At 62.0% G+C, this 55,448-nt stretch carries 55 protein-coding genes and 3 pseudogenes (2 of these 58 only partly in view); 22 read left to right on the top strand and 36 right to left on the bottom strand.

The window, feature by feature from the left end:
- Positions 1-96 carry the end of a VOC family protein gene (locus tag ACZIYR_RS07695; RefSeq protein WP_473033198.1) on the top strand. The gene continues 255 nt to the left of window position 1, outside the view, so 96 of the gene's 351 nt are visible here — the last part of the coding sequence; the start codon falls outside the window, past its left edge; its stop codon occupies positions 94-96.
- 43 nt (positions 97-139) lie between these two features.
- Positions 140-409 carry a hypothetical protein gene (locus ACZIYR_RS07690; RefSeq protein WP_483528780.1) on the top strand — a complete coding sequence of 90 codons (270 nt, stop codon included), beginning with the start codon at positions 140-142 and terminating at the stop codon, positions 407-409.
- Between the two features lie 25 nt (positions 410-434).
- Here the strand turns inward: ACZIYR_RS07690 and ACZIYR_RS07685 are convergent, their stop codons facing one another.
- Positions 435-1,313 carry an arylamine N-acetyltransferase family protein gene (locus ACZIYR_RS07685; RefSeq protein WP_483528779.1) on the bottom strand — a complete coding sequence of 293 codons (879 nt, stop codon included), beginning with the start codon at positions 1,311-1,313 and terminating at the stop codon, positions 435-437.
- 249 nt (positions 1,314-1,562) lie between these two features.
- A complete protein-coding gene (locus ACZIYR_RS07680; RefSeq protein ID WP_473033196.1) occupies positions 1,563-2,459 on the bottom strand; it encodes a LysR family transcriptional regulator in 897 nt (298 codons plus the stop codon).
- Between the two features lie 159 nt (positions 2,460-2,618).
- On the opposite strand from ACZIYR_RS07680, the gene ACZIYR_RS07675 reads away from it, so the two are divergent.
- From ACZIYR_RS07675 to ACZIYR_RS07630, 10 genes and pseudogenes are all read left to right on the top strand, one after another.
- Entirely contained in the window at positions 2,619-2,876 is a 258-nt protein-coding gene (locus ACZIYR_RS07675; protein WP_473033195.1) for a hypothetical protein, read from the top strand.
- A 254-nt stretch (positions 2,877-3,130) separates the two neighbouring features.
- Positions 3,131-3,973, top strand: a pseudogene (gene nfo, locus ACZIYR_RS07670) (deoxyribonuclease IV).
- A 5-nt stretch (positions 3,974-3,978) separates the two neighbouring features.
- Entirely contained in the window at positions 3,979-4,839 is an 861-nt protein-coding gene (locus tag ACZIYR_RS07665) for an Nmad3 family putative nucleotide modification protein (protein ID WP_483528778.1), read from the top strand.
- A gap of 117 nt (positions 4,840-4,956) precedes the next feature.
- A complete protein-coding gene (locus tag ACZIYR_RS07660) occupies positions 4,957-5,676 on the top strand; it encodes an SDR family NAD(P)-dependent oxidoreductase (RefSeq protein WP_483528777.1) in 720 nt (239 codons plus the stop codon).
- Between the two features lie 90 nt (positions 5,677-5,766).
- Entirely contained in the window at positions 5,767-6,105 is a 339-nt protein-coding gene (locus tag ACZIYR_RS07655; protein WP_483528776.1) for an ArsR/SmtB family transcription factor, read from the top strand.
- Entirely contained in the window at positions 6,102-6,653 is a 552-nt protein-coding gene (locus ACZIYR_RS07650) for an SRPBCC family protein (RefSeq protein WP_483528775.1), read from the top strand. The genes ACZIYR_RS07655 and ACZIYR_RS07650 overlap by 4 nt, the downstream gene beginning before the upstream one ends.
- Entirely contained in the window at positions 6,626-7,021 is a 396-nt protein-coding gene (locus ACZIYR_RS07645) for a VOC family protein (protein WP_095621911.1), read from the top strand. Before ACZIYR_RS07650 ends, ACZIYR_RS07645 begins: the two co-directional genes overlap by 28 nt.
- 13 nt (positions 7,022-7,034) lie before the next feature.
- Entirely contained in the window at positions 7,035-7,739 is a 705-nt protein-coding gene (locus ACZIYR_RS07640) for a DUF899 domain-containing protein (protein ID WP_483528774.1), read from the top strand.
- A gap of 54 nt (positions 7,740-7,793) precedes the next feature.
- Complete coding sequence (locus ACZIYR_RS07635) at positions 7,794-8,498, top strand: aspartate/glutamate racemase family protein (RefSeq protein ID WP_483528773.1); 705 nt, start codon at positions 7,794-7,796, stop codon at positions 8,496-8,498.
- Complete coding sequence (locus tag ACZIYR_RS07630) at positions 8,499-9,035, top strand: GrpB family protein (RefSeq protein WP_483528772.1); 537 nt, start codon at positions 8,499-8,501, stop codon at positions 9,033-9,035.
- A 43-nt stretch (positions 9,036-9,078) separates the two neighbouring features.
- Here ACZIYR_RS07630 and ACZIYR_RS07625 read toward each other — a convergent pair whose 3' ends face one another.
- Positions 9,079-9,441 carry an META domain-containing protein gene (locus ACZIYR_RS07625; protein ID WP_483528771.1) on the bottom strand — a complete coding sequence of 121 codons (363 nt, stop codon included), beginning with the start codon at positions 9,439-9,441 and terminating at the stop codon, positions 9,079-9,081.
- A gap of 153 nt (positions 9,442-9,594) precedes the next feature.
- Between ACZIYR_RS07625 and ACZIYR_RS07620 the strand changes: the two genes are divergently transcribed.
- Complete coding sequence (locus ACZIYR_RS07620; RefSeq protein WP_473033180.1) at positions 9,595-9,852, top strand: NAD(P)H-dependent oxidoreductase; 258 nt, start codon at positions 9,595-9,597, stop codon at positions 9,850-9,852.
- Here the strand turns inward: ACZIYR_RS07620 and ACZIYR_RS07615 are convergent.
- The 4 genes from ACZIYR_RS07615 to ACZIYR_RS07600 form a co-directional block, all read right to left on the bottom strand.
- Positions 9,816-10,559: an alpha/beta fold hydrolase gene (locus tag ACZIYR_RS07615; protein ID WP_483528770.1), complete on the bottom strand. Its 744-nt coding sequence runs from the start codon at positions 10,557-10,559 to the stop codon at positions 9,816-9,818. The two genes, ACZIYR_RS07620 and ACZIYR_RS07615, sit on opposite strands and share 37 nt — an antisense overlap.
- A 39-nt stretch (positions 10,560-10,598) precedes the next feature.
- A complete protein-coding gene (locus ACZIYR_RS07610) occupies positions 10,599-11,087 on the bottom strand; it encodes a GFA family protein (protein ID WP_473033176.1) in 489 nt (162 codons plus the stop codon).
- 156 nt (positions 11,088-11,243) lie between these two features.
- On the bottom strand, positions 11,244-12,095 hold the full coding sequence (locus ACZIYR_RS07605) for a class I SAM-dependent methyltransferase (protein WP_483528769.1): 852 nt from the start codon (positions 12,093-12,095) through the stop codon (positions 11,244-11,246).
- 130 nt (positions 12,096-12,225) lie between these two features.
- Complete coding sequence (locus ACZIYR_RS07600) at positions 12,226-13,887, bottom strand: LuxR C-terminal-related transcriptional regulator (protein WP_483528768.1); 1,662 nt, start codon at positions 13,885-13,887, stop codon at positions 12,226-12,228.
- Between the two features lie 149 nt (positions 13,888-14,036).
- Between ACZIYR_RS07600 and ACZIYR_RS07595 the strand changes: the two genes are divergently transcribed.
- Positions 14,037-14,942, top strand: a complete 906-nt coding sequence (locus ACZIYR_RS07595) for a cation diffusion facilitator family transporter (protein WP_473033172.1) — start codon at positions 14,037-14,039, stop codon at positions 14,940-14,942.
- Positions 14,943-15,070: 128 nt separating this feature from the next.
- On the top strand, positions 15,071-15,661 hold the full coding sequence (locus ACZIYR_RS07590) for a LysE family translocator (protein ID WP_473033171.1): 591 nt from the start codon (positions 15,071-15,073) through the stop codon (positions 15,659-15,661).
- A gap of 9 nt (positions 15,662-15,670) precedes the next feature.
- On the opposite strand, the gene ACZIYR_RS07585 is transcribed toward ACZIYR_RS07590, so the two are convergent.
- The 4 genes from ACZIYR_RS07585 to ACZIYR_RS07570 form a co-directional block, all read right to left on the bottom strand.
- Entirely contained in the window at positions 15,671-16,156 is a 486-nt protein-coding gene (locus ACZIYR_RS07585; protein WP_483528767.1) for a GNAT family N-acetyltransferase, read from the bottom strand.
- A gap of 179 nt (positions 16,157-16,335) precedes the next feature.
- A complete protein-coding gene (locus ACZIYR_RS07580; protein WP_473033169.1) occupies positions 16,336-17,169 on the bottom strand; it encodes a helix-turn-helix domain-containing protein in 834 nt (277 codons plus the stop codon).
- A gap of 61 nt (positions 17,170-17,230) precedes the next feature.
- Positions 17,231-17,404 (bottom strand): hypothetical protein, encoded by a 174-nt coding sequence (locus ACZIYR_RS07575; protein ID WP_483528766.1) that lies wholly within the window; start codon positions 17,402-17,404, stop codon positions 17,231-17,233.
- 14 nt (positions 17,405-17,418) lie between these two features.
- Positions 17,419-18,021: a LysE family translocator gene (locus ACZIYR_RS07570; RefSeq protein ID WP_473033168.1), complete on the bottom strand. Its 603-nt coding sequence runs from the start codon at positions 18,019-18,021 to the stop codon at positions 17,419-17,421.
- A gap of 98 nt (positions 18,022-18,119) precedes the next feature.
- Between ACZIYR_RS07570 and ACZIYR_RS07565 the strand changes: the two genes are divergently transcribed.
- Entirely contained in the window at positions 18,120-19,514 is a 1,395-nt protein-coding gene (locus ACZIYR_RS07565; RefSeq protein WP_483528765.1) for an aminotransferase-like domain-containing protein, read from the top strand.
- Positions 19,515-19,616: 102 nt separating this feature from the next.
- Here the strand turns inward: ACZIYR_RS07565 and ACZIYR_RS07560 are convergent, their stop codons facing one another.
- On the bottom strand, positions 19,617-21,827 hold the full coding sequence (locus ACZIYR_RS07560) for an OsmC domain/YcaO domain-containing protein (protein ID WP_483528764.1): 2,211 nt from the start codon (positions 21,825-21,827) through the stop codon (positions 19,617-19,619).
- 180 nt (positions 21,828-22,007) lie between these two features.
- Here ACZIYR_RS07560 and ACZIYR_RS07555 point away from each other — a divergent pair, with 180 nt between their 5' ends.
- Entirely contained in the window at positions 22,008-22,502 is a 495-nt protein-coding gene (locus ACZIYR_RS07555; protein ID WP_483528763.1) for a CIA30 family protein, read from the top strand.
- Here the strand turns inward: ACZIYR_RS07555 and ACZIYR_RS07550 are convergent.
- The 6 genes from ACZIYR_RS07550 to ACZIYR_RS07525 all read right to left on the bottom strand — a co-directional run bounded on the left by ACZIYR_RS07550 (position 22,496) and on the right by ACZIYR_RS07525 (position 29,553).
- On the bottom strand, positions 22,496-23,260 hold the full coding sequence (locus tag ACZIYR_RS07550) for an SDR family NAD(P)-dependent oxidoreductase (RefSeq protein ID WP_483528762.1): 765 nt from the start codon (positions 23,258-23,260) through the stop codon (positions 22,496-22,498). The two genes, ACZIYR_RS07555 and ACZIYR_RS07550, sit on opposite strands and share 7 nt — an antisense overlap.
- Before the next feature lie 196 nt (positions 23,261-23,456).
- Positions 23,457-24,350: a dihydrodipicolinate synthase family protein gene (locus tag ACZIYR_RS07545; RefSeq protein ID WP_483528761.1), complete on the bottom strand. Its 894-nt coding sequence runs from the start codon at positions 24,348-24,350 to the stop codon at positions 23,457-23,459.
- 82 nt (positions 24,351-24,432) lie between these two features.
- A complete protein-coding gene (locus ACZIYR_RS07540; protein WP_483528760.1) occupies positions 24,433-24,768 on the bottom strand; it encodes a zinc ribbon domain-containing protein YjdM in 336 nt (111 codons plus the stop codon).
- 162 nt (positions 24,769-24,930) lie between these two features.
- The gene (locus ACZIYR_RS07535; RefSeq protein WP_483529059.1) at positions 24,931-25,329 is read right to left on the bottom strand and encodes a GFA family protein; all 399 of its coding nucleotides are present in this window, start codon (positions 25,327-25,329) and stop codon (positions 24,931-24,933) included.
- 166 nt (positions 25,330-25,495) lie between these two features.
- Positions 25,496-28,705 carry a DEAD/DEAH box helicase gene (locus ACZIYR_RS07530; protein ID WP_483528759.1) on the bottom strand — a complete coding sequence of 1,070 codons (3,210 nt, stop codon included), beginning with the start codon at positions 28,703-28,705 and terminating at the stop codon, positions 25,496-25,498.
- Entirely contained in the window at positions 28,705-29,553 is an 849-nt protein-coding gene (locus ACZIYR_RS07525; RefSeq protein WP_483528758.1) for a hypothetical protein, read from the bottom strand. Before ACZIYR_RS07525 ends, ACZIYR_RS07530 begins: the two co-directional genes overlap by 1 nt.
- 385 nt (positions 29,554-29,938) lie before the next feature.
- On the opposite strand from ACZIYR_RS07525, the gene ACZIYR_RS07520 reads away from it, so the two are divergent.
- The gene (locus tag ACZIYR_RS07520; protein WP_483528757.1) at positions 29,939-31,618 is read left to right on the top strand and encodes an IS1634 family transposase; all 1,680 of its coding nucleotides are present in this window, start codon (positions 29,939-29,941) and stop codon (positions 31,616-31,618) included.
- A gap of 429 nt (positions 31,619-32,047) precedes the next feature.
- On the opposite strand, the gene ACZIYR_RS07515 is transcribed toward ACZIYR_RS07520, so the two are convergent.
- The 5 genes from ACZIYR_RS07515 to ACZIYR_RS07495 all read right to left on the bottom strand — a co-directional run bounded on the left by ACZIYR_RS07515 (position 32,048) and on the right by ACZIYR_RS07495 (position 36,726).
- Positions 32,048-33,031, bottom strand: a complete 984-nt coding sequence (locus tag ACZIYR_RS07515; RefSeq protein WP_483528756.1) for a GTP pyrophosphokinase — start codon at positions 33,029-33,031, stop codon at positions 32,048-32,050.
- Positions 33,028-34,122 carry a nucleoid-associated protein gene (locus ACZIYR_RS07510; RefSeq protein WP_483528755.1) on the bottom strand — a complete coding sequence of 365 codons (1,095 nt, stop codon included), beginning with the start codon at positions 34,120-34,122 and terminating at the stop codon, positions 33,028-33,030. Before ACZIYR_RS07510 ends, ACZIYR_RS07515 begins: the two co-directional genes overlap by 4 nt.
- 115 nt (positions 34,123-34,237) lie before the next feature.
- Positions 34,238-34,996: a hypothetical protein gene (locus ACZIYR_RS07505; protein WP_483528754.1), complete on the bottom strand. Its 759-nt coding sequence runs from the start codon at positions 34,994-34,996 to the stop codon at positions 34,238-34,240.
- Positions 34,997-35,546: 550 nt separating this feature from the next.
- The gene (locus tag ACZIYR_RS07500) at positions 35,547-35,954 is read right to left on the bottom strand and encodes a hypothetical protein (RefSeq protein ID WP_483528753.1); all 408 of its coding nucleotides are present in this window, start codon (positions 35,952-35,954) and stop codon (positions 35,547-35,549) included.
- A gap of 112 nt (positions 35,955-36,066) precedes the next feature.
- Positions 36,067-36,726, bottom strand: a complete 660-nt coding sequence (locus tag ACZIYR_RS07495) for a hypothetical protein (protein WP_473034169.1) — start codon at positions 36,724-36,726, stop codon at positions 36,067-36,069.
- Between the two features lie 1,187 nt (positions 36,727-37,913).
- On the opposite strand from ACZIYR_RS07495, the pseudogene ACZIYR_RS07490 reads away from it, so the two are divergent.
- Positions 37,914-38,375 (top strand): annotated as a pseudogene (locus tag ACZIYR_RS07490) (BCCT family transporter); the annotation flags it as partial.
- A gap of 89 nt (positions 38,376-38,464) precedes the next feature.
- Here the strand turns inward: ACZIYR_RS07490 and ACZIYR_RS07485 are convergent.
- Genes ACZIYR_RS07485 through ACZIYR_RS07475 form a run of 3 tightly spaced genes read right to left on the bottom strand, consistent with a single transcriptional unit; the run spans position 38,465 to position 41,928 of the window.
- Positions 38,465-40,855, bottom strand: coding sequence for a DNA polymerase II (locus ACZIYR_RS07485; RefSeq protein WP_483528752.1), 2,391 nt, complete (start codon positions 40,853-40,855; stop codon positions 38,465-38,467).
- A gap of 3 nt (positions 40,856-40,858) precedes the next feature.
- On the bottom strand, positions 40,859-41,161 hold the full coding sequence (locus ACZIYR_RS07480) for a DUF1294 domain-containing protein (RefSeq protein WP_483528751.1): 303 nt from the start codon (positions 41,159-41,161) through the stop codon (positions 40,859-40,861).
- A complete protein-coding gene (locus ACZIYR_RS07475) occupies positions 41,158-41,928 on the bottom strand; it encodes a metallophosphoesterase (protein WP_483528750.1) in 771 nt (256 codons plus the stop codon). Before ACZIYR_RS07475 ends, ACZIYR_RS07480 begins: the two co-directional genes overlap by 4 nt.
- Positions 41,929-42,167: 239 nt before the next feature.
- On the opposite strand from ACZIYR_RS07475, the gene ACZIYR_RS07470 reads away from it, so the two are divergent.
- Positions 42,168-42,506, top strand: coding sequence for a hypothetical protein (locus tag ACZIYR_RS07470; protein WP_473033146.1), 339 nt, complete (start codon positions 42,168-42,170; stop codon positions 42,504-42,506).
- A gap of 155 nt (positions 42,507-42,661) precedes the next feature.
- Here the strand turns inward: ACZIYR_RS07470 and ACZIYR_RS07465 are convergent, their stop codons facing one another.
- The 3 genes from ACZIYR_RS07465 to ACZIYR_RS07455 all read right to left on the bottom strand — a co-directional run bounded on the left by ACZIYR_RS07465 (position 42,662) and on the right by ACZIYR_RS07455 (position 44,755).
- Positions 42,662-43,015 carry a DUF1428 domain-containing protein gene (locus tag ACZIYR_RS07465; RefSeq protein WP_483528749.1) on the bottom strand — a complete coding sequence of 118 codons (354 nt, stop codon included), beginning with the start codon at positions 43,013-43,015 and terminating at the stop codon, positions 42,662-42,664.
- A 96-nt stretch (positions 43,016-43,111) separates the two neighbouring features.
- A complete protein-coding gene (locus ACZIYR_RS07460; protein ID WP_483528748.1) occupies positions 43,112-43,951 on the bottom strand; it encodes a YciI family protein in 840 nt (279 codons plus the stop codon).
- Positions 43,952-44,296: 345 nt separating this feature from the next.
- Entirely contained in the window at positions 44,297-44,755 is a 459-nt protein-coding gene (locus ACZIYR_RS07455; RefSeq protein WP_473033137.1) for a hypothetical protein, read from the bottom strand.
- 153 nt (positions 44,756-44,908) lie between these two features.
- Here ACZIYR_RS07455 and ACZIYR_RS07450 point away from each other — a divergent pair, with 153 nt between their 5' ends.
- Together ACZIYR_RS07450 and ACZIYR_RS07445 are read left to right on the top strand one after the other, a co-directional pair.
- Positions 44,909-45,547 (top strand): CDP-alcohol phosphatidyltransferase family protein, encoded by a 639-nt coding sequence (locus ACZIYR_RS07450; RefSeq protein WP_473033135.1) that lies wholly within the window; start codon positions 44,909-44,911, stop codon positions 45,545-45,547.
- Between the two features lie 9 nt (positions 45,548-45,556).
- Positions 45,557-45,727, top strand: a pseudogene (locus ACZIYR_RS07445) (hypothetical protein); the annotation flags it as partial.
- A gap of 65 nt (positions 45,728-45,792) precedes the next feature.
- Here the strand turns inward: ACZIYR_RS07445 and ACZIYR_RS07440 are convergent.
- From ACZIYR_RS07440 to ACZIYR_RS07410, 7 genes are all read right to left on the bottom strand, one after another.
- Positions 45,793-46,593, bottom strand: a complete 801-nt coding sequence (locus ACZIYR_RS07440) for a DUF2182 domain-containing protein (RefSeq protein WP_483528747.1) — start codon at positions 46,591-46,593, stop codon at positions 45,793-45,795.
- On the bottom strand, positions 46,590-47,219 hold the full coding sequence (locus ACZIYR_RS07435; protein WP_483528746.1) for a DUF1326 domain-containing protein: 630 nt from the start codon (positions 47,217-47,219) through the stop codon (positions 46,590-46,592). Before ACZIYR_RS07435 ends, ACZIYR_RS07440 begins: the two co-directional genes overlap by 4 nt.
- Positions 47,220-47,349: 130 nt before the next feature.
- Positions 47,350-47,934 (bottom strand): TetR/AcrR family transcriptional regulator, encoded by a 585-nt coding sequence (locus ACZIYR_RS07430; RefSeq protein WP_483528745.1) that lies wholly within the window; start codon positions 47,932-47,934, stop codon positions 47,350-47,352.
- A 172-nt stretch (positions 47,935-48,106) separates the two neighbouring features.
- Entirely contained in the window at positions 48,107-50,212 is a 2,106-nt protein-coding gene (lpdA, locus tag ACZIYR_RS07425; RefSeq protein ID WP_483528744.1) for a dihydrolipoyl dehydrogenase, read from the bottom strand.
- 14 nt (positions 50,213-50,226) lie between these two features.
- Complete coding sequence (aceF, locus tag ACZIYR_RS07420; RefSeq protein ID WP_483529058.1) at positions 50,227-51,570, bottom strand: dihydrolipoyllysine-residue acetyltransferase; 1,344 nt, start codon at positions 51,568-51,570, stop codon at positions 50,227-50,229.
- Positions 51,567-54,236: a pyruvate dehydrogenase (acetyl-transferring), homodimeric type gene (gene aceE / locus ACZIYR_RS07415; RefSeq protein ID WP_483528743.1), complete on the bottom strand. Its 2,670-nt coding sequence runs from the start codon at positions 54,234-54,236 to the stop codon at positions 51,567-51,569. Before aceE ends, aceF begins: the two co-directional genes overlap by 4 nt.
- Before the next feature lie 37 nt (positions 54,237-54,273).
- Positions 54,274-55,448 carry the 3' portion of an NADP-dependent malic enzyme gene (locus ACZIYR_RS07410; RefSeq protein WP_483528742.1) on the bottom strand. The gene runs 1,093 nt beyond the window's last position, so the window shows 1,175 of its 2,268 coding nt (coding positions 1,094-2,268); its start codon lies beyond the right edge, outside the window — the gene reads right to left on this strand; it ends in the stop codon at positions 54,274-54,276.

Raw genomic sequence — 55,448 nt, 5'->3', positions numbered from 1 at the left:
ATCGAATACGGGCCGGTAAGCGAGCCCTGGGGCGTGCGAAGGTTCTACGTTCGAGACCCGTTCGGCAAGCTCATCAATATCCTGCAGCATGAGTGAGCCATTTGCTCTGAACATTCTCCGTGCAGATTGGGAGGGAGCCATGGACGAAGACCTGGAGAAGATGACCCGCGAGCAATTGATCGCAGAAGCCAAGCGGCTACGCCAAGGCATTCGTGAGCACCGCGACTGCAGCGGGCACGATCTGTGCTGGCACCACCCAGCCCTCTGGGCATTGCTGCCCGACAAGAGCGACCCGGTTCCCGTGGTACCTGAATGGCCGGAATTCATCCGTGGCTGCATCAAGTACCGGCAGTCACTCGATGAACAGATGCCAAGCGCCCCGCGTACCGATGAGCCGTATGATGAATAGCCCTACTGCCCAACTGGACCGTCAACTAGGCCGACGCCTCGACTAGCGACTCAGCCCGCCTCAGCAATGCCGCCTCCTGTTGCGGCGCGAGCACCAGGCCGAAGCGCTCGCACAGTATCTGGGGCAGCGCCTCGGCATCGAGCCGCTGCCATTCAGGTGCCTTGCCGGGACGGAAGATCTTCAGCTCCAGATCGGTCAACGCCAGGCGCTCCTCCGCGCCGTTGTGCTGGGCCACGATGCGTCGCACGAAGGGCGAGTCCGGATGATGGGAGGCGAGGTAGTTTTGCTCCGCATAGTCGGCACGGAAGTAAGGCTCGTCGCTGAATTGGTAGAGATTGAACCAGCCATCGTGGCGGTGATGGCGCAGCAGCCAGTACCCCAGCGATGAGCGCTCCAACCGGTACTCCCAGCGGCCATGTTGCGCCTCGACGCCCTCGTCGAGACGGATCGGCTCGCGCGGCCCAACGTTGCCGACTCCCACATCGACCAGCCACTGACGCCCCGCCACGGTCACGTTGAGGATGGTGTGCCCGAGTGGAGTCACCTTGTCCGCATCATCGCCCATCAGTATCCGCGCACTGCGCCCCGCGACGACGAAGCCTAGCCGATCCAGCACCGTGGCAAACAGGGTGTTCTGCTCGTGGCAGTAGCCACCCCGCCGCCGCCGCACCAGCTTGTCCTGCAGGCTCTCCAGATCGAGGCGGATCTCACCGCCGGTGACGATCTCGAGATTCTCGAAGGGCACCGCCGCGAGATGCGCCTGCTGGAGCGCCGTCAATGACTCTAGGCTGGGCGTCAAGGGGCCGCGATAATCGATGCGCGCCAGGTAGGCGTCGAGGTCGAGCGGCGATGTCTCCCACTGGGCCGTATCGTGAAGAGCGGATCGAGGCAGAGTAGCGGTCATGTGTGAAGACTCCCTATCCCAGCGGCACACCGCCGCTGATGGTTTTGCCATGCCGGCACATGAGGGCCGGCCCACTCTTCGGAGCCTAATACCTGAAGTTAAGTTGAGATCAATGAAACCGCAGACTATCGCTGCCATAGCGACCGCCCATGCCTGGCTCGATGCTTCACTTTAGCCGACTCTCGTTCATTACCCAGCAGCGCCGCTCATCCGAGCGGCGCTGCTGCGGCAGGCAGAATGGCGATATCGTCAGTGGTGAGCCTCGCCAAAGGCACCCACCACATGCCCTGCCAGGGCGTCGCCGGCCTCGCTAAGGTCACTGCGCTTGACCAGCGCGACCTGGTAATCGCCCAGTGGCGGAAGTCGATCTTGCTCAATGCGCCGCAGCGGGGCGCGAATCAGGCTGCGCGGAAAGGGCGCCACGGCAAGGTCAGCGAGCATCGCCGCCTCCTGACCTGCGGAGTGCTCGCAGGTATAGGCGACGCGGTAGCCGATGCCGGCACTGTCGAGGGCATCCAGCGCCATTTTTCGCCAGGCACAGCCCTGGTGGGCCAGCGCCACCGGCAATGGTAAGCGCTGCACGGCCACGCCTCCCTCGCGGCCCACCCATACCAACGGCTCGCTATGCACGATCTCGCCGCGCGGCTCTTGGCCCGGGTTGCCCGCGGTGATGAGTATCAAGTCCAGCTCGCCGGCATCCAGGCGCTGCAGCATGCTGGCGCTGTTCCCCACCACCACATCGACATGCACCGCCGGATGCGAGCGGGCGAACTGGGCCAATACGCCGGGCAGGATGCGCGTGCCGACATCGTCGGTGGTGCCGAACCCCACCCGCCCCTCGAGCGTAGGCGCCAGAAACTGCGTCACCGCCTCCTCGTTGAGCTTGAGCAGCCGCCGGCCGTAACCCAGCAGCATCTCGCCCTCGGGGGTGAGCCTTACCTGGCGGGCTTCGCGCACGAACAGCGACTGGCCCAGGGTCTCCTCGAGGCGCTTGATCTGCATGCTGAGCGCCGACGGTGTACGGAAGACCTGCTGAGCGGCACGCGTGAAGCTGCCGCTCTCGGCAATCGTCACGAAGGTCCGCAGCACATCGCTATCCAGCAGGGGCAAGGCACGATGGCCGGAGAGTGAGGGCATCTGTGTCATGGTCACACCTTTCAATTTTCCTTAACTGAAAATGTAGACCTTTTCGTTTGTTTGATCAAAGAGCCCAAGCCATGCTGTTACCCAGAGGTCGCGACCCTCCATTCACAACCAGAAAGACATCGCAGCCGCCGGTCACGGCGGCCTGTATGGAGGTGCGAGATGACCCAGTACCAGCCCATTCATCGTCAAACGCCAACTGACAACAAAGCGCCCACACCACCGCCCCGGCTGGCGCTATATATGCCGGCCACGCCACCACTCGGACTCATCTATGCGCTTGAGCTCTGGTGGTGGCGATACCGCCAGCGCCGCCAGTTCCGGCAGCGTTTCCTGCCACTGCTGGCCCATGACGACCATATCCTCGAGGACATGGGCACCAACGTGACGACATCCTGTGGGCATCGCGCCTGCCGCTGAAAGAGGATGCGCACCAGGCCCTCACGGAGCGACGGGCGCGGTACAAGCGCTAGCGGCTTGATCAGCAGCGTGTTCGAGGATTCCTATCATGCGAGCGCCAAGCAACGCACAATGCCTGGGGGGCAACCGCCCCCCCCTTTAGTGCCTGACACGGTCTACCGGCAGAGCTCGTAGCCAACGGCGCTACGGCTGATGCCGTGGCGCCGCGATGCTAAGCTTTGGCCTTCCCGAAACAATCGCTCAAGGAAGTTCGCATGAAATATCTCGGTGCCCACGTCAGTGCCGCTGGCGGACCGGATCAAGCCGTGCTGCGCGCGGTGGAGATCGGCGCCGATGCCTTCGCCCTGTTCACCAAGAACCAGCGCCAGTGGAAGGCCAAGCCGCTCACCGACGAAGCCATCAAGGCGTTCCGCAGCGCCTGCCGCGAACACGGCTTCGGGCCCGGGCAGATCCTTCCCCACGACAGCTACCTGATCAACCTCGGTCACCCGGATGCCGCCGGGCTCGACAAGTCCCGCGCCGCCTTCCTCGACGAGTTCCAGCGCTGCGAGTAGCTCGGCCTCTCGCTGCTCAACTTCCACCCCGGCAGCCACCTGAAGAAGATCAGCGAACGCGAATGCCTGACCCGCATCGCCGACTCCATCAACCATGTGCTGGCCGAGACCCGCGGCGTCACCGCAGTGATCGAGAACACCGCCGGCCAGGGCACCAACCTGGGCTGGCGCTTCGAGCACCTGGCCGAGATCATCGACCAGGTCGACGACAAGTCGCGGGTCGGGGTGTGCATCGATACCTGCCATGCTTTTGCTGCCGGCTACGACCTGCGCACGTCGGAGGCCTGCGCCGCTACCCTCGATGAGCTCGGCAAGGTGGTCGGCTTCGAGTACCTGCGCGGCATGCACTTGAACGACGCCAAGAGCGCCTTCGCCAGCCGCGTCGACCGCCACCACAGCCTGGGCCAGGGCAACATCGGCCTCGACGCCTTCACCACCATCATGCGCGACCCGCGCATCGACGGCATCCCCCTGCTGCTGGAAACCATCGAGCCGGCGATCTGGGCCGAGGAGATCGCCTGGCTGCGCGCCCAGCAGCACTGATCGCCATGAAACTGATTCTCAGCCGCAAGGGCTTCGACTCCTCCGCCGGCGGCGTACCCAGCCCTATCTTACCGGACGGCCGGCTGCTCGCCCTGCCGATCCCGGATGCTGCCTCGACGATTCGCTATGCGGATATCAGCTTCGACGGCGCGCCGCTAAGCCGGCTGGTCGAGCCGCTCACCCGCGGCAAGATCACTGCGGAACATGGCGCTCACCTCGACCCTGACCTGATCCCCGAGATGCTGCCGCGGGCACCGGGCTGGCGGCCGCTCTTCGGCCAGAGTGGCCAGGCCCAAGGGCATCTGCGCAACCACGGCGTCGGCCCGGGAGACCTGTTTCTATTCTTCGGCCTGTTTCGGCGCGTCGAACCCCTCGCTGGCGGCTGGCGCTGGCTGCCTGGATCGAGGCCCTGCCATGTGATCTGGGGCTGGCTGCAGGTCGCCTCGGTCTTGCCGGTCGATCAAGCCAGAGGCGACCACCACGCCTGGGCGCACTATCACCCCCATTTTCAGCGCCAGGACGATCCCAACAACGTGCTCTATCTGGCACGTCCCCAGCTCGCTCTGCCGGAACTCGACGAGCCGCTGCCAGGTGTCGGCGCTTTCTCGCACGTCGCGCCGGAACGGCAGCTGACGGCCCCCCAGGCGACGCGGGTCTCCCAGTGGAGGCTACCGCGCTGGTGCTATCCAGAGCATGGCCGCACGCCGCTGAGCTACCATGCCAATCGCCAGCGTTGGCGCCAGCACACCGACCATACTGAGCTTGATGCCGTGGCCCGCGGCCAGGAGTTCGTGCTGGATGGCGACGAATATCCCGAGGCCCTTCCATGGGCAGGTGCACTGATGCAAGGCGGCCGGCCTGTTTAAATCAACGCCCGCGTATCTGCCTGGCCCCACGACGCTTGACCTCAAGTGAAGTCCAGGAGCTAGCCTCGCTGACGAACGAGCCGACAACCGGCTCGCCAATATGCGAGGAGACAGCAGATGCGCATCATGATCGTGGGAGCGAGCCAGGGGCTGGGGCGAGCCTTCATCGAAGGGCTGGGCGACAGTGGCGATCGTCTGATCGGCGTATCGCGCAGCGTGCCGACGAGGCTGCCCGAGCGTGCCGGCATCGAAATCGAGTGGATTGCCGCCGACCTGGCCTCGCCCGAGCCGGCGGCCGCCAAGGTGGCCAAGGCGATGGCAGGGGGCAAGCTGGATGTGCTGATCTATAACCTGGGGCTGTGGGAAAGCCGGGCCTTCGAGCCCGACTACCGCTTCCTGGCGGACAGCCCCGCGGAGATTCAGCACATGGTCACGGTCAACGTCAGCGGGGCCATCCTGCTGATCCAGGCGCTGCTTCCTGCGCTGCTTAACTCCGCCGCTCCACGCATCCTCCTCACCGGCTCGACCTCCGCGCTACCCGGCCACGGCAGGCCGGAGGTCACCTTCAGCGCCACCAAGTTCGCCCTGCGCGGCATCGCCGAGGCGCTGCGCGAGGGCTTCCGCGACCAGGGCCTGGCGGTCACCTGCCTGCAGCTCGGCTATCTCAATACCGAAGACGACCTGGCCGTGCCCCTCGAGCGCGCAGCCCAACGCGACGAGGGCGAGTCCATTCCGCTTCATGACGTGGTCCATTTGGTTCGCACTTTGCTGGCGCTGTCGCCGAATACCTACGTCAGGGAAGTGGTAATGCCGGCCATCGGCGATACGCGCTTCTAGCGGTATTCATCTCTATTAGTCAACCATGTGGTTGACAAACCAGTACCCACCGACTATTTAAACCATATGGTTGAATTTAATGAGATGCACTTGGACCGGGTCTTCCACGCCCTGGCCGACCCCACCCGTCGCCGGCTTCTCGAGCGGTTGGCGGCCGGTGAGCGCAAGGTCGGCGAGCTGGCCGAACCGTTCGACATCTCGCTGGCCGCCGTCTCCAAGCACGTGCGCGTACTGGAGCAGGCGGGGCTGGTGGAGCGGCGCGTCGAAGGACGCGCCCACTACTGCCGGCTGCAACCGCAGCCACTGGCGGCGGCGGAACAGTGGCTAAGCGTCTACGAAGGATTCTGGAGCCAACGCCTGAATGCCCTGGAAGCGGCGCTGAAGGCCGGGCCCCATGACAAATTGTCGGATGAGGGGGAGGGAAAATGAGTAACACCGGCTACGGCGAGAAGATTGCCGAGGAGAGCATCCGCTTCGAGCGCCTGCTGCCGGGGCCCATCGAGCGGGTCTGGGCCTATCTCACCGAATCCGACAAGCGTGGCCAGTGGCTCGCCCCCGGCGCCATGCAAACGCGAGCAGGTAGCGCCTTCGCACTGCACTTCCACAATAGCCAACTGACGCCCGACAAGACGCCGCCCACGGAGCGCTTTCGCCAGTACGACGGCAGCTTCACGACGCAGCACCAGGTGCTGCGCTGCGAACCACCCCACCTGCTTGCCTGGACCTGGGGCGGGGGCAACGAAGCCCCATCGGAGGTCACCTTCGAGCTCAGCGAGGCCGGCGATCAGGTACGCCTGGTGGTGACCCATCGTCGCCTCGCCGATGACGACACCATGGTCAATGTGGCCAGTGGCTGGCATACCCATCTCAGCGTGCTGGAAGGCGTGCTGCTGGGCCATGCCCCTGCCCCTTTCTGGCCCACCTTCGAGCGCCTAGAGGAGGAGTACCGATGCCACATCATGTCGCCCCGCAGTTGATGTTCGAAGGCAATGCCGAGCAGGCCATGCGCTTCTACGTCTCGCTGTTCGACGATTCCGACATCGTCCGGCTCGATCGCTATGGCCCCGAAGGGCCTGGTAGGGAAGGCAGCATCATGCAGGCCGAATTCACCCTGGCCGGCCGACGCTACACCTGCATCGACAGCCACATAGCGCACCCCTTCAGCTTTACGCCTTCGATATCGCTATTCGTCGAGTGCGAAAGCCGTGAAGAGTTCGAGCGCCTTCGCGAGCAGCTCGGGGCGGATGGCGAGACGTTGATGCCAGCCGACGACTACGGCTTCAGCACTCGTTTTACCTGGCTCAACGACCGCTTCGGCGTGTCGTGGCAACTCAACCTGGCCTGAGAGGAAGAACACCATGGTACCCCTGGCCCTGCCCCCTATCGTCTCCGAAGAAGAATGGCGCAGCGCTCTGGACGAACAGATCGCCCGCGAGAAGGCCCATACCCGTGAGCGCGACCGCCTAAACGCTGCGAGACGCCGCCTGCCGATGGTCGAGGTGAGCGCCGACTACGTCTTCGAAGGGCCACAGGGCGAAGCCAGCCTGCTCGACCTATTCGAGGGGCGCCGCCAACTGATCGTCTACCATTTCATGTTCGGCCCCGACTGGGAGGCCGGCTGCGACGGCTGTTCCTGGGTGGTGGACGCCATGACCCACCCCGCCCACCTGCACGCCCGCAACACCAGCCTGGTGCTGGTCTCCCGGGCGCCGCTGGACAAGCTCCAGCGCTACCAGGCACGCATGGGCTGGCAGCATCCTACGTGGGTCTCGTCGCTCGGTAGCGACTTCAACCAGGACATGGGCGTGACCAGCTGCAATTGTCATGCTCCCGACACCGATCGCGGCGAGCGGCACGGCATCAGCGTCTTTGTGCGCGACGGCCAGCGGGTGTTTCGCAGCTACTTCAGCGGCAAACGCGGCGTGGAGTATCTCGGCAGCCTGTGGACCTACCTGGACCTGACGCCCTACGGTCGCCAGGAGACCTGGGAGGACTCACCGGCGGGCTGGCCGCAGACGCCACCCTATGGTTGGAACCGACGTCATGACGAATACGAGACATAGTCGAGCCGTTCGACAGTGATGGAGTGAACGGCAATAAAGAGGAGGAACACGACCATGAAGACCATTGGCCTGCTCGGCGGCATGAGCTGGGAATCCACCGCCAGCTACTACCGGGCGCTCAACGAAGGCGTGAAAGCCACCCTGGGTGGGTTTCATTCGGCCAAGCTGTGCCTCTACAGCGTCGATTTCGCCGAGATCGAGCGGCTGCAGCACGCTGGCGACTGGGACGCCACCGCCGAGATCCTCAGCCAGGCCGCTCGCAGCGTGGAGGCTGGCGGTGCCGACTTCCTGCTGATCGGCACCAACACCATGCACAAGGTCGCGCCCGAGATCGAAGCCTCGATCTCCATCCCGCTGCTGCATATTGCCGATGCCACGGCACGGCGCCTGGCCAATGACGGCATTCAGCGTGTCGGCCTGCTCGGCACCCGCTTCACCATGGAGCAGGACTTCTACAAGGGGCGAATCGCCGAGGGCTTCGGCATCGAAGTCCTGGTACCCAACGAGGCCCAGCGCGACCTTATTCACGAGGTGATCTATACCGAGCTGTGCCTGGGCGAGGTGAAGGAAATGTCACGGCAGCGCTATCTGGAGATCATCGATTCGCTACACGAACGTGGCGCCGAGGCGGTAATCCTCGGCTGCACCGAAATCGCCCTGCTGGTGCAGCAGCAGCATACCGCCGTGCCGCTCTACGACACTACGGCCATTCACGCCGAGGAAGCGGTCAGGTGGGCGCTCGGCGATTCAGGAGACTAGATGAACGACGCCCAGTCGCTGCAGCAGGCCATTGACGAGCCAGTGCAGTTGGTGGAGTACGATTCCACCTGGCCGGCACGCTACGCCGCCGAACGCGACCGCTTGCTGCAGCGATTCCACGCCGAGCTGCTCGACGTACAGCATATTGGCAGTACCGCCATGCCCGGCATGCCGGCCAAGCCCATCATCGACGTCATGGCCGGGGTCGCTTCCATGGTCATGGCCGACGCCCTGTTCGAGCCAATGCTCGATTACGGCTACGTGACCTCGATTGAGTTCAACGCCGGCCTGAGCGACCGCCGCTGGTTCATGCGTCACGCCAACGGCCGGCGTACCCACCACCTGCATGTGGTGGTGCTCAACGGCGAGCTGTGGCGCCAGCGACTCGCATTCCGCGACGCTCTGAGCCGCGACCCGGCGCTGGCCACACGCTATGCCGACCTCAAGCGCGAGCTGGCTTCCCGCCACCATGCGGGTCGAGAAGCCTATACCCAAGCCAAGGGCGAGTTCGTACGCTCGATCATAGGGCCGCGCTAGAGTTTCGGCCATGGCGCTCGCTGAGGATTGTCGGCATCGCTTATCAGTTGAGATGCACCGCCTCGAAGTGCGCCACGGCAGTGCCAGAGGCATCCCGCAGGGTCAGCGTCTGGCCTTCGATCTGCCAGGTTGCGGTTGCCTCCAGCGCGGCCAGGAAGGCCTGCTCGGTCTCACCGCCGTGCAGGCAGGCCATGCGCGTGGTGATCAGGGGGCCGAAGTGAAGGGCCTCGCTCTCCAGCCGATAATCACCGGCCAGGCGGTTGCATCCGGTGGAGCCCGCCAAGCGGTTCTCCTCGGTGTGCAGCACGAAATGCGCCTCACGCTGGCTGTCTACCGCCTCGGGCGTCGCATTGCCGACCTGGGTCAGCTTCCAGTAGGTGTTCACCAGCGGTTCGTCATGTGTCATTGAACCCTCCATGGCGGTACAGCCCATTAGCACGATGGCCATCGATCCCAGCAAGATGGCAAAAGTTTTATTCATTCTCGTTCTCTCAAGTAGCGATACACATAGATGAGCGGGCCAAGAGACTTGCGCAGCATACCGATGCCAGGTCAAGCGATGCCGGCAGGCCGCCGCCAGGTCCTCCCCCGCCGGGGTCGGCGCATAACCCATGCGCGAGCGCTCGAACAGCGCCACGCCCAGCCGGCCATGCTCAAGGGCTGGTTCGACCGGGGTGTCGTCTACGGCAGGCTCTACACCGGCAGCATGCGCTACGACCGCGGCCGTTTTCCCGAGAAGAAGGTCATGCTTTCGGTGACCACCGGCGCCCCGGCGCCAACCTATGACGCCAAACGCCACAGCTCCAGCAGCGCCTGATTGATGGGATCACCGGTCAACTGGATCTCGTGGCCAGCGCCTTTTACGACCCGGCGAAACGCGTCGATACTCTCCGCCAACTCGTCGCAGATCGCTTCGAATCCTTCCCCATGGCCCCCGGAGACGACGAGCTTGGGGAAACCAGCTTTCTTTAGGTCGACGAGCGGAAGTGCCATATCCCACGTCGTTCTTCCCCAGCGAAGTACCGGGACCAGCGGCACGACTTGGTCGAGGACGCCAGGGGGAAGCATCTGGGGATCCGTCCCCACGGCCCGGAGGAAGCACTCCGCCCACTCACCATCCGGTATATCGAGATCCCACATCTCCCGAATCCCATTGACGAGAGCCCGTGCCGCCCCATCGTGCCGTGCGAGAGAGAACGCGGCTGGCTCAAGGAGCGCCAGGGAGAGCGCCGCTTCGGGACGGCGGGCCGCGGCGAACATCGCGGCCATACCGCCGTAGGAATGGCCGACAAGGTGAGCGCCATCGCCCATCACCTCAGCGATATCATCCGCGTCTTGCAAGAAGTCTTCGCCCGCTGCCGCTGGACTGCATCCGTAGCCGCGCCGGTCGAGCACGAGAAGTTGGTAGCCCTCACCGGCGAGCGGTTGCTGCGCTTCCCACTCCTCCCGGCCGGTCGCCAGAGAGCCGTGTATTAGGACAACAGGCTCCCCCGAGCCCCATGTCTCGATGCATAGGTCGCTCATGTGGGCTTCTCCACTCCCTCGACATTAATCCCGCATCCATCAGCGGTATTCGTCGTCGGACTTCTCCAGCCCCAGCCGTTGGTGCCACTCGGCGATGCTCTCCTCCGGGTAGCCGGCGAAGCACTGGTCATTGTCGCGCGCCTCCACTTCCACCCAATTGGCCTTGCTGTCCAGCAGCAGGTGGACCCGCTCGGGCGGGATCGGCAGTTCGCTGTCGATGGCCGAGGCGAATGGGTGGACCAGCGTCGGCCAGCGGGGATCGAAGACCCAGAGGGCACTGGCGCAGTGGCGACAGAAGTGGCGCTCGCCGGGGCTTAGCGCGCCGTCGACCACCGCACGGTAGACACCCTTGTGCTCGGCGCCTTCGACCACGAGGGTCTCCGCCCGCCCGCTCAGGTTGATGGCGTAGCCGCCACCCCCGGCGGTCTTGCGACAGATCGAGCAGTAGCAGCGCTGGTAGGGGTAGGGGTGCGGCGACGCGACGCGAAACCGCACCGCGCCGCAGTGGCAGGAACCTTCGAGCAGCATGACCTCTCCTCCCGGATCAACTGGCTGCTACCAGTCTAGTGCAGAGTCATGCACTCACGGCCCAGCTACCCCCTCCCCTCGAACCGCCCCCTCAGCGCTCGATACCGCACTCTTCGTCCAGCGCCGCTCCCTCTTCGGGGTCGAGGGGATCCCATCTCATACTCCTCCTCCCGGTTTGCGCTGGCCGAGAATCACCTGGTACTCCCGCTGGATGTGCAGCCCGGCGTCGGTGCGGAATTTTCCATGGTAGGCATCGATCTCGCGCTTGAAATCGGCGAGCCGGTCCGCCGGCAGCGACTCGATGACCCGCTTCATCGGGCCGAACCCCTGGGCGTACCACTGCCAGGCGCTCTCCTCGTCGGCCAGGTAGTGATCATTGACGCCCGGCTCGAAGGTGAGCGCGAAGTCCTGCCCCAGCAGCTCGCGGACGTGGGCCGGGTCTCCCCAGTCCAGGGGCGAGGGTCCCGGTGGCGGGGCGGGGCTGTACTTGCCGATGATGCCAAGGAAGTCGGCGACGCTGCCCTGGGGGTCCCAGACCAGCAGGACCAGCCGCCCCCCCGGGCGACAGACCCGCGCCAGCTCCCTGGCGGCCTGGTCGTGATTGGCAGCGAACATCACGCCGAAGGTGGATATCACAGCGTCGAAGCTAGCATCGGGGAAGGGAAGCGCCTCGGCATCCGCCTGCCGAAAGGTGATCGGCGGACGGGTATGGGCCGACAGTGTCTCCGCCGCGCTCAGCAACTCGCTGGCGATGTCGACGGCCGTAACGCTGGCCCCCGCCCGGGCGACGTTGCGGGCCGTCCAGCCGGTGCCAGTGGCGACGTCGAGAACCGACTCCTCGGAGCCAGGGCTCAGCCGCTGCGCCGCATGGGCCAGGGCGTCGGAGACCCCGAAACTGATGGTGTCGTAGTCGTGCCCGCCGAGCCCCCAGGTGAGTGCTGCCTGTTCATGGTGCGGCAGGACGGGAGTGTACCGTTCACGGACGCCGGTGAGTTCAGAATGTGTCATGTCGTCCTCCGTATTGGCGGGTTCACTCTTCAGGCTAGGGCAGGCAGCCGGGCCTGCCATCGAGGGAAACCCCCAAGCGAGGGAGGACGCCGGATGGGGAATTCTCCCCATGGTGACCGGCCGGCGGGCGTCAGATCAGGTGGTGTTCGTAGGCGTAGGCCGTAGCGGCGGTCCGGGAGGCGACGCCGAGTTTGTCGTAGAGGTTGCTGAGGTGGCGGTCGATCGTCTTCTCGCTGAGGCAGAGCTCGGCGGCAATCGCCTTGTTGGTCTTGCCCGTGGCCACCAGGCGCAGGACCTCGAGCTGGCGGCGACTCAATCGGTGCTCGGCCCTGGAGCCGACCGCGGGCCGGTCGAGATCGGCCAGGAAGACGTCCGTCTGTTCAAGCGCGTCGGCGGCACCGAGCGCCTTCAACTTGGCGCGGGCGGCAGTGGCTTCCTCGGCGGCACGGGCCGGTCGACCCAGCGAAGCCAGTACCTCGGCGAGCTGGAGGCGCGCCAAGCTCCCTTCATAGGGCATGCCGCACTCTTCGAAACAGGCCACGGCGTCTTCGAAACAGGCCTTGGCCCGCGCCCGCTCCCCGGTGGTGTCGGCCACCCTGGCCCTCGCCTGGCAGACTGCACCGCGCAGCGCCGTTGAATCGAGCACCTCGGCAATGGCCTCCAGTTCGCTCAGCGCCTCACGGGCACGGGCCGCATCGCGCCGCGCCGTGCTCAACTGGACCCAGAGCTCCCAACCGACCAGACGCTGCAAACGATTGGCGGACGGAATCTGCCGCAGATAGCGGTCGATCCAGTCCTCGGCATCCGCCAGGCGGCCGGCCTTCAGCGCCAGGCGGGCGAGCCCGAGGGCAGCCAGCGGGTGCCACTCGGCCCGCTGCAGCAGTTGCCTGGCCTCCTCGCCACGCCCCTGCCGCCGACGCAGCTCGGCGAGCCGTACCGCGGCTTCGGCTTCCCAGGGCGGTCGACTGGCCTCGAAGAGGGCCTGGGCCTCAGTCAGGGTCGCTTCCGCCTCCCGCCACTCGCCGCGCAGCGTCAGCATGGCACCAAGACGCGCTCGGCAGATCCCCTGGGCGCCGACCAATCGCACGCGATCGACAAGTTCATGCATCTGCTCGCACCACTCTGCCGCGCGTCTCAAGTCCCTGACCCGATCGCAGGCATCGACGAGAAAGCAGAAGATGGCGATCTTCCACACCTCCTGCTGGAGTTCACCGCCGAGTGCCGCCGCCGCTGTCTCGTCGAGACACGCCATGCCCGCCGCCACCCGGCCTTCGCTCACCAGGCCAAGCCCCTCCATGGCACGCGCCAGGATGGCCAGATCGGTATCGCCGCAGTGCCGAGAGACGTCGCTCGCTTCGGCGGCGCAGCGCTTGAGTTGCTGAGGATCTTCGGCCACCAGGATGGGTGCCCAGCATTCGAGGACCCGTTGCCAGCCGTGTTCCGGGGCGAGCGGCAGCTCCTCGAGAAGATGGCGTGCCCGCTCCCGCCAGCCATTGGCGATCGCCCGCTCGCCCCGGAAGTCGCCGTGATCCATGGCCAGCCACATCGCCATGCGCGCCGCAGCGGTGTCGTCCCCGGACTGGCGGTAGAGCCGATAGGCCGCCTCGCGGGAGCCGATCGACATGCTCCCGTCGTTGAGCCACCAGGCCGCCCAGCTCAGCCCCTCGTACGCCTCGGCCGTCTCATGCTCGGACAGCAGGCTCTGGAACGAGGTGAGCGCCGCTTCCCACTCGCCCTGCTGGAGGGCCTCGTTGGCGCGCACCAGGAAGTCTTGTGTCGTGTTCGGCGTCATGAGGATCTGGCCATTGGACTCCCGCTCTTTTTGGCCTAGCAGCTGGAATCACGAACTGTCAACGCCCCCGCTGCCAAAGCGGGTGTCCCCCCTCCCTCGGCATTAAACTTTCGGATAAGATAGAGGGCTTTATGTATCAGAGGCCCCAGATGCAAGCCACCCTCGAACAGCGCGCCCTCAAGTTATCCATCGTCATGACCCTGCTGGTGTCTGCCCTGGGGGTCACCCTCGGCCTGCTGGCTGGGTCCCAGTCGATTCTCTTCGACGGGGTCTTCTCCACCATCGATGCCGCCATGTCAGCACTGGCGCTGCTGGTGGCCAAGCTCGCCGTGCGAGAGGCCAGCCAGCGCTTCCAGCACGGCTACTGGCACCTGGAGCCGCTGGTGGCCGCGCTCAATGGCAGCATCCTGATGCTGCTGTGCTTCTACGCCTTCCTCAACGCCGTGCAGGGGCTGATGGAGGGCGGCCGCGAGCTGGACTTCGGTATCGCCATCGCCTATGCGGTGGTGGTGGCCATTGTCTGCTTCGGCATGTTCACCTACGAGAAGCGCCTGAACCGCCGCGCCGACTCGGAGTTCGTGCGCATCGATATCCAGAGCTGGCTGATGGCCGGTCTGATCACCGCCTCGCTGCTGGTGGCCTTTCTCATTGCGCTGCTGCTGCAGGGCACCGACTACGCCCACTGGACCCGCTACGTGGATTCGCTGCTGCTGGTCGTGCTGACGGTGTGCTTCATGCCGGTGCCCATCGGCATCGTGCGCCGCGCCCTGAAGGAGGTGTTCCTGATCGCCCCCAGCCACATCGACCGCGAAGTGCACGCCGCCATGGTGCCGGTGATGGCACGCGAGGGGCTACTCGAGTACTACAGCCACGTGGCCAAGGCCGGGCGTGGCCACTTCATCGAGATCCATATCGTCACCACGCCCGAGTTCGGTGCCGGTCAGGGCATCGCCGTGCTCGACGAGATTCGCGAGCAGATCAGCGCCGGGCTCTCCATCCCACCCGAGAAGCGCTGGTTCACCGTGTCCTTCACCGCCGATCCACGCTGGGCGTAGGCGTCTCAGGCTCCGGCGGGATATCGAGCGGCGCCCCCGTCAGGTCGTGACTCAGGGCAATTTTGTGCAATACCGGGGGGCAGGAGGAGGACAGACTCGGGGCATCGTTTGCCTTCGAGGAATCCCCCATGACCCTGTCCCTGATCTTGCCAATGTCGGCCTTCGCCCTGGCGGCCTCGATCTCCCCCGGCCCGGTAAACCTGGTCTGCCTGAGCAGCGGCACCCGCTACCCCCTGCCCCGGGGGCTGATCTTCGTCACCGGGGCGACCCTGGGCTTTATCGTGCTGTTCCTCGCCGTAGGCCTGGGGCTCTATTCGCTGCTGGCGGTGGTACCGGGGCTGGAAACGGCCCTGCGCTGGGCGGGGGTGGCCTTCTTGCTCTATTTGAGCCTGCGCTTGTTTCGCGACGATGGCCGGCTGCCAGAGGATGACGGCCAGCGGGCCCCGGGGTTTATGGCGGGGGCCCTGATACAGTGGCTCAATCCCAAGGCCTGGCTGGCCTCGGCCTCGGGCATCGGCGCCTATACAGGCGGCGACATGGGCCAGGTGGGGCTCTTCGCCGCCCTCTACCTGCCCATCTGTTGGCTCTCCCTGGCCAGTTGGGTCTATGCCGGGGCCTTCCTGCGGCGCTACGTCCACCGTCCCGCGGTCCTGGTCACCATCAACCGCAGCCTGGCGCTGCTGCTCGCCGTCAGCTGCGTCTACCTGTTGATAGACTGAGCCCCCGCACTATCTGCGAGGCATGACGAAATCGCGGCGCATGATGGTCACCGCCTCGCCACGGTAGTCGCGCGCTTCCAGGTCACGCCAGCCCAGCCGCCGGTAGAGGGGTTGCTGATCCGGCGTGTAGAGGTAGAAGTGGCCGAGCCCCGCGGCCTGGGCCTCCTCCTCCACCCGTTGCACCAGCCGCGAGGCGATGCCCTGCCCCCGCCACGCCGGCAGCACGAAGACCGAGGCCAGCCAGGGCGTCAGGTCGCGACGGTCGCTCATATCGTCGGCCACCAGGCTGGCCGTCCCCACCGGGGTGTCACCCTCCAGGGCGGCGAACACCGAGGGCACCCCGGCCGGGCCACACTCGTCCCGCAATAAGGCGATGGCGCGCTCCAGGCTCCGGCCGGGGTGCAGGTGCCCCCAGGCGTCGTGGGTCCATTTAGCCAGGGTAGCCAGGTGGGGCGAGTCGCCGGCGATGCGCACGAGGCGGATCCTTGCTTCCATGTCGGTCGGTTTCCTTATCTGTGAGGGGGCACATGGCCCAGGTATCGGGCGCTGCCTGGGGACGATTCCGGTCAGACCCACGATACCCAGGCCAGCGCGGCCAGGTAGAGGCCCATGCCGAACGACAGGTATGCCACTAGGCTCTTAAACCGTGCACACGCCAACGAGATCAGCGCCGGCTAGGGCTCGAGACGCGAGCGGCGGTATTGATCCGGGGTGGCGGCCACCAGGCGCTTGAAGGTGCGTTGGAAATGCGGCTGGTCGCTGAAGCCGGCTCTCAGTGCCGCCTCGGCGATGGACGTGCCCCGCTTGAGCTCGCGCTGCCCCAACTGGACACGGCGATTGATCAGGTAAGCGTGGGGCGTCAGGCCGAAGTGCTGCTTGAAGACGCGGATCAGGTGCCCGGGGCTGTACCCGGCGCGCGCGCACAGGGTATCCAGGGAGACCTCCTGGGTGGGGTGCGCGTCCAGGTAGGCGGCCAACTCGCGCAGGAGCGCCGGCGGTAGCGGCCGCGGCTGGGCCGGCTGCCCCGCCAGGTGGCGCATCAGCGCCGAGAGGTAATCGACTACCTCGCTCTGCTTGTCCAGCAGGTCACGGTGCGGGTCCAGCAGGGCATCGGTCATGCGCAGATAGCCAGCATACCAGGCGGGATCTGTCACCACCGCGGTGGGCATATCCTGCCAACGCGGCGTCTCGAGCAGCCCTGCCCCGAAGCGCAGTTCAGTCAGCCAGTCGGTGTCCACATAGAGCATGCGGTAGCCCCAGGGCTGATCGTCGATGGGGTTGCAGGCGTGTACCCACTCCGGGTTCATCATCACCAGTTGACCGGCGTAAATTGGGTGACAAGCCTCCCGGTAATGAAAGCTACTCCGCCCGGCGGTCACAGCACCCAGAGACCACTGCACATGGCTATGGGGCGCATAGCCGACCCTGCGGCCATCGTCGACCAGGCGCAGTTCCAGGTGCGGCAAGCGCGCATGGCGCCAGAAGCGGGGTCGGCTGGCAAGGGTCACGGCTCATCTCCTGAGACTTTCCCGACGAGTCTATACCGCCACCGCCACCGCCACCACGGCCCTAAGCGCCATCGGCGGCGCGCTCCAGATCGGCGATGGCGATCTTCGTCATGGTCAGCGTCGCCCCCGCCGCGCCGGCGGTGTGGTCGCCCACGGTGGCCAGTACGCCGGCATGCACGTAGCCGTCCTGCTGCCGATGATCCTCGCGCACCGCCAGCCGCGTCTCGAGCATCATCATCTCTCCTCTAATCACCCCAGTATGAATATCACGCAGGCAGCGGTAAGCCCACCCATCAGCGCGTTGAAGCGTCGCCAGGCCTGCGGCGTATGCAGCCAGCGGCCGATGGCGGTGCCAAAGCCCGCCCAGAGCGCGATGCAAGGCAGCGCCACCAGCTCGGCGAAGCCGGCCAGCAGCAGGGCATTGACCAGGGTGTCGCCACCGCTGGGCAGAAAGCCCGCCATCAGCGCCAGGCCCATCACCCAGGCCTTGGGGTTGGCGAACTGGAAGGCCGCCGCCTGCCAGAAGCTCAGCGGCCGCCCCTCCCCACCGCGGCGCAGGTCGGGAGGCGGCGCGGTGGCAATCCGCCACGCCAGGTAGAGCAGATAGGCGCTGCCCACCACGCGCAGCAGCATCTGCACCGCCGGGTAGCGCTCGAAAAGCAGTCCGAGCCCCAGGGCGATGCCGGCAAACAGCAGAAAGCAGCCGCCCAGGATGCCGAAGATATGTGGCAGGGTACGCAGGAAACCGTAGTTGGCTCCGGAGGCGGTGAGCATCACGTTGTTGGGGCCGGGGGTGATGGTCATGGAGATCATGAAGAGGGCCGCCGGCCCGAGGAATGCCAAGGCTTCCATTGAATTGCACCCATACAATAGTTGATTAATTGCGTACTATCGGCTAGTTTTTCCAGCATAATCGGTGCAATTTTGGCGTCAAAGGTTTTATTGTCACCATGACAATCTGGATACCCCGGCTCGACGATCAGGGCCCCCGCTACCGCGCCATCGGCGAGGCCATCGCCCGGGCCACGCAGAGCGGCGAACTGCAGCCCGGCCAGCGCCTGCCGCCCCAGCGGCGCCTGGCCGATGCCCTGGGCGTCACGGTGGGCACCGTGACCCGCGCCTACGCCGAGGCCGAGCGCCAGGGCTGGGTGACGGCCCGGGTCGGCAGTGGCACCTATGTGCGCGGCGACGAGGCCTCGGCGGGTCGCCCCTTTCTCGCCAATCGCCCCGGCGACGACGGCGTGATCGACCTCAGCCTGAGCCTGCCCCCGCCCCACCCGCTGCGCGCTGCGGCCCTGGGGCGCGCCCTGCAGACCATCGCCCAGGACGACGAGGTGCTGGGGCGCTGCGTCGAGTACCAGCCCGAGCGCGGCGTGCCCGCCCACCGCGAGCGCCTGGCGGAGTGGATGACCGGGCTCGGCATGCCGGTGGCGGCGGAGTCGCTGCTGATCACCCAGGGCGGCCAGCACGGCATCAGCCTGGCGCTGCAGGCGCTGACCCGACCCGGCGAGCGTATCGCCGCCGATGCGCTTACCTACCCCGGTCTGATCGGCGCCGCCCAGCAGGCCCACCTCAAGGTGCTGGGGGTGGCGATGGACGACAGCGGCATGGACCTGGAGGCCCTGGCGCGGCTCTGCGCCCAGCAGCCGCCGCGGCTGGTCTACGTCACCCCCGACCAGAACAACCCCACCGGTGCGCCGCTCAGCGAGGCGCGGCGGGAGCGCCTCGCGGCGCTGGCCCGGCAGCACGACTTCTGGATTCTCGAAGACGGCGTGCAGTACCTGCCCGAGGCCGAGCGCGGCACGCCGCTCTATCGGCTGGCGCCGGAGCGCACCCTGTTCGTGTTCAGCACCGCCAAGGTGCTGGCCGGCGGGCTGCGCATCGGCACCCTGTCGGCGCCGGCGGCGCTTCGCGAGCGGCTCGGCGCGGCCCTGCGTGCCCAGAGCTGGATGGTGCCGCCGCTAATGGTGGAGGCAGTGTGCCGCTGGGTGGCCAGCCGCGACAGCCAGCGGCTGCTGGCCTGGCAGACCGAAGAGCTGGGCGCGCGCCAGCGCCTGGCCCGCCAGCGTCTGGCGGCCTACGCTCCCGCCGGCCGCCCCCACGGCGCCAACCTCTGGCTGCCGTTGCCCGGCGAGCTGCGCAGTGCCGCCCTGCTCGAGGGGCTCGAGCGGCGGGGCCTGCGGGTCACCAGCGCCGAGCCCTTCTGCGTCGGCGGCGAGCCGGCGCCCCAGGCGCTGCGCCTCTGCCTGAGCGCCGCCGATTCCCGGGAGATGCTGAGCCGCGCCCTCGACCTGCTGGTCGAGGCGCTGGAGGAACCCCCGCCCTCCCCCTGGCGGACCCTGTAAGCGTCGCCGGATCGCCGTCCCAAACGCCAAGCCCCCGAGCCAGCGATGAGCTGAACTCGGGGGCTTGATGAGGATGACGCGGCCCGGCAGCGCCGCTGGCGATCAGGCCGGGGCGCGCAGCGCCGCCCTGGCGGCTCGCGCCGCATGCAGCTTCTGGTAGCTCTCGATCAGGCGCTGGTGCTTCTCCAGCCCCTCCAGCGCCATGCTGGTGGGCGTCAGGCCGTGGAAGCGCACGCTCCCCTCGACCGAGCCGATCACCGCCGCGATGGTCGCCTCGCCGAACATCCGGCCCAGGTTGTAGCGGAAGTCGTCGATCTCCAGCTCGTCGTCCAGCGCGATCTCCAGCACCGCCTGCACCGCGCGATAGAAGAGGTTGCGCTCCACGGTGTTGTCGTTGAACTGCAGGAACATTCCGACCCGCTCCAGGGCCTCCTCGTGCTGACCCAGCGCCAGGTGGATCAAGAGCTTCAGCTCGAGGATGGTGAGCTGCCCCCAGTCGGTGTTCTCGTCGAACTCGATGCCGATCAGGGTGATGATGTCCATGTGCTCGTCGAGCTGGCTCTCCTCCAGCCGTTCGAGCAGGTCGGCCAGCTCGGTATCGCCCAGGCGGTGCAGGTTGAGGATATCCTCGCGGTACTGCAGCGCCACGTTGGTGTTGTCCCAGACGAGATCCTCCACCGGATAGACCTCCGAGAACCCGGGCACCAGGATGCGGCACACCGGCGCGCCCAGGTCCTGGTGGATGGCCATGTAGGCCTCCAGCCCCAGCTCTTCCAGCAGGCCGAACAGGGCCGCCGCCTCCTCCTCGTTGTGACGAGCGCCGCCGTCGGTGAAGTCCCAGTCGCAGAACTCGATATCCGAGCGGGCGCTGAAGAAGCGCCAGGAGATCACCCCGGAGGAGTCGATGAAGTGCTCCACGTAGTTGTTGGGCTCGGCCACCTCCAGGGAGTTGAAGGTGGGCGGCGGGAAGTCGTTGAGGCCCTCGAAGCTGCGCCCCTGCAGCAGCTCCGTGAGGCTGCGCTCCAGCGCCACATGAAAGCTCGGATGGGCACCGAAGGAGGCGAAGACGCCGCCGGTCTTGGGGTTCATCAGGGCGACGCACATCACCGGGAACTGACCGGCCAGCGAGGCGTCCTTGACCAGCACCGGGAAGCCCTGGGCCTCCAGCGCCTCGATGCCCTCGACGATCTCGGGATAGCGCGCCAGCACCTCCTCGGGCACGTCCGGCAGCGCCAGCTCCTCCTCGATGATCTGCTTCTTCACCGCCCGCTCGAAGATCTCCGAGAGGCACTGCACCTGGGCCTCGGCCAGGGTGTTGCCCGCGCTCATGCCGTTGCTGAGATAGAGATTCTCGATCAGGTTCGAGGGGAAGTAGACCGTCTCGCCGTCGGACTGGCGCACGAAGGGCAGCGAGACGATGCCGCGATCGGCCCGGCCGGAGTTGGTGTCGATCAGGTGCGAGCCGCGAAGCTCCCCTTCCGGGTCATAGAGCTCGCGGCAGTGCTCATCGAGGATCTCCGCCGGCAGCGCGTCGCCCGGTCCCGGCTTGAACCACTTCTCGTTGGGGTAGTGGACGAAGTCGCTGTCCGCGATCGCCTCGCCGAAGAACTGGTCATTGTAGAAGAAGTTGCAGCTCAGCCGCTCGATGAACTCGCCCAGCGCCGAGCAGAGCGCGCTCTCCTTGGTGGCGCCCTTGCCGTTGGTGAAGCACATCGGCGAAGCGGCGTCGCGGATATGCAGCGACCACACATGGGGCACGATGTTGCGCCAGGAGGCGATCTCGATCTTCATGCCGAGCTCCGCCAGGTGGGCGGAGAGATTGGCGATGGTCTGCTCCAGCGGCAGGTCCTTGCCCTCGATCCAGGTGCTGCCCTCGCCCATCGCCTTGCCCATCAGCAGCGCCTGGGCGTCCTCGTCGATGTTCTCCACCACCTCGATCTGAAACTCCGGGCCTTGCTGCACCACCTTCTTCACGGTGCAGCGGTCGATGGAGCGCAGGATGCCCTGGCGGTCCTTCTCGGCGATATCCTCCGGCAGCTCCACCTGAATCTTGAAGATCTGCTGGTAGCGGTTCTCCGGGTCGACGATATTGTTCTGCGACAGCCGGATGTTCTCGGTGGGGATGTCCCGGGCGTTGCAGTAGACCTTGACGAAGTAGGCCGCGCACATGGCCGAGGAGGCCAGGAAATAGTCGAACGGCCCCGGCGCCGAGCCGTCGCCCTTATAGCGGATCGGCTGGTCGGAGATGACCGTGAAGTCGTCGAACTTGGCCTCCAGGCGGAGGTTGTCGAGATAGTTGACCTTGATTTCCATGGGGCACCGGACGAGTTGGCGTGGGCAGTACGAGGGGGAAACCCGCCATTATCCAGCTTTTCGCGCCGGGCGTCATGGCAAGGTTACAAAAAGGCACCCGCCCCGGCGGGCGGCCCCCATGTGCAAGCCAGCGATCGGCGGGGTACCGTGACGACTGAGACCGCGCTACCGGGAGAGCCCATGTCACACCTGATCGACTTCCAGGATCCCGAGGAGCCACACCGCTGGCGGGCCATCAACGACGGCGTCATGGGGGGCATTTCTCGCGGGGGCATGCGGGTGGAGGCCGGCGTGGGCATCTTCAGCGGCGAGATCTCGCTGGAGAACAACGGCGGCTTCGCCTCGGTGCGCCTCGAGCCGCAGGCCTTCGACCTCAGCGACGCCGACGCCCTCTCCCTCTACGTGCGCGGCGATGGCCGCCGCTATCAGCTGCGCCTCTATACCGACCAGCTGCCCAGGGGGGCTGCCTACCGGGCGCTGTTCCAGCCGCCCGCCGGCGAATGGCAGCGGGTGGCGCTACCCTGGGAGGCATTCAAGCCGGCCTTTCGCGGCCGGCTGCTGGAGGATGCCCCGTCCCTCGATCCGGGGGCGGTCACCCAGCTAGGAGTGATGCTCGCCGACCGAACCGCCGGGCCGTTTCGGCTGGAGCTGGCCTGGCTCGATGCGACTCACTGAGCGCAGTAGCCGCCGTCGACCAGGTAGGTGTTGCCGTTGCAGCCGGAGGCCAGGTCGGAGAACAGGAACACTGCCATGCCCGCACACTCCTCGTTGGTGACATAGCGCCCCAGGGGAATTCGTGCCGTAAAGGCCTGCTGCACCTCCTCGCCGTGGCCCGGATTGGCCTGATCCTCGATGGAGCGCATCATGCGGTTGTCCACCGGGCCCGGATTCAGGGTGTTCACCCGAATGCCCTCCGGGCCGAGCTCCGCCGCCAGGCAGCGCATCATCCCCACCACCGCATGCTTGCTGCTCACGTAGGGCGACAGCCCCGAGGCACCGCGCACGCCGGCCACGCTCGAGGTAATCACCACGCTGCCGCCGCCCGCCTGGCGCAGCGCCGGCAGCGCCGCCTCCACGCCGAGGCGCACGCCGTGCACGTTCACCGCGAAGACCTTCTCCCAGGCCGAGTCGGAACGGCTATCGAACGGGCCTACCTCGCCTTCGATACCCGCATTGAGAAACACCCCGTCCAGCCGACCGAAGCGCTCCAGCGTCGCCGCCACCATGCGCTCGTTATCCTCGCGCCGGCTGACATCCACCGCCAGACCCAGCGCACGCTCACCGAGAGACTCGGCAATCGCCTCGACCGGGGCCGCCTCGCGGTCGGTGATCACTACGCTAGCGCCCTGCTCGTACGCCATGCGCGCCGTGGTCTCGCCGATGCCGCCCGCACCGCCGGTGATGACAATCACTTTTCCGTTCAAGCTGCTCATGTCCGACTCCAAAAACAGGGGAAATGCGCGAGTCATGGGATGACTCGCCGTTCGGACAATCGTCGCCGACACACGCCAGAGGATAAAGCACTCAAGCGGCGTTCCCATCAAGAATTTGACGTATATCAAGCAGTAGCGGAGGTCCTAGAAGCGCCACGGAACTCGCCATCCGACGCCACGAAGCGTGCGCATTTCGTCACGCCAACTCCAGCGACTGCATCGCGGCCACGAGCCGTTGGCGCCCTTCTCCGCTCAGGGATTTCAGCGGCTGCGGCAAGCAGGGCGATTCCACCAGCCCCAGCAGCTCCGCGGCGGCCGCAACAACGCGCAGGCTGCCGCCGTTCTCGCGGAACAAGGCCCATAGCGGCGCTAACCGCTCCGACAGGCGTGTCGCCTGCTCGGCATCCCCGGCCTGGGCGGCGCGGGTTATCGCGAGTCCCGTGGCGGGAAAGAGCCCCCCGATCACGGAGTACCAGGCCTCGCAGCCGGCATTCAGCCCGGTGGCGGCAACGGCATCGCCGCTCACCCCCAGGGTAACGTGGGAGGGAATCTGCTCGCGAAGTCCCTCAACCCGGGCGCTTGCGGCCTCCGGCTCCACCGGCACGCCGGGAATCTTGATGGACGCCACCATGGGGAGCTGGGCGATCTGGGCATGAAGCGCGTCGGTGAAAACGAACTGCGTGGTGCCGGGATTATCGTAGACGCAAAGGGGTGCCGACAGGGCCTGTGTCACCGTTTCAAAGAGCCCATAGACTTCCTCGGCGAACAGCTTCTGGTAGGACATTGGCGCGAGCAGCACCCCGCTCGCGCCCGCCGCCTGGGCATCGTCGGCCAGGGCAAGCACATCGCGAGTGCGCAGCGCACCGATGCCGGCGATCACCGGGATCTTGCCCGCATGCTCCACCGCAAGCGCCACCACCCTCGCCCGCTCGGCCTTCGTCAGATAGGCATAGTTCCCGGTAGAACCCAGCACCCCGATCGAATCGACATCGGCTGCGACCAGGCGCTCGATCAAGCGAACGAAGGCGGCCTCATCGAGACCGCTCTCATTCATCGGGGTCAAGGGAAAGGCGCTTAAGCCAGTAAACATGCTGGACACTCCCGAATGATGGAACACTGGCTACCTTGGGAATCGGAGGATTTCCCACGCCATCTGAAGCTTGATAGTTAGCTCAGGCCTTTTTGACGAACTGAGCGGTCACCATCATGTCGCCGGCACCATCCACCTTGCAGTCCAGCTGATGGTCCTTGCCATCTACAATGCGGCGAATCACGGCCTTCGTGCCGATCTTGAGCACGATCGAGCTGCCTTTCACCTTCAGGTCTTTGGCTAACGTGACCTTGTCACCCTCGGACAGCAAGGTTCCATTCGCATCTTTCACCGACACGACATCTTCAGCAACCACTTCTGACGGATTCCACTCATGGGCGCATTCAGGGCAAACCAGATGGTCTTGATCCTGATATACATACTCAGACTGACAGTTGGGACAGGGGGGAAGCGACATGAGCCTATTTCTCTAAACATGATCGAGCCAAACATGGTACTGCGCGCCTGGCGCGATAGCAAGTGCGACACTGTTGACTTGGGAAGTATAACATTACATTAACAATAGGTAGAGAGACAAGGCGTCAGAGACACCCAACATAAAAGGCTTGTCATCACTGTATCAGCCATTCTCAGTGAACTGGGGGAGGTCGTCAGTAATATCGAACCATGGTGCTTTACTTCCCACAAACACATGGCGATTTGCGCGAACACCCGGATCAGCATCAAGAGTGCCTAAAGGGAGAGCATAAAATTCAGGGTTAAAATCGAACTTAGTGTAAATGCTCGACCCACAGTTCATACAAAAAACCTTGAACTCCCCCGGCGAGGACTCATACGTTTTGAGTAGCTCATGCCCGCTGACGGTCTGCCAGTCATCGACTCGCACCTTGGCACAGGTGCGAAAAGCCGCCGCATGGAGTTTTCGGCACATAGAGCAATGGCAATGGTAGACATCACTAAGATCACCATTTACTTCATACTGGACGCCTCCGCAAAGGCAGCTACCTGATAGATTCATTGACTCAACCTCACTGCGTGATAACGCCCGGCTCACGCGCCGGTTTGGAGCCGCGAAAGCGGCGGAAGACTGGTCGCCGTGCAGCCGATTGTTATACGCGATATGTACCATGATCTCGATGTCTGAATCCGGCCAATAGCAGACATTTAAAATCTCAAATTCGACTTCATTGGATATCCTGTTCAAGCATTTTTTGAGAATAAGCTTGGTGAACTGCAACCCGGCATAAAATAGCAGAATTTGCGATTGAGAAAGCTAGTTTTTCAGGACTATCATAACCCAAGCGGATAGCTGTACTCAGTGCTTCAACTACTTCGGAAGATAGACTCTCCTGGCTGTCGTACGGATTAATTTCAGTTACAACCCGTGTCACCAGACCCATAACAAAAGAAAGGCCCCTTGGTAGAATAGTGCCTACCAATTCCCTAGCTCGTGGGCACGCTTTTGCAGATGGATTACCTGAATCTGGTTCCCCCCCCAAAGCAATCTCCACATCCCTTAGTGGTGAACCAGCTAACCACGAAAATATCCCCGGAGATAAGGCATCCAGAACATCACCTGAGAGATCACCGTTTTTATTTCTTCCAGTCGCCCCGAGTACTGACTTTTTCACATCAAAAAGTAACAATTCTTTAGCTTCTGGGTCAGTCTTAAACCAATTTAATAGCCAAATAACCCATTCATTAATTGACGTTGGCAAAGACCCAACATTTTGTATGATCGCGGTCCTTAAACGTGAAAGTACAAGTGGTGGCAACCCACTTTGTGACGCTAGAATTGATAGAGACTGATCAATTTCATCGCTGTCTTTAAGCTTCACAAGATTTTCCAACTCAACTAATTGGGCATCAAATCTCTGCTCTTCATTATTCGTCCCAGATCGGAATGCAGCAAAAGAGGATTTAAGGTTGAACAATGAGCTTTCATTGTTTTCAGAATCACTCAGGGTTGAGAGTCGATTAACTAAGTACATCACGTCACGGTCTAGAGTATTGCCATTGGAAATTTCATCTAAAACCCTAGATATTGGGTCTGAAATTTCTACACATCTGTCATCTTCTGGGATTAATGACTGCAACTTATTTACGACATCTCTGTTCAAGCTTCCATTTTCAGGAAACATGAGAATCGGCTCGGGTACTAGCAATACAATTCCATTTGCAAGATGCCCAGCTCTACCTGCGCGTGCCGCAGCATTCAATAATTCATGCGCCTCCAAAAGTTGGCGACCATCATTTTCAGCACGTTTATCTCCTGCCAAAATCGCCATTTGCGCAGGGAGATTAAGGCCTTGAGCTAACGTTGGGGTAGCAACAATAACCATTGCACCATCTGCACGTTTATACATACGTTCAGACAGCTCTCTTTCAATGCGTAGCATAGATGCGTTATGGGGGACTGCGGCGCTTCCCTTGGTTAGCAATGAATGCTCAAGCCCTCCAAGCTCTAACTCTAACGCATCCCATCTGTGATTTTCATCTTCCGTTGGAACAATGTTTTCACCAAGCGCAATAGAAATACTTTTGGCAGTAGATATGGCATGAGACTTTTGGTTAACAAACACAATAGTTTTGAGTCGACTACTGGCGCTTGTCACGGCCAATGTTGAAGCAACACTGTTTACATTAGGGGTGATGGATAATTTATTTTGATAAAGCTTTCCGCTAAGTAAAACATTATCCTGTATTAGCTTTGTGAAAGTACAGATCGCATTATTGTTTTTCAAATCCAGCCAATTGTGCTGTAAGCCCCAAATGGCATAAGGATTTATGACCAACTCCCTGGATGAAGCAGCTCTTAAATTTGCGGCACGGCTCCCCGCCTGCTTATCAAGACGCGCTTGCACATTTTTTGCGTTTACTTTTATGGATTGAACGTCATTTTCTGCGTAAATTACGACTCCGCGAGCCTGCCTGCTCGGCTTCCATAGCAAATCAATGCTAATACAACCTCTACCCGTTAATTGATTAATCCATTTTGCAAATTCTTCTCCGTTTTTCACCATTGCAGAGAGAAAAAGTGTATCCGCTTCTGGGGCAATTCTATTGAATGCAAGCAAGCAAAGCATACTATCTAGCGATCTACGTATCTTTCCTGATTGCGGGCTGAGCAAATGACATTCATCAAATACTAATAAGCCAACATCATCAAAGGATTCTGGAGAAAAAGAGAGCATTGCTAAGCATCTCTCAGGTGTCATTACCTCAATTTCAGGGAGAACTGCACCAATCTGGAAAAGCAAGTCAAAGTCACTTGATACTGTCGAACCTAGAATGTCTTGAGGGAACATCTCTTGCAGATCGACGGTAAGCTGCTCAACAAGCGCATGAGTTGGGGCAAGAAAAATTACCTTTTTCCCCTGTGATAAAGTGCTAGCGATTTTTATTGAGGAAATAGTTGTTTTTCCAGCTCCTGTTGGCAAAACCATTACAGCGGACGTACCAATGTGGTGGAAACCATCTGCGAGAGCCTTTCTGTGATTAGGCCAAATATAAGGGAATTTTTTTGCTCGAAACGCTATCCAATTATGCCAGAATTCAGGCCCAGAGCCCTGTGGGGGTTCTAGCTTAGTGAGCGCAGATTCAGATATCCCGTCATATGTTGCAGTGAGTAATGATGCTAGGTGAGTAATGCCAGGAAACGTGAATTCTACTCCACATTCCAGAGCATCTCTCTTGATTGAAGCTGCTAGTGATTTGACATGCTTAAAAATCGTTTTGGGAGATTGGATTTGGGCATCGTCCAAACCAATTCCTAAGACTATTTTTGATAGAGCTTCTATGCCGAAGACTAGAGACTGCACCAATGCGATAAAAGCAGAAAATTCGACATTACTATCCTGCTCTACAACAAAGCCGACTCTTTCATTACCCCTATTAACAATATCTGTTAGCCGACCTTTAGCCAAATCTACTATATGTCTGACTAATTCAGTAACAAGGTAATGCTGCCCCTCCTTTTCGATTTTTACCTTGGATGCGGCTTCAAGGGCATCTGCATATTGTTCAGCCGCAAGAAATAGAAGGACAGCCGCAATTTCAGGTGCTAAACGATCCCTGCTGACATTTTCCCTCTCGGCAATCTCTTCTTCTAGTAATTCCTCTTTCCTTGCTATCAATTGCTGAGCACTCGCAGCAACAAATGCAGAGGATCGCCTAATAGATGGGTCGCTATTGATAGACACTACTAGCTCATAGGTGTCCGCAATACGATCTAATGTCCAACCACCTTCCTGGCTTAATTGTTCTTCTCCACCAAGCCTCATAGAGACAATCTGCGCATAGTGACCGGTTAAGAGTTGCGGTAAGTCTTTAGGGGCTAAGTCAGGAAACTCGGGAGCAGATCGAAGGAGTGAAGCTGTTTCTGGATCAAACATTAATCCTGCTCCACATCTAACTGCTCTATGTAAGCAATGATTTTTGTTGCCAACGCATCAAACCAATCCCTTAACTTACCATCTACAATGAGGCTTGCACCAATGCGTTGTTCCTGGTTTATATCCTTTATTTTGTCATACCCTTTAAACAGCGCCTTTTGGGCTTCCTCCGTATCGAAATCCTGAGTTAACGCAAAACCTGCTCGATATTGCCTGCTTGAGTTATCAATTACCTTGCGAACCATAGACATGGCCTGCACATTACTAACTCCACTTAACTGGATAAGGGTTGCAGCGGCAGCAATAAGTTCTGCATTTCTTGTGTTTCCGTGCCGATCTAAGAACCCAGGTATTACTTTCTGCGTAAATATATTTCGTGGGTTGTCCGTGCACTTATCTTCAAAGATGGTGGATTTGAGTATTTCACTGCCATCTTCATTAAGCTCTATCATGATCCCGTCTAAGCCTTGAGATGTAGAACTAGTGTGCGGGTCTTTAAGAAAACATTTTCCACCGGACACCTGTTTGGCAGCTATCCAAGAAATAATTTCAAATATCAAGCCATCCCGCTGAATTCTGGGATAGCCCATTCGTGGAGTTTGAGCCACTTCCTGAACAGTGAACTTTATTACAGCTTCCTTTTTGAGTGCCTCATTAGTAAATGCAGGTGCTGCTGGTAACAATTCATCAATAATATGAGCTGCCTGCGCAGCCTGCCCCATAACAACTATTGCTATAAGACGAGCCAATTGATCTTCATTCTCAACTTTCCATTTTGACCCGACACAATCATCATCAATTGGAAAGCCAGTGATCTCAAGTGCAGCCCAGTTTTGATCTGGAGTCATTAAAAATAAGCCTTGTTTATCTAAAAAATTACTCGATATCAGGACGAGTCAAACGGCCGCTTTGGTTCGAAAACAGACTTACCAGCCCCAGCGTATAACGCTTTTAGCAGGCGTGCGGGTTTTTGCGTCGCCTGGCTAAACTTGTTATGTTTTATTTTACACTGGGAAAAGTATGCAAGATAAGCCATATGAGACGCGCCCCCCAAAATCAACTCTCATGCTTGGCGCCCCCGAGTTCGACACTTTCAGCCCGATTTTGGCCTGAAATCGGTGTCCACGCGCTGAAAAATCAGTGGCTTAGCAAATTCTATCCGAATTCCTTGTAGTGACACGTTTTTCTCATGGTGGCTTGCCATCCGTGGCTTGCCCGGACTATCGTGGTGACATGTTCGTCAAAGTCACCAAATCCGGTCCGCGCCGCTACGTGAAGCTTGTCGAGTCCTACCGTGACGAGGCCGGCAAGCCGCGCCAACGCGTGATCGCCACGCTGGGACGCCTGGAGGCCGTCACCGCCGGGGAATCCAGCGCGCTGATCAATGGCCTGCTGCGCGTCTCCGGCCAGCCGACGCTCGAAGAAGGCACCGGCGAGACTGACTTCGCGCCGGCGCGTTCGGTTGGCGATACCTGGCTGCTGACGTCACTCTGGAAAGAGCTTGGCCTGGATGACGCCTTCCGGCGTGTCTTGCGCAGCAAGCGCCAGTTCGATGCCGAGCGGCTGCTGCGGATCATGGTGTTCAACCGCCTCTGTGACCCGGAATCCAAGCTCGGCGTACTCCGCTGGTTGGAGGATGTCTTGGTGCCTGATGTCGACACGGGCTCGATCCGTCATCAGCACCTGCTGCGCACCATGGACACCCTCTCGGATTGCAGCGAAGCCCTCAATGACGTGCTGGCACAACAGCTCAAGCCGCTAATCGATCAAGAGCTGTCGATCGTCTTCTATGACCTCACCACGATCCGGGCAGAGGGCAAGACCTCGCTCGACAGTGACGTCCGTCATTACGGCCCTTCGAAGGAGGGCGGGATCGCCCGACAGTTCATGCTGGGCGTCGTGCAGACGGCGGAAGGCCTGCCCATCCACCATGAAGTCTTCGATGGCAATACGGCGGAAACCAAGACGCTGCTGCCAACCATCGAGACCGTAACCAAGCGCTTCAACGTGCGGCGCGTCGTGCTGGTGGCGGACCGGGGGCTGCTCTCCCTCGACAACCTGGAAGCCCTGTCCGCCGTGAGGATCGAGGGGCGCCCCCTCGAATTCATCCTGGCGGTGCCGGGTCGCCGTTACGGCGAATTCGATGACCTGTTGAAGGCGTTCCATCAAACGCACTGCCAGGATGCCGATAGCGAAGCCTACGGCGAGATAGCATGGCAGGATCATCGGTTGATCGTGGCGCACCGGCCCGAAGTGGCCAAGGTGCAGACGGCTGCGCGCGATCAGAAGATCGAGGCGCTCCAGGCCGACGCTCGCCAGTGGTTCGAGAAGCTGGACAACCAGGATGCCGGTCGCCGCTATCGTGGTAGAAAGCTCTCCGATGCCGGGGTGACGGCAAGATTCTACAAGGCCGTCACTGACGCCCATCTCGGCCACATTCTCAAAGTCGATCTGACCGCCGAGACGTTCAACTATGTGCTCGATCAGCGAGCCCTCGATCGCGCCCGGATGCTGGATGGCAAGCTGCTGCTGGTCACCAACATGGCCGACCATGAGCCCGAGCAGATCGTGGAGCGCTACCGGGCACTGGCCGATATCGAGCGCGGTTTCCGGGTGCTGAAGAGCGACATCGAGATCGCGCCGGTCTACCACCGGTTGCCGGATCGCATCCGCGTCCATGCCTTGATCTGTTTCCTTGCCCTGGTGCTTTACCGGGTGCTGAGGCTGCGGCTGAAGGCCAGCAATCATCCGCTGTCGCCGACGCGGGCACTGGAAATGGCCCGCAAGATCCAGTTCCACCAGGTCCTGCTTCACCGTCGTGAGACGGCGAGCGGCCTGACCAAGCTGAAGCCTGAACAACGCGACCTCTTCGAAGCGATTGGCCTGCCGGCACCTGCCGCATCCCGCTTGTAGTGCCAATTTTGGAAGCGTGTTTCCAGGCTAATCAGCAGCTTACGCTTCTAACTGTCGAACTCGGGGGCGCCGCATCATTAATAACGAGTATGGATAGGTCTACGTTTTTCACTCTGTGATTCTCCTTAACCTTTTCTAGAAATTTTTCGTAATTCTTGTCTGAAGAAAACAATTCGTGATCAGACACCGCGACACTGAGACCACCGAGCTTTGCTTTTGCCTCCAAGTAGTCAGCGAATATGGATTTTCCCGTCCCGGTGGTTCCGAAAACACTTATCACCTGCATTTACATTTTCCTCATATTCCTGATAAGCCACGCAGAGTTGGCACCGAAACATAACGCTTTGCTCACCGGAAAATCAGGAGCGCAGCGAGTAATTTTTCCGCGTGCAGCAATTTGTTAGGCCATGGCGGCAACTAGGCGAATCCCTACTCATCCCAGGTGCTGACACCCATATCATTCGCGAGCGGCTCTAACGTTTCTTTTGGCAAAGGCCAGTCACTCAACAAACGCTTTCTTTTCTTTTTTAATAGCCAGTATACAAAAAGCACTACGCTCTGTTGATAAAGATTTCCCGTCATATAGCGTGACTTGATAGCTTCAGGAATGTGAGGATTCTTTTCAATTAAATCTCTAATATTCTCAATTAGATTCTGATCCAAAAACTGCTCAAATGCATCCCATATCACTATCGAAGACTTCTGGTTATGGGGCTTATAGCCTGTAATGCTACAGTAGATTCCATCTAATCCTTCTGAAATAGAGTACTCTTCTAACGGCCCAAAATTTAACTGTTTTGTGACATCTACAAAAAAGTCGTCGGTTGTCTCAATAAGAGCCATGCTTTTAGCCACAGTTCTGTGCACGGCAGGCTGTACTGTTCTTTTAGATTTATAGATAGCGTCATGGGTCAACTCAGCGTGGGCATGCTGTAAGAGAGTCCTAATTTGCACTTCGCAAGGAGTAGAGCAAGGAATCGTTACCCCCTCAAATTCAATATCGGACTTTGGACGAACAATATAATGAACCGACTGATAGGTGAACAGCAAAGGATCGTTTTTTCGATCTTCGTCATAATGTTTGCACCTATCAAATTCCCACATGCCAGAATTCTCAATTATTTTACTTATTCTATCTATATCCTCTAATAGCAACACGACAAAGCGTGAACCAACCTTATCCTCAATCTGATTGTAGGGGTCCGTGTAATTTTTCCCGGTACGATAGAAAGCCTTATCAATTAAAGAGCCATCATCCTTAAGTCTGAAGGCAGGTGGGATCTTAAAGAACTCGTTAGTCTTTATTCCGTCTTCTTCAATACAATGGAGTATTGTATCGACAACATATTTACCCCAAGCCCTATAAATAGGCTTTTCTGCATCCCATGTCTTCCTAAAGTCGGATTCATTCATTCTTGCTGAGTTATCCTGTCTTTGACGATGACTTTAGTCCAGATCTGAGGCGTTCCCGATTCGTCTGGCTCACCATCGATTGATTCAATCTCAACATAATTCTTAAACACATCTGAGGGGGCAGTTATCTTGACATTCTTACTGAAGTTAACCTTCCTAAATTTAAGCTTCGATTCTATATGAGAATTATCTTTAGTAAATGAAGTGCTAGGGAGGCCAACCTCTTCCATATATGCGTTAAATGAATCTTGGGTGTCAACATCGAAGTAGCTTGACGCAAATTCGGAAGGTGTTATTGTCGAAGATGTATCAACTTTCATATAAGTGGTAAGCGCATTATAAAGATCACTCTTCTTTTCAGAGGGAACGTCTAACTGATCAATAAAAGAGCTTGCAGCTTCATAGAATTTCTTTGTGGTTCTGGCACTAGTTTCTGGATAACCACAACCTAAAAAATCAGAGTAAAAGTATTGGGCTGCCGCCTTTCCATCCGCTTGGCTTATTTGATAGTCAGATATCATAACAGCCCACTTATCATTTAGATCTTGGCTGTCGCTATCAGGACCATCTTTTTCAAAAAACGCAGCAGTCTTATATAGTCTTGTCCCTGGCGTGAGCAAAAGCTCCTGAACAAATTTTAGAGATATTTCCTGAGTGCTGGGATCTTCATGTTTTTCATAGCCGCTATGAATTTCTGCTTTGATGATACCCAAGAACCGTTTTTGCAGATGCCCTTGCTTCCCAGTGAAAACAACTAATATCCCGCCAGGGATGGATCTTCGTTGCTGGGCATCAGTTAGCTTTTTAGCAATGTCATAAGACGAAACTGCAAAGTTCGCGTCATCCTCAGATGTAATGCTTTCTACAATGTGTGGTAGATCTCCTACTCCCTGATCCAAGATTTGCATCTGGACAGCCTTTGACCCTTCACCAAGGGCATCTCTTATTCTCGACTTAAACTCCTCCATGGCGCTGCTATCGAATCTTGTATACTCGTGGCTTTGCAGAGGCTCTACTTTGTTTCCATCTTGATCTCTTCTGTAAACTTGATGAATTATGATCCTCTCAATAGTCATATTAACTAATTGCATTGCCACCTCTGATGGTAGTAGTCATCGATTTTATTTTTCAGCCTAACGCTACGCATAACCAGACGCAAAAAGCGGAGCGTAGCGTAGCTTTTTGCGGTCCGAGTTTATGCGATTGTTAGGCCAATCCATTGTCCAGTCTTTCTGCGAAGTAATGGAGTACAAGCAGAACCAAGTGTAACCTAAATGTTGAATCGGCAGATTCGGATAATCCTGGATGAGAGCCTTCAGGATGTAAACGCTTCCAGAAAGCTTCGACAAAACCAGTGCCATTGTGCAAAAACTCATTGTATTCCTTGCTAAAGAAGCCGATATTCGCAAGTTCTGTTTTTTTAGCTTGAGTTTGTGTAGCACCACCTGCGCTGATTAATGCGTGAATTTTATTAAAAAATTCCTCGACGAATGATCGAAGCTGCGCATTTGCCGCTGCCCACTCACCTCTGCCATGAGCAGCCACCGCTTGTTCATAATGGCCAAGGGCTGTATCGAATCCTCGTTTTTTTAATATTTCAACCAATCTATCTTCGTTTTCTACGAGCGGAATTTGAGTTGGAAGTGAGGCTCTGACCGAATTTTCGGTGAGCAAATACCCATCCTTGTTCAAATGATGCTCAAATTCTGAGAAGCGCTCGCCATACCGATTTCTGTTTTTTAATAAGTACTCAATTACCTCTACCACGAGAATTGAGCCCATCGGGCCTTTTGCCTCTTCATTAGCGATAATGTATTTAGATATTGCTGTTTCTTTTTTGCTTATGTAAGGCAAATTGGCAACTATATCCTCAATTTCAAATTCAACACAAAAACGCTCAACCTGGTCGTGAGTTTGAAAATGGAGAGCATCAACGAGCGTAATAATTGTTTTTCTGGAGAGCATGATTATTCAGGCCTAACGCCCGCCATAAACGGCGCGAGGAACGAGCGTCCGGCGACCGCAGGGAGCGAATTTAATGGCGTTGTTAGACAAGCCTATTCTCCCGTAGAGTTTGTTCTCCGCTCGGAGTTAGCCGCAAATCGCCATTGTCATCTGGACAGATGAAGCCAGATTGTTGCATTCTGTATAGAGCTTCGTCAGATACAGTTTGGCCTTTGACCCAATTAGCAAGCGCAAGAATTATCGGTGATATTTGTGGTTCTGCGGTCACGACTTTGTAGTTCTCCATATCAGGAAGTTGCTCAATTGTGGGTCTTATCTGACGCTCAATGTAGATTTCCGGTTCTAGTGGTAGAGAGTTCCCAAACGGATCTACAACTTGAACGCTAATTATTTCTCCATTACTTAAGCGTTGTACATATAACCCAGTATAACTACTCATCCTCTTTCTCCGTGAATGGTGATAACTGACGTCTAACGCCTGCCGTCACCGGTGACAAAACCGAAGCAAAGCGCAGGTTTTGGCATCCGGTGCACGGCCTGGTTATATGATTTACAGGTCGTCACCGGACTCAACCTCATCTATTTTTTCTATCAAATCCTGTAGCTCTTTAGCCACGTCACCACCACCTCGGACAGTCACTCGGTGCCCTTTGTAGTCAACTGTGACCTCTTTCTGAGGGCGAGTCTTGAGGTATTCGATAATCAGTGGGGCGAGATGTTTTAGGAGAAATCCGGCAGAAGTGATGACCGCAGGTATAGAAAATCCCGAGATCAAGTCACTGGCGATCTGAGCGGAAGAGTTATTAGCACGAAACCCCGATGTCATAAGGTTTGGCTTTCTCTCACCATGAGATTCGCACTCGTGTATCAGTTGCTTGACAACTTCTGCCTGCCTATCTTCATCGGTTGGCTTCCATCGATCAACATCATGCAGGGAGACCGAAAATCTGTTCTCCATCACTATTTCCCCCTCATATAACGCCCGCAGCATGCGCAGCTTTGTAGTGAAGGCGAAGCCGCAACGAAAAAGCTGTCGCCATGCCTGCGATTGTTATGCGCTGTCGCGAACATTAACCAAGCCCCAATCTGTTGACAATAGCAACACTTTCTTCACGGTTAAAATTTAAATTGGTAGCAGAGCATGCGTGTTTCATGAAATCTGAGATAGATGAATCATCACTAATTGTAAATTTGTTTCTTTCAGATAACACCTTATCCAAGAAATAGATTCCTTGGGATACATCGATTAGCAACTGAGCTGTGATAAAACTTATATTGCTGGAAATATCATGCCTCTCTGAGCCATTTAACTCTTCTTCATTCTCAAGCCATCGCTTTATATAAATATCTCGCGTCTTATCTTTTTGTTTAATGCCTTCAATCGATCGCTCCATCCGAGACACAAGCATTCTTTGGTGTGGGCCAATCATTCTATCTGTTCCGGCAAGCTCTACTATGAGGTTTTCAATTAACTTTAAATCTAGAGGGGCGGGACCTGAATAGCTCTGTTTCAAGGGGCTTCTGTATTCTTCTAGCAAGGCAGGAAACCAGCTTATAAGATCGTCCTTAAGTATAGAAAACTCATTATAGAACGCATTTTCAAGGGCTTTGGATCGCTCTCTAAACAGACTTACCGCTAGGCGGTGCCCAAGGAAAACACCTATTAGCGCACCTAGAACGCCACCACTGATGAGTGCACCTAAGACAAAACCTAGCAAGCTATTCTCCATTACTCGAAGCCTCTCGCTCTATCGCATAACGCCCGCCATAAACGGCGCGAGGAACGAGCGTCCGGCGACCGCAGGGAGCGAATTTAATGGCGTTGTTAGACAAGCCTATTCTCCCGTAGAGTTTGTTCTCCGCTCGGAGTTAGCCGCAAATCGCCATTGTCATCTGGACAGATGAAGCCAGATTGTTGCATTCTGTATAGAGCTTCGTCAGATACAGTTTGGCCTTTGACCCAATTAGCAAGCGCAAGAATTATCGGTGATATTTGTGGTTCTGCGGTCACGACTTTGTAGTTCTCCATATCAGGAAGTTGCTCAATTGTGGGTCTTATCTGACGCTCAATGTAGATTTCCGGTTCTAGTGGTAGAGAGTTCCCAAACGGATCTACAACTTGAACGCTAATTATTTCTCCATTACTTAAGCGTTGTACATATAACCCAGTATAACTACTCATCCTCTTTCTCCGTGAATGGTGATAACTGACGTCTAACAGTGATTGGACGGCGCGTCCTGATATTGAATGAACATCCTGCGCGTTCAACGATTTTATCTGACGCGCCTCTTCTCTCCCAACGCATTGATTTTGCATGATATTAAGTATAGCTCGGCCGCCTATGCAGAATTCGCGCACGCGCGCGTTTTGCCGGAACCAATAATACTGTACATAAATTCATGAAAAAGGAAAGCTGCCGTATGACCAGGCCCGGAATGCGGGTCTTCCACCACACCACGCCCTCCGGTGAGTTCTCACACGCCAAGCGCTCTCGCCGGCTGCCGGTGGCGCTATCCCACCCGGAGGTGATGCGCGTGTTGAACAAGCTGTCAGGTCCGGTGCATTGGATGCCAGCATTGATAAACGCCTCGGGGCTTCGGCTCATGGAAATCTGCCGCTTGCGTGTACGGGAGATCGACTTCAGGGGAAGAGAGAAGCCAGGCACGCTACCGCCACTACCCGGCATAGTGCGATGGCGTCCCGCCACCTTCCTGCGGTAGTTCCTGGGTGTTACCGGGCAGCGCTGTGCCTTGTGCCGCTGCCTGTGGGCTGGCCGTCTCGCGCGGCCTGAGCATTCAAGCCTATGTAACCTTTGTCGACCTGGCAAAGAATAGCAATGGCTAACAGGGTCGCAGGGCATGCCAGATCCCCTAACAGGAGCGTTTGAAACGACCGACTTTAGACTTAAGTCGATGGTTGCTGGGCGGCTCCGGCATTCACTACCAGCTCACCGGCGCAATCGACCTCAGTGATGCGCTCAACAACTTCCAGTTCGACGTGGCGACCCTCACCGTGGCCCAGGCGCTGCCGGGCGGCACCCTGATGGCGCTGGCCATCCTGCTGCTGACCAGCATCTTCGTGGCCACCACCGGCGACTCGATGAGCTACGCCATCGCCGTGGTGTGCGCCGGCCACGACGCCCCGAGCCCGCTGGTACGCGCCTTCTGGGGCATCGCCATGGCGCTGATGGCGGGCATCCTGCTCTATATGGGCGCGGGGCAGATCGGGGCGCTGCAGCAGTTCATCGTGATCACCGCGATTCCCGTCTCGCTGGTGCTGCTGCCGACGCTGTGGGCCGGCCCCCGCGCCGCCTACGCCCTGGCGCGGGAGCAGGGCATTCTGCCGGTCGTCGCCGAGCCGGCCAGGCAAAGCGGCTAAGCGGCTAAGCGGTCGCATCCAAGCCAATGGACGGGCGCCGGGCGCGGCCAGGGCGGGAATTCGCCGGATCCGCCCGGGCAGCCACCCGCTCAGAACAGCCCCAGCTGACGGTCGATCAGGGTGTCGAAGTCGTCGCCCACGAAGGGCAGGATGGCGTCGGCCACCGGCTTGAGCTGGCGGGTCAGGTAGTGGTCGGTGTCGATGGGCGAGTGATGGGCCTCCAGGGGCTCGGGGCCGGCCAGGGTCATCACGTAGCGGATCCAGCCGCCGTGCTGATACTGGCGCGGCCGGCCCAGGCGGTCGTTCTCGGCATCGGCGAGCCTGGCCGCCCGCACATGGGGCGGCACGTTGCGACGGTAGTCGTCCAGGCGCCGGCGCAGCCGCTTGCGATAGACCAGCCGCTCGTCGAACGCCCCCGACCGGGCGCGCGCCAGGAAGGCCTGCACGTAGTCGCGCACATAGTCCCGCCAGGGCTCGCCGGTGAAAACCCGCCGGTAGAGTTCCTGCTGGAACGCCTTGGCGAGCTCCGTCCAGTCGGTGCGCACCGTCTCGAGCCCCTTGAACACCAGCTCATCGCAGCCATCGGCGCCCCGCACCAGCCCCGCGTAGCGCTTCTTGCTGCCCGCCTCGGCGCCGCGGATGGTGGGCATCAGAAAGCGCCGGTAGTGGGTCTCGAACTGCAGCTCCAGGGCGCTCGCGAGGCCATACTCCTCGGCCAGGTGATCGCGCCACCAGGCGTTGACCCGGGCCACCAGCCTCCGGCCGATCGCCGTCGCCTCCTCCTCCTCGCAGGGGCGCCCCAGCCAGACGAAGGTGGAGTCGGTATCGCCATAGATAACGGTATACCCTTCCGCTTCGATCAGCGCCCGGGTGCGGGCCATGATGGCGTGGCCGCGCATGGTGATCGAGGAGGCGAGCCGGGCATCGAAGAAGCGGCACCCCTTGGAGCCCAGCACCCCGTAGAAGCTGTTCATGATGATCTTCAGCGCCTGGGCGAGCGGCGCATTGCCGGCGCGCTTGGCCGCCTCACGCCCCGCCCACACCCCCTCGACGATGGCCGGCAGGGCGTGGCGGGTGCGTGAGAAGCGTGCGCCGCGAAAACCCGGCACCGAGGCGGCGTCCGAGGGATCGGCGAGCCCCTCCAACAGCCCCGCCGGGTCGATCAGGAAGCTGCGGATGATCGAGGGGTAGAGGCTCTTGAAGTCCAGCACGAGCACCGAGTCGTAGAGGCCGGGCCGGGAGTCCATGACGAAGCCGCCGGGGCTCTCGGCGTCTTCCCCCTGGCCGAGGCTCGGCGCCACCAGGCCCAAGCGATGCAGCCGCGGCAGGTAGCGATGGGTGAAGGCGGCCACGGAGCCGCCGCTGCGGTCGGCGGGCAGGCCGGTCACCGTGGCCCGTTCGAGCAGGAACGCCAGCAGCTCTGTCTTGGCGAAGATCCGGGTGACCAGCTCGCAGTCCCGCAGGTTGTAGCGGGCCAGCGCCGGCTTGTCCTCGGCGAACATGCGCTGGATGTCATCCAGACGCTGGTAGGGGTTGTCGATCGCCTTGCCCTCGCCGAGCAGCGTCTGGGCCACGCTCTCCAGGCTGAAGGAGGGAAACTGCCAGGTGGCCGAGCGCAGCGCCTCGATGCCGTCGATGATCAGCCGCCCGGGCGCCGAGGCGAAGAAGTGGTTGGGCTGGTGGCCGTGGGCGCGCCACCCAAGCTCGGTGTCTCCACGCCCCAGGCGCAGGGGAATGCCCAGCCGCTCGGCGTGCTCGCGCAGCACCCGCAGGTCGAACTGCACCAGGTTCCAGCCGATGATGGCGTCGGGGTCATGCTCGGCGAACCAGGCGTTGAGCCCCCGGAGCAGCTCGGCCCGGCTTTCGCAGTAGTCGAGGGTGAAATCGAGCTCAGCTGCCTCGCATTCGCTGCTGTCAGGATGGGGCGGCCCCAGCATATAGACCCGGCGCTGCCCGCACCCTTCCAGGGCGATGGAGTAGAGCTCGCCCCGGGCGCTGGTCTCGATATCCAGCGACACCGTGCGCAGCCGGGGGCGGTAATCCGGCGCCGGGCGCAGGCGCGCCGCCACCAGGCCGCCCTCCCCGTCCGGCGTTCCGGTCACCGCCACGGGCGCGGTGATAAAGCGCTCCATCAGGTAGCGCTCCGGGGGGCGGATATCGGCCTCGTAGAGCGTGAGGCCGGCCTCGCCCAGGCGCCGCTCGAGCCGCTGAAGCTGGCGGTACTGTCCGCAGTAGAGGCCGAGCACCGGGCGGTGCTGGAAGTCGCGCAGCTCGAGTTCGCGCAGCGTCACGCCCGGCTCGCCGTCCAGCAGCGCCTCGGCCGCCCCTCGCTGCTCGGCGGGCAGGAAGGCCACCGCGGGCTGCACCGGCAGGCGTACCCGAAGCGGCCCCTCGTCGGTGGCAAGCCAGAGGCTGATTTCGGTGCCCTGGGGGGTGTCCTCCCAGTGGCGGGTAAGGATAAAACCGCAGCGAGTCGACACGGCCTACCCGAGCCCAGCCAGGCGGCGCAGGCCCGCGGCGGCTTCCGCCGTAGCCAGCCACGCGACCAGGGCGACATTGAGCAGCACGCAGCCCCAGAGAATGGCGCCGAAGGGCTGCTTGCGAGTCTTGTGGCGGAAGGTGCGCCGGGCCAGCAGCGCCCCCGGCCAGCCCCCCGCCAGGGCCACCAGATTCAGGGTCGACTCGCGAATGCGCCGGCGGTCACGCCGCGCCGCGGCCTTGTCGATGCCGTAGAGAAACACCGCCACCAGGCTCGCCGACAGATAGAGCGCGATCAACAGCGTCATGGGGTCGGGATCTCCAGGATCAGGTCAGGCGCGAACAGCGGCGGGTCGAACTCATCGGGATAGCCGCCGGGGTTGGCGACCACGCGGGTGCCGCCCGCCTCGAGGTCCACCGGCTCATGCACATGGCCGTGGACCCAGAGATCCATGCGCCCCATCAGTTGCGGCAGATGGGAGGCGAAGGCCGGCGACAGCGCATCGCCGCGGTAGCGCGGCGGAATGCATCCGCCCAGGGGCGCATGGTGGCTGATCACCACCCGGGGGCCGCGAAACGGCGCCGCCAGCTCCGTCTCCAGCCAGGCCAGCGCCTCGGCATGCAGGCGCCGGCTCTCGGCCGGGCTGAACACCTCCCCTTCCGGCTGCTCGATGATACGGAAATCCGGCATCATGACCAGCGCCCTGGCCTCGGTGAGCGCCGGGTCGTGATCGGGCTCACCGGCGTAGAGCGCGAAGTCGGTCCACAGCGTGGTGCCGTGGAAACGCACTCCGCCCAGGGTCAGGGAGCGATTGTCCAGCAGATGGATGCCCAGCCGAGCCGCCTCCTCGGCCAGGTCACGGCGCAGGGCGGGCATGCAGGTACCGTAGAACTCGTGGTTGCCGGGCACATAGAGCACCGGCGTGCCGGCGAACCGCTCAGCCGCCCACGCCAGCCCCAGGGTGCCGGCATGGATGTCGCCCGCCAGAATCACCGCGTCAGCCGCCACCTCGGGCAGCTCGCGGCTCGCTTCGTAGTGCTCCAGGTGCAGGTCCGACAGGACTCTCAGGCGCATGGAAGACTCCCAGTTAGCCAGCTCCTTGGTGAGCCGCTTCCAAGGTACCATGCGGCGCTTCGATACGCCGGGGGAGCACCTGCCGCCCCGGGTGGTTCGCTCAGCAGGGCTGCCGCGCTTCGGGCCACCCCTGCCGAGTTGCGCCATGTCAATTGAGTTTGCCGCCCTGCCTAAGGCAACATGGAGAGTGGAAACCGAGCAAGTTCGGATGAGCCACGGCATACCCCTGGAGGAGCCAAATGCAACCGCTGAGCTATTACTACTACAACGTGCTGGAAAGCCTCGAAAAGCCGTGCGATGTGCCATCGACCCGCCTGCAGGAGAGCTTCGATATCCTGTATCGACAGGGTGGGCGAATCGAGATCGATCTGATGCGCAAGGCAAAAGAGGCCGAAGCCAGGGGCGAGCCGTACCACTGGTACGAGGCCCTCGACGAAGAGCAGCGGGTGAAACTCCACAAGGCGCTGGATGACGGCGACCCGGCCAAGATTCTCAAGGTGATGCAGCGCAACGGTTATGCCGGCATTCTGTATCACCATGCGTGGGAGCACTTCCGGGAAGCCTCCGGCGTGGCCTAGGCCTTCCCTGCCTGACGCTTACCACAGGGCCCGCGAGTGATCGCGGGCCCTTCCCGTTGCTCACCTTGTCACCCCCGAGCCCGACGCCGCTATCAACCGGCACCTCTGGCTCACGGACCCTTTCCCTGGCCGTTGAACCACAGGAAGGGGGTATCTCACTCCTCGACGACGATCTCGAAACCGCCGTAGATCAGCCGCTTGCCATCGAAGGGCATGGGGTTCACGTCGGGCTGCAGGCGCGGGTCCTCCATGATCCTGGGCATCGCCTCGTCGCGAACCTGCCGGGAGGGCCAGTGAATCCAGGAGAAGATCACGGTTTCCTCCGGCTGGCGCTGAACCGCCATGGGGAAGGAGGTGAGCTTGCCCTCGGGCACGTCGTCGCCCCAGCACTCCACCACCTTCAGGACGCCATGCTCCTTGAACACCATTGCGGCGTCACGGGCATGCTGGATGTAGCGTTCACGGTTGGCGGTGGGCACCGCGGCGACGAAACCATCGATATACGTCATGGGGTTACTCCTCGTCTTTCGGCGGTAGTTCTCGCACCGGGCGCACCTTCATCGCCTCGATCAGGCTCTCCTGGTAGTAGACCAGGGCGGCATATTTCATTGCTGATTCTCCTCTTCACTCATGGGGCAGCCACCGGTTCCGCAGCCGATCATCCAGTGCACCCCGTAGCGGTCGGTGAGCATGCCGAAGCGCTCCGCCCAAAAGGTGGGCGCGAAGGGCATGACGATCCGCCCGCCTTCGGCCAGGCGCTGGAACACCGCCTCGGCCTGCGCCTTCTCGTCATACTCCAGGAACAGCTGGGCGCCTCGGGGGGCCTCGTAGCAATCGCCGGCCATGTCCGCGCCCATCAGCCGACGGCCGCGCACGTTGAGGGAGGCGTGGATGATGCGGTCGTGCCAGTCCGGCGGGGTCTCTTCGGCGGCGGGGGTCTCGCCGTAGGTGACCAAGGCCTCCAGGCGGCCGCCCGTGACCTCGGCGTAGAAGGCCATCGCCTCGCGGCAGCGGCCGTCGAAACAGAGATGGACGTTGAGTTCGGCGGGCAGGCGCGCCTGGGCAACGTGCTTGTCCAGGCCGGGGCCGGCATGGAAGTCCTCGAGGCTGAAGTAGCGGCGCAGCTCGAGGGTGACGTCGGCGTCCTCCTGGGGCCACTGGCGGGCCCAGTCGATGGCCTCCTCCAGGGAGCCCACCTCGAGCACCGAGTAGCCGGCCAGCAGCGTCTCGGTGGAAGCGAAGGGACCGGCGGTGATATGCATCTCCCCGTCGCGGCGCTCGAGCCGACACCCCTCACGGCTCGGCCGCAGGCCGTTGCCGTAGACGAAGACGCCGGCTTCGAGCATGCTCCGGTTGTAGTCCGCCATGGCCCCGAGCAGCGCCTGGCTCGGCAGCTCGCCGGCTTCCGTGGCCGCATCGGCCTTGCGCATCAGCATGTATTGCATGGTTCGACCTCCGTTGGCTGGTTGCCTTCTCGAGTCGTGCGATGCTCGCGGCCATCGACAGGGAGACGGGAATTTATTGGTTCTTCGCACTTTAGCGTGTACAAGTTTGGCAAGTTTTTATGGATAGGGGTCGGGAAGGGCTGTGCCCTCCCCACCCTCCGAACCGTGCGTGCGGTTCTCCCGCACACGGCTCTCCAGTCGATGGTTTTCCTCATCGGGAATGGCTCGGCATGACCAAGGCCCCCTGCCGGGGCAAGGAGCCTCAATGATGTTTGATGACGCCGGAGGGGGCACTAGCAGCCGCCAGGTCGGCCGGGGGCTGCCCCAGCCTGCTGCGAAAAGCGGCTAACGTCCGCACTCCCGTGGAGCACGCCATTGATGTCGGCGCTGGGTCTGTTCAAAACGAGCATCAAGGGCGAACCGGTCCTCCTCTCTGAACGCCATCACGGCCAGAGAGGCCGCGAAAATAATCAGCGACGGATAGAAGAGCGCATTGGTGCCCTCGAGTACCCAGCCCCAGGGGTCCACCACCGAGGCCATGACCGCCAGCAGAGAGGCACCGTTCACCAGCAGCTGAACGGGGTAGACGCCGCGCCGCCAGAACCCCACCACCACCAGCAAACCCACGACAACCTGGAGCATCCCGAGCAGCGGCATCAGCATCTCGGCTGCCATGAAGCCGAAGTAGAAGCGCTCGGCGATGGCCAGTCCATGCTCCACGTTAACGATACGATTCACTCCCCAGATGACCAGCAGCCATCCCAGCGAGACACGCAAGAACATCAGTATCAGGGGCTTGCTCATTTTCTTTTCTCCTCGAGACTGCCAAGCTTCAGCGGCATTGGTCGGGTGATATACGGCCGGGCTTGGTCGACTTGCGCGCCGGCCCCTTACAGTCGCTGTAAGCTTTCTTGCGCTTCGACGACCCTTTACCACGCCCCCCAACAAGGAGAGCCCATGCTGGATCGCTGGACCATGCCGCTGGCGCAACACCTGCTGAAGCGCAGCGCCCGCTGGCTACAGGCCCGGCGGGTGACCGCCGATCAGGTCACGGTGGCGGGATTCGCCATTGGCCTGCTGGCACTGCCCCTGCTGGCCATGGAGTGGTATCTCCCGGCCTTGGTGGTCATCCTGCTCAACCGCATCGCCGATGGCCTGGACGGGGTGCTGGCCAGGCTAAGTGGTACCGCCAGCGACGCCGGCGGCTTTCTCGATATCGGGCTCGATTTCGTCTTCTATGGCGCGGTGGTGCTTGGCTTCGCCCTGGCCAATCCCGTAGACAATGCGCTTGCCGCCACGCTGCTCCTGTTCGCGTTTATCGGCACGGGGAGCTCATTTCTGGCCTTCGCCATCATGGCCGGTCGTTATCGCCTGCAGCGGCCACGTTTTCCCAACAAGGCCTTCTACTATCTGCACGGCCTTACCGAAGGCACGGAGACCATTTTCGCCTTCGTGCTCTTCTGCCTCTTTCCCCAGTACTTTCCCTATCTCGCAACGGCGTTCGCTATCGCCTGCCTGATTACCACGGCGACGCGGCTCTGGGGCGGCTACCACACCCTGAAGCAGGTCAGCCCCACCCACGAGAAGGTGGCGTGACCGAGGCAGACACTGGCCGATCGCACCGGCCTTCAGGAGCGCTACGTGCGCGAATGGCTCGGCACCATGTGGGGCCGCGAGCGGGCGCTTTCCTACCTCGAGGCGGCCGGCTTTCGCGACATCCGCGTGCACCAGCTCGAACACGACATCCAGAACGACGACTTCGTCTGTCGGCCCTGAGCATGATGAAGGCCGCCTGCCACGGCAGGCGGCCTTAGCGCGGGGCGCTCTCCCCTTGGCCAAGCTCAATGCATATGCATCGGAGCCATCGGCACCAGGCTCGGCAGCCAGGCCGGGTCCAGCATCACCAGCAGACCGAGCAGCATCAGCAGCCACCCCGTTGGGCGCACGATACGATAGCCGTTGGGTGCGACCTTCTCGATGAGCATCACCACGGCGAGCGGCGCCATCCAGGCGAGGTTGGCGATCCCCACCACGAACATCACCAGCATCAGGGCCCAGCAGCAGCCGAGGCAGAAGACCCCGTGGCGCGCCCCCAAGGCGAAGCCCCCGGCCATGCCCCGGCGATAGTGGTTGAGCAGGAAGGCGCGAGGCTGACGGCACTTGTCCAGGCAGCGCGCCTTGAGCGAGGAGAACTGGAAACCGCCGGCCAGCAGCAGCACGCCGCCGCCCAGCCAATGGGGATGATGCATCGGCCAGCTTCCGTGCAGCCTCGCCTGCTCCACCAGCGAATGGCCGAGCAACGCCAGGACCCCGAACAGGGTCCACACCGCCAGGTAGCCGCCGAGAAAGCCCGTGCGTGCCAGCCAGGGATGGCGCTGCCCCGCAGCCGCCTGGTTGAACAGGCCCGCCATAGGCAGCGTCGAGGGCAGCATCATGGCGGCGATATGCACCTGCCAGGCCACCAGGAACAGCGCCAGGCTGGCCCAGAGCGCCAGACCCTCGACATGCAGCCGATGGTGGTGGACCCACTGCGCCTGGCCGGTCAGCTCCGCGCCCAGGGCGAGCCCCCAGGCCAGGGCGATCACCCCCATCAGCAGCGGTGTATGCCGCCAGGCGGGGTTCGCTGCCGTCACGGCACTCATGGCTGGTGCTCCATTTTCCAGGCGGTCTGGATCGCATTGCGCCCGTCAAAGGACCAGCTCATGCCGTGCTGCGGCAGCTCGACGCGATAGCGCCGCGACTTGCCCAGGTAGGCCGGGGCCCCCTTCACCGTGCTGAAGGCGCTATCGTAGAGCGTGGCCGTGCTGCCATCCGGCGAGGATTGGATGGGAGCGAACTCCGCCTCGACCATCCCCTCGGCTTCCAACCGCCCGTCGGCTTCGCGGGCCTCATGGGTGATCGGCACCCGCTCGACCGCCACCACTTCCCCAACCAGGCTCGCCAGATCGGCCAGGGGCCCGCCCAGCTTGCCACCGAAGGCGTCCAGCAGGGCCTCCACCTGATCGTCGCTGGCCCGATGGTCGACCAGCAGCACCGTTCGCCAGCCGCCCGCCAGGGCGTTGCCGGGGATATGAGCGACGTTTACCAGGGTCAGGCCCGAGACGTCGACGCCTCGGGCCTCTCCCCGCTCGAGATTAAAGGCGATCACCCCGAAGCATTCGTCGCCGTCGGGATCCTCGCCGATGAAACAGGGACAGGACACCGCGCAGGAGCAGATCTCCAGCAAGGTGCCTTCGAGACGATAGCCCGACTTCGCTTGCACGTTCATGGCTACCTCCAGCAGTGTCAGGATGGATTGCCCCGGGGCGGCGACATGAGGAACGTCACGCCGCGAACGCACCGGGCACTCTCGCTCCACAGGCCACCTGTCGCGGCCACCTCCCTGGCAACGCCCCCTGCTAGTCCGCGGAACGGGTCGCCGCCGAAAAGTAGAAATCCAGCATCCGGTCCAGGGGCGCCGGGTCCCGCCACAGTCGACTGCGCAGGGCGGCGCCCTCCCAGCAGTTGAGCAGCAGGTTGGCCAGCTCCACGGGATCGGCATCGGACGGGATGTCGCCGCCCTGGCGGGCCTCCTCCAGGCAGGCGGCGATACGCCGGGTCAGCTCGCTGAAGCAGCTCTCGATCTTCGTGGCGAAGGTCGGGTTGATGCCGGAAAGCTCCTGCCCCAGTCCGCCCAGCATGCAGCCCAGATAGCCATCCCGGCGGTACTTGTCCCGCGAGAGTTCGAAGAAGCGGCGCGCGCGATCCAGCAGCGGCAGCGACCTGTCCCCCAGGGCGGCATCGAGCCCCTGGTGCACCTCTTCCATGTAGCGGTCGATGACCTGCAGGGCGAAGTCCTCCTTGCTCTGAAAGTGGTGATAGAAGGAACCCTTCGGCGTGTTAGTCGCCTGCAGCAAGGCCTGGATCCCCAGGTCGTTGTAGCCGTGTCGCAGCAGCATATCGAGTCCCGCCTCGAGCAGACGCTCGCGTGTTGTCGTTGCCATTCGATCCCCACTGGACTGACCGGTCTATTCTCAAGATAGCCCGGTGAGGAGGCCTGTCAAGACAACCGGCCGCCTCGACACACGAGGCGACCGGGAAGGGGATCAATGGTGAACGGCCGATGCCGAACAGCCGCCTGAGCGCGCCGGCATCGGCCGCCCTCTGGCAGTCGCCCTAGCGCTTCTTCTGTGGGGGCAGATCGGTGCAGACGCCTTCGAACAGTTCGGCGGCCATGCCCACCGACTCGCCCAGGGTCGGGTGGGGGTGGATGGTCTTGCCGATGTCGACCGGGTCGCAGCCCATCTCGATGGCCAAGCAGAGTTCGCTAATCAGGTCCCCTGCCTGGGTGCCGACGATGGCCCCGCCGATGAGGCGATGGGTCTCCTCGTCGAAGATCAGCTTGGTGAAGCCTTCGTCACGGCCGTTGGCGATGGCCCGCCCGGAGGCGGCCCAGGGGAAGACCGCCTTGCCGTACTTGATGCCTTCGGCCTTGCATTCGGCCTCGGTCTTGCCGGCCCAGGCGACTTCCGGATCGGTGTAGGCCACCGAGGGGATCTGGCGGGCATCGAAGACGCTCTTCTGGCCCGCCGCGGCCTCCGCCGCGACATGCGCCTCGTGCACCGCCTTGTGGGCCAGCATCGGCTGGCCGATGATGTCGCCGATGGCGAAGATGTGCCCGACGTTGGTGCGCATCTGCTTGTCGGTGGCGATGAAGCCGCGTTCGTCCACCGCCACGCCGGCGTTCTCGGCACCGATCTTGTGGCCGTTGGGGCGGCGACCGACCGCCTGCAGGATCATGTCGTAGAGCTGCGGCTCGGCGGGGGCGCCCTCGCCCTCGAAGCTGACCTTGAGGCCGTTCTTCTGGGCCTTCACGGCGGTGGTCCGGGTCTTGAGCATCACCTTGTCGAAACGCGGCTGGTTGACCTTCTCCCACACCTTGACCAGGTCGCGGTCGGCGCCGGCCATCAGCCCGTCGAGCATCTCGACCACGTCGATGCGGGTGCCCAGGGTGGAGTAGACCGTGGCCATCTCCAGGCCGATGATGCCGCCGCCGATGACCAGCATGCGCTTGGGGATGGTGGTCAACTTCAGCGCCCCGGTGGAATCGACCACCCGGGGGTCGTCGGGAATGAAGGGCAGCTTCACCGACTGGGACCCGGCGGCGATGATGCACTTGTCGAACTTGATCACCTGCTTGTCGCCGGTCGTCTCCTGGCCGTCGCCGCCGGTCAGGGCCACTTCCAGGTGGTGCGGGTCGAGGAAGGTCCCGACCCCGCGCACCACCTCGACCTTGCGCGCCTTGGCCATGCCGGCCAGCCCCCCGGTGAGCTTGCCGACGACCGATTCCTTCCAGCCGCGCAGCTTGTCGAGATCGATCTTCGGCTTGCCGAAGGCGATGCCGTGATCGGCCATGGCATTGGCCGCATCGGTCACCGCCGCCACATGCAGCAGCGCCTTGGAGGGGATGCAGCCGACGTTGAGGCAGACCCCGCCGAGGCTGGCATAGCGCTCCACCAGCACGGTCTTCATTCCCAGGTCGGCGGCCCGGAAGGCGGCCGAGTAGCCGCCCGGCCCGGCGCCAAGCACCAGCATCTCGCACTCGAGGTCGGCGCCGCCGCCATAGCTGGCGGCCGTCGGCGCGGGCGCGGCGGCCGCCTGCTCCCCCGCTCCCGGCCCTTCCGCGGGGGGAGCGACGGGCGATTGCCCTTCCGCCTCCAGCATCAGGATCGCCGACCCTTCCGAGACCTTGTCGCCGACCGTCACCAGCACCTCGGTGACCTTGCCGGCCTTGGGCGCGGGCACGTCCATGGAGGCCTTGTCGGACTCCACGGTGATCAGCGGGTCCTCGGCACGGATGGTATCGCCGGTCCGCACCAGCACCTCGATCACCGGGACGTCCTGGAAATCGCCGATGTCCGGTACCCGCACCTCCTCCAGGCTGCCGCCGCCATAGCCGCCGCCGGCATCGCCGGGCGCCGGGGAGGATGCCCCTCGCTCATGGACCGCCGGCTGGGGGTCGTGATCCGCCACCCGGGCCCCCGTCTCGGCCGGCTCCAGCATCAGGATGGTCGAGCCCTCGGAGACCTTGTCCCCCTCCTTGACCCTGAGCTCGCCGACCGTCCCCGAGACCGGGGACGGCACGTCCATGGAGGCCTTGTCGGTCTCCAGGGTGATCAGCGGGGTGTCGATATCGATCGCATCGCCCGGCTGGACCAGCACCTCGATAATCTCGACGTCTTGGAAGTCACCGATATCGGGCACCTTGATTTCGATTGCCATGGTGTCGTTCCCCCTTACATCATGATGCGCCGCATGTCGGCGAGCAGGTTGGCGAAATGGACGTTGAAGCGGGCCGCGGCGGCGCCGTCGATCACCCGATGATCCCAGGAGAGCGACAGGGGCAGCATGAAGCGCCAGGCCGACTGCTTGCCGTCGGGGGAAACCTGTTTCCAGTAGGAGCGACACACGCCCATGATGGCCACTTCGGGGGCGTTGATGATGGGCGTGAAGTAGAGCCCGCCGATCCCCCCCAGTGAGGAGATGGTAAAGCAGCCGCCCTGCATCTGGTCGGGCTTGAGTTTGCCTTCGCGGGCCAGCTTGGCCAGCGCGCCCATCTCCTGGGCGATCTCGACCACGCCCTTCTGGTCCGCGTCGCGGATCACCGGCACCACCAGGCCGTTGGGCGTGTCGGCGGCAAAGCCGATGTGGTAGTACCGCTTGAGGATCAGGTTGTCGCCGTCCAGCGAGGCATTGAACTCGGGGAACTGCTTCAGGGAGGCGACCGCGGCCTTGATCATGAACGCCAGCATGCTGACCTTGATGCCCGCTTTCTCGTTCTCCTTGTTGAACTGCACCCGGAAGGCCTCCAGGTCGGTGATGTCGGCCTCGTCATGGTTGGTGACGTGGGGAATCCGCACCCAGTTGCGATGCAGGTTGGCGCCGGAGATCTTCTTGATGCGCGACAGCGGCTGGGTCTCCACCGGGCCGAACTTGCTGAAGTCCACCTGGGGCCAGGGCAGCAGATCCATGCCCCCGCCGGCGGTCGGAGCGCCAGTTGAAGCGCTAGCCGCCGCCGGGGCGCCGCCCCTGGCGAAGCTGCGTATGTCCTCCTGGGTGACCCGCCCCTTGAGGCCGGTGGGCGGCACGCGGGTCAGGTCCACCTCCAGCTCGCGGGCCAGGCGGCGCGCGGAGGGGCTGGCGTGCACCCGGCTGAAGTCCGCGATCGGGCCGCTCGGCGGGGCGCTGGCGGGGGCGGCCGCCGGGGCAGCGGGGGGCGCCGCAGGCGGCGCTGGCTCCCCGCCCCCTCCGGCGGGCGCCGCGGCCTTGTCCCCCTCCCCCGCTTCGGGCTTGTCTGCCGCGCCCGCCTCGCTCTCCAGCAGCAGCACCAGGCTGCCCTCGGAGACCGAGTCGCCGAGATTGACCTTGACCTCCTTGACCGTCCCCGCGGCAGGCGCGGGCACGTCCATGGAGGCCTTGTCCGATTCCACGGTGATCAGCGGGTCCTCGACCTGGATCTGGTCGCCGGCCTGGACGTGGATTTCGATGATCGGGACATCGGTGAAGTCGCCGATGTCCGGTACCTTGATCTCTTGAATGGCCACTATTGTTCTCCTTCTTTCCTTCGGCTCAGCTCTCAGGCGTACAGGGGGTTGGGCTTCTCGGGGTCGATGCCGTATTTGGCGATGGCATCGCGCACCTTGCCGCTCTTGAGCTGGCCCTCGTCGACCAGGGCCTGAAGGGCGGCCAGGGTGACGTGATGGCGATCCACCTCGAAATGGCAACGCAGGGCCTCGCGGCTGTCGGAACGGCCGTAGCCGTCGGTACCCAGTACCTCGAAGCGCCGCGGCACGAAGGGCCGGATCTGTTCGGCGAACATCCTGATATAGTCGGTGGAGGCGATGACCGGGCCCTCGGTGCCTTCCAGGCACTGCTCGACATGGCTCTTGCGGGGCTTCTTACCCGGATGCAGCCGATTCCAGCGCTTGACCGCGTGGCCGTCGCGAGCCAGCTCGTTGAAGCTCGGGCAGCTCCAGACATCGGCCGCCACGCCCCAGTCGTCACGCAGCAGGTCCACCGCGGCGATCACCTCGTTGAGGATGCTGCCGCATCCCAGGAGCTGCACCCGCGGTCCCTTGGCCTTGCCCTCGGCCTGGCGGAACCGATACATGCCCTTGATGATGTCTTCTTCGGCACCCTCGGGCAGCGCCGGGTGATGGTAGTTCTCGTTCAGGGTGGTGATGTAGTAGAAGACGTCCTGCTGCTCCTCGTACATGCGCTTGAGGCCGTCGCGTACGATCACCGCGACCTCGTAGTGGAAGGTGGGATCATAGGCCATGCAGTTGGGGATGAACTGGGCGAACAGCTGGCTGTGCCCGTCCTGGTGCTGCAGCCCTTCGCCGTTCAGGGTGGTGCGCCCGGAGGTGCCGCCGATCAAGAAACCCCGCGCCAGCATGTCGCCGGCCGCCCAGGCCAGGTCGCCGACGCGCTGGAAGCCGAACATGGAGTAGTAGACGTAGAACGGGATCATGGTGACCCCGTGGTTGCTGTAGGAAGTGGCGGCGGCGATCCACGACGACATGGCACCATCCTCGTTGATGCCCTCCTGCAGGATCTGGCCCTTCTGGTCCTCCCGGTAGGGCATGATCTCCTCGGCGTCCATGGGCACGTACTTCTGCCCCTCGGGGGCGTAGATCCCGATCTGCCGGAACATGCCCTCCATCCCGAAGGTGCGCGACTCGTCGGCGACGATGGGAGTCAGCCGCGGCCCCAGGGTCTTGTCCCGGGCCAGGGCGACCATGATGCGCACCACGGCCATGGTGGTGGACAGGGTGCGCTCGCCGGTGTCCCCCAGCACCTGTTTGAACAGCTCCAGGGGCGGCGCCTCGAGCCGGTCGCCATTGCGCTGGCGCTGGGGCAGGTAGCCCCCCTGCGCCTTGCGCTGGGCATGGAGGAACTGCATCTCGGCGCTCTCCTCCGGGGGCTTGAAGAAGGCCGCCTGGGTGACCTGTTCGTCGCTGAAGGGCAGGTCGAAGCGCTGGTGGAAGTAGCGCAGGTTGTCCTCGCCCAGCTTCTTCTTCTGGTGAGTGATGTTCTGGCCCTCGCCGCCTTCGCCCATGCCGTAGCCCTTGACGGTCTTCATCAGCAGCACCGAGGGCTTGTCCTGGGTGTTGACCGCCGCGTGATAGGCGGCGTACACCTTCTGGGGGTCGTGGCCACCGCGGACCAGCTTGTAGTAGATGTCGTCGTCCGATAGATGGGCGACCATCTCCTTGAGTTCCGGGTACTTGCCGAAGAAGTGCTCACGGATGTAGCCGCCGCCCTTGGCCTTGAAGTTCTGGTACTCGCCGTCGACGCACTCCTCCATGCGCTGGCGCAACAGCCCCTGGGTGTCCTTGGCCAGCAGCTCGTCCCAGCCCGATCCCCACAGGCACTTGATGACGTTCCAGCCCGCGCCGCGGAAGTTGCCCTCCAGCTCCTGGACGATCTTGCCGTTGCCCCGCACCGGACCGTCCAGGCGCTGCAGGTTGCAGTTGATCACGAAGATCAGGTTATCGAGCTTCTCCCGGCTGGCCAGGGCGATGGCCCCCTGGGACTGGGGCTCGTCCATCTCGCCGTCACCCAGAAACGCCCAGACCTTGCGCCCCTCGGTGTCGGCCAATCCCCGGTGCTGGAGGTACTTCATGAAACGGGCCTGGTAGATGGCCATGATCGGCCCCAGGCCCATGGAGACGGTGGAGACCTGCCAGAAGTCCGGCATCAGGTAGGGGTGGGGGTAGGAGGAGATCCCCTTGCCGTCCACCTCCAGGCGGAAGTTCTCCAGCTGCTCCTCGGTGAGCCTCCCCTCGAGAAATGCCCGCGCGTAGATGCCCGGTGCGCAGTGCCCCTGGAAATAGATGATGTCCCCCCCTTGGCCATCGCCGGGGGCCCGCCAAAAGTGGTTGAACCCCACCTCGTACATCACCGCCGAGGACTGGTAGCTGGCGATATGCCCCCCGGGTTCGGCGGGCTTCTTGTTGGCGCGCACCACCATGGCCATGGCGTTCCAGCGCAGATAGGCGATCAGCCGCTGCAGCAGGGCGGCGTCGCCGGGCAGCTTGGCCTCCTTGTGGGGCGGGATGGTGTTCACATAGGGCGTGCGGGTGGTATCCGGCGCCTCGGCACCGGTCCGGTAGGCTTCCTCCACCGCCTTGTGCAGCAGGTAGGTGGCGCGCTCGGGGCCCACCCGCTCCACCACCACGTCGACGGCTTCCTGCCACTCCCGGGTCTCCTGGGGATCGAAGTCGTTGTAGTCTTCAAATGCCATGGCGTGTCTCCCTTGATTGGGGCGGAATTGTTGTTGGTTATCGATCGGTCTGGGCCTCGACCACGGCGAAGGCGCTCATGTTGGCGATGCCCCGTGCGGTGACCGTGCGGTTGAGGACGTGAACCGGCTTGGCGGCCCCTAGCAGGATCGGCCCCACGGAAACGCCGTTGCCCAACACCTTCAGGGCGGTGAAGGCGATATTCGCCGCGTCTAAATCGGGCATGATCAGCAGGTTGGCCTCGCCCTCGAGCAGCGAGCCGGGCAGGATCCGCCCGCGCACCCCCGTGGAGAGCGCCGAGTCGGCCTGCATCTCGCCGTCCACCATCAGATCCGGCTCCCGCTCCCGGATCAGCGCCAGGGCCTCGCGCATCTTGCCGGCGCTGGCGAAGTCGGAGCTGCCGAAGTTGGAGTGGGAGACCAGGGCGGCCCGGGGCGTGATGCCGAAGCGGCGCACCTGCTCCGCGGCCAGCAGGGTGATCTCGGCGATCTGGCTGGCATCGGGGTCGTAGTTGACGAAGGGGTCGGCAATGAACAGCGTGGCCCGCTCGAGGATCAGCAGCTGCAGGGCAGCCGGCGTGCTGACGCCCTCGCGCAGGCCGATGACGTCCATCACCAGATCCAGGTGCTCGTGGTAGGTGCCCACGGGGCCGGCGATCATGGCGTCCACGTCGCCCCGTCGCAGCAGCAGCGAGGCGAGGATGGTGGCCCGGCTGCGGACGCGCTTCTCGGCGGCCTCCGGATGGACGCCGCGGCGTCCCATCAGCCGGTGGTACTCGCTGGCAAGCGCAGCGTAGTCGGGATAGTCCTGAGCGTCGATCAGCTCGAAATCGACGCCGGGCGTCACCGGCAGCCCCAGCTCCTCGATGCGCGCCTCGACGACCGCACGGCGGCCGATCAGCAGGGGCCTGGCATAGCGCTGGCTGACGCAGACCTCCATGGCGCGGAGCACCCGCTCGTCCTCGCCTTCGGCGTAGAGCAGGCGCAGTGGGTTGTGTCGCGCCCGCTCGAACACCGGCTCCATCACGTTGCCGGAGCGGTAGACCAGGCGTGACAGCGAGCGGGCATAGGCCTCCAGGTCCTCGATGGGGCGCGTGGCCACGCCGCTCTCCATGGCGGCCTTGGCCACCGCCGGCGGGATGGTGTCGATCAGGCGCGGGTCGAAGGGTTTGGGCAGGATGTAGTCGGGGCCGAAGGTCAGCGCCTGGCCGCCAT

The sequence above is a fragment of the Billgrantia sp. NRB1 genome, assembly GCF_056921725.1.
This window is presented reverse-complemented; position numbering and strand designations above follow the sequence as displayed.

Coding starts and splice junctions, on each gene's coding strand:
- ACZIYR_RS07690 (WP_483528780.1), top strand. CDS start 140: ATGGACGAAGACCTGGAGAAGATGACCCGCGAGCAATTGATCGCAGAA.
- ACZIYR_RS07685 (WP_483528779.1), bottom strand. CDS start 1,313: ATGACCGCTACTCTGCCTCGATCCGCTCTTCACGATACGGCCCAGTGG.
- ACZIYR_RS07680 (WP_473033196.1), bottom strand. CDS start 2,459: ATGACACAGATGCCCTCACTCTCCGGCCATCGTGCCTTGCCCCTGCTG.
- ACZIYR_RS07675 (WP_473033195.1), top strand. CDS start 2,619: ATGACCCAGTACCAGCCCATTCATCGTCAAACGCCAACTGACAACAAA.
- ACZIYR_RS07665 (WP_483528778.1), top strand. CDS start 3,979: ATGAAACTGATTCTCAGCCGCAAGGGCTTCGACTCCTCCGCCGGCGGC.
- ACZIYR_RS07660 (WP_483528777.1), top strand. CDS start 4,957: ATGCGCATCATGATCGTGGGAGCGAGCCAGGGGCTGGGGCGAGCCTTC.
- ACZIYR_RS07650 (WP_483528775.1), top strand. CDS start 6,102: ATGAGTAACACCGGCTACGGCGAGAAGATTGCCGAGGAGAGCATCCGC.
- ACZIYR_RS07645 (WP_095621911.1), top strand. CDS start 6,626: ATGCCACATCATGTCGCCCCGCAGTTGATGTTCGAAGGCAATGCCGAG.
- ACZIYR_RS07640 (WP_483528774.1), top strand. CDS start 7,035: ATGGTACCCCTGGCCCTGCCCCCTATCGTCTCCGAAGAAGAATGGCGC.
- ACZIYR_RS07635 (WP_483528773.1), top strand. CDS start 7,794: ATGAAGACCATTGGCCTGCTCGGCGGCATGAGCTGGGAATCCACCGCC.
- ACZIYR_RS07630 (WP_483528772.1), top strand. CDS start 8,499: ATGAACGACGCCCAGTCGCTGCAGCAGGCCATTGACGAGCCAGTGCAG.
- ACZIYR_RS07625 (WP_483528771.1), bottom strand. CDS start 9,441: ATGACACATGACGAACCGCTGGTGAACACCTACTGGAAGCTGACCCAG.
- ACZIYR_RS07620 (WP_473033180.1), top strand. CDS start 9,595: ATGCCGGCAGGCCGCCGCCAGGTCCTCCCCCGCCGGGGTCGGCGCATA.
- ACZIYR_RS07615 (WP_483528770.1), bottom strand. CDS start 10,559: ATGAGCGACCTATGCATCGAGACATGGGGCTCGGGGGAGCCTGTTGTC.
- ACZIYR_RS07610 (WP_473033176.1), bottom strand. CDS start 11,087: ATGCTGCTCGAAGGTTCCTGCCACTGCGGCGCGGTGCGGTTTCGCGTC.
- ACZIYR_RS07605 (WP_483528769.1), bottom strand. CDS start 12,095: ATGACACATTCTGAACTCACCGGCGTCCGTGAACGGTACACTCCCGTC.
- ACZIYR_RS07600 (WP_483528768.1), bottom strand. CDS start 13,887: ATGACGCCGAACACGACACAAGACTTCCTGGTGCGCGCCAACGAGGCC.
- ACZIYR_RS07595 (WP_473033172.1), top strand. CDS start 14,037: ATGCAAGCCACCCTCGAACAGCGCGCCCTCAAGTTATCCATCGTCATG.
- ACZIYR_RS07590 (WP_473033171.1), top strand. CDS start 15,071: ATGACCCTGTCCCTGATCTTGCCAATGTCGGCCTTCGCCCTGGCGGCC.
- ACZIYR_RS07585 (WP_483528767.1), bottom strand. CDS start 16,156: ATGGAAGCAAGGATCCGCCTCGTGCGCATCGCCGGCGACTCGCCCCAC.
- ACZIYR_RS07575 (WP_483528766.1), bottom strand. CDS start 17,404: ATGATGCTCGAGACGCGGCTGGCGGTGCGCGAGGATCATCGGCAGCAG.
- ACZIYR_RS07570 (WP_473033168.1), bottom strand. CDS start 18,021: ATGGAAGCCTTGGCATTCCTCGGGCCGGCGGCCCTCTTCATGATCTCC.
- ACZIYR_RS07565 (WP_483528765.1), top strand. CDS start 18,120: ATGACAATCTGGATACCCCGGCTCGACGATCAGGGCCCCCGCTACCGC.
- ACZIYR_RS07560 (WP_483528764.1), bottom strand. CDS start 21,827: ATGGAAATCAAGGTCAACTATCTCGACAACCTCCGCCTGGAGGCCAAG.
- ACZIYR_RS07555 (WP_483528763.1), top strand. CDS start 22,008: ATGTCACACCTGATCGACTTCCAGGATCCCGAGGAGCCACACCGCTGG.
- ACZIYR_RS07550 (WP_483528762.1), bottom strand. CDS start 23,260: ATGAGCAGCTTGAACGGAAAAGTGATTGTCATCACCGGCGGTGCGGGC.
- ACZIYR_RS07545 (WP_483528761.1), bottom strand. CDS start 24,350: ATGTTTACTGGCTTAAGCGCCTTTCCCTTGACCCCGATGAATGAGAGC.
- ACZIYR_RS07540 (WP_483528760.1), bottom strand. CDS start 24,768: ATGTCGCTTCCCCCCTGTCCCAACTGTCAGTCTGAGTATGTATATCAG.
- ACZIYR_RS07535 (WP_483529059.1), bottom strand. CDS start 25,329: ATGAATCTATCAGGTAGCTGCCTTTGCGGAGGCGTCCAGTATGAAGTA.
- ACZIYR_RS07530 (WP_483528759.1), bottom strand. CDS start 28,705: ATGTTTGATCCAGAAACAGCTTCACTCCTTCGATCTGCTCCCGAGTTT.
- ACZIYR_RS07525 (WP_483528758.1), bottom strand. CDS start 29,553: ATGACTCCAGATCAAAACTGGGCTGCACTTGAGATCACTGGCTTTCCA.
- ACZIYR_RS07520 (WP_483528757.1), top strand. CDS start 29,939: ATGTTCGTCAAAGTCACCAAATCCGGTCCGCGCCGCTACGTGAAGCTT.
- ACZIYR_RS07515 (WP_483528756.1), bottom strand. CDS start 33,031: ATGAATGAATCCGACTTTAGGAAGACATGGGATGCAGAAAAGCCTATT.
- ACZIYR_RS07510 (WP_483528755.1), bottom strand. CDS start 34,122: ATGCAATTAGTTAATATGACTATTGAGAGGATCATAATTCATCAAGTT.
- ACZIYR_RS07505 (WP_483528754.1), bottom strand. CDS start 34,996: ATGCTCTCCAGAAAAACAATTATTACGCTCGTTGATGCTCTCCATTTT.
- ACZIYR_RS07500 (WP_483528753.1), bottom strand. CDS start 35,954: ATGGAGAACAGATTTTCGGTCTCCCTGCATGATGTTGATCGATGGAAG.
- ACZIYR_RS07495 (WP_473034169.1), bottom strand. CDS start 36,726: ATGGAGAATAGCTTGCTAGGTTTTGTCTTAGGTGCACTCATCAGTGGT.
- ACZIYR_RS07480 (WP_483528751.1), bottom strand. CDS start 41,161: ATGACGCTGTTGATCGCGCTCTATCTGTCGGCGAGCCTGGTGGCGGTG.
- ACZIYR_RS07475 (WP_483528750.1), bottom strand. CDS start 41,928: ATGCGCCTGAGAGTCCTGTCGGACCTGCACCTGGAGCACTACGAAGCG.
- ACZIYR_RS07470 (WP_473033146.1), top strand. CDS start 42,168: ATGCAACCGCTGAGCTATTACTACTACAACGTGCTGGAAAGCCTCGAA.
- ACZIYR_RS07465 (WP_483528749.1), bottom strand. CDS start 43,015: ATGACGTATATCGATGGTTTCGTCGCCGCGGTGCCCACCGCCAACCGT.
- ACZIYR_RS07460 (WP_483528748.1), bottom strand. CDS start 43,951: ATGCAATACATGCTGATGCGCAAGGCCGATGCGGCCACGGAAGCCGGC.
- ACZIYR_RS07455 (WP_473033137.1), bottom strand. CDS start 44,755: ATGAGCAAGCCCCTGATACTGATGTTCTTGCGTGTCTCGCTGGGATGG.
- ACZIYR_RS07450 (WP_473033135.1), top strand. CDS start 44,909: ATGCTGGATCGCTGGACCATGCCGCTGGCGCAACACCTGCTGAAGCGC.
- ACZIYR_RS07440 (WP_483528747.1), bottom strand. CDS start 46,593: ATGAGTGCCGTGACGGCAGCGAACCCCGCCTGGCGGCATACACCGCTG.
- ACZIYR_RS07435 (WP_483528746.1), bottom strand. CDS start 47,219: ATGAACGTGCAAGCGAAGTCGGGCTATCGTCTCGAAGGCACCTTGCTG.
- ACZIYR_RS07430 (WP_483528745.1), bottom strand. CDS start 47,934: ATGGCAACGACAACACGCGAGCGTCTGCTCGAGGCGGGACTCGATATG.
- lpdA (WP_483528744.1), bottom strand. CDS start 50,212: ATGGCAATCGAAATCAAGGTGCCCGATATCGGTGACTTCCAAGACGTC.
- aceE (WP_483528743.1), bottom strand. CDS start 54,236: ATGGCATTTGAAGACTACAACGACTTCGATCCCCAGGAGACCCGGGAG.